The 55397-nt window shown below is 63.0% G+C and carries 56 protein-coding genes, 2 tRNA genes and 1 pseudogene (2 of these 59 cut by a window edge); 26 read left to right on the forward strand and 33 right to left on the reverse strand.

Annotated features, from left to right (window positions below; genetic code table 11):
* Nucleotides 1-532 carry the 3' portion of a LysR family transcriptional regulator gene (locus NKI50_RS22540; protein WP_352481751.1) on the forward strand. The gene continues 320 nt to the left of window position 1, outside the view, so the window shows 532 of its 852 coding nt (coding positions 321-852); its start codon lies beyond the left edge, outside the window; the stop codon is at nucleotides 530-532.
* Between the two features lie 19 nt (nucleotides 533-551).
* Here NKI50_RS22540 and NKI50_RS22545 read toward each other — a convergent pair whose 3' ends face one another.
* From NKI50_RS22545 to NKI50_RS22555, 3 genes are all read right to left on the reverse strand, one after another.
* Nucleotides 552-1307 carry an SDR family NAD(P)-dependent oxidoreductase gene (locus NKI50_RS22545; protein ID WP_352495562.1) on the reverse strand — a complete coding sequence of 252 codons (756 nt, stop codon included), beginning with the start codon at nucleotides 1305-1307 and terminating at the stop codon, nucleotides 552-554.
* An 82-nt stretch (nucleotides 1308-1389) separates the two neighbouring features.
* Nucleotides 1390-2058 carry a glutathione S-transferase family protein gene (locus tag NKI50_RS22550; protein WP_023722744.1) on the reverse strand — a complete coding sequence of 223 codons (669 nt, stop codon included), beginning with the start codon at nucleotides 2056-2058 and terminating at the stop codon, nucleotides 1390-1392.
* Between the two features lie 29 nt (nucleotides 2059-2087).
* Complete coding sequence (locus tag NKI50_RS22555; RefSeq protein ID WP_023722743.1) at nucleotides 2088-3530, reverse strand: patatin-like phospholipase family protein; 1443 nt, start codon at nucleotides 3528-3530, stop codon at nucleotides 2088-2090.
* A 134-nt stretch (nucleotides 3531-3664) separates the two neighbouring features.
* Between NKI50_RS22555 and NKI50_RS22560 the strand changes: the two genes are divergently transcribed.
* Nucleotides 3665-3844, forward strand: coding sequence for a CsbD family protein (locus NKI50_RS22560; RefSeq protein WP_023722742.1), 180 nt, complete (start codon nucleotides 3665-3667; stop codon nucleotides 3842-3844).
* Between the two features lie 66 nt (nucleotides 3845-3910).
* Here the strand turns inward: NKI50_RS22560 and NKI50_RS22565 are convergent.
* Nucleotides 3911-5040: pseudogene (locus NKI50_RS22565) on the reverse strand (metallophosphoesterase).
* A 119-nt stretch (nucleotides 5041-5159) separates the two neighbouring features.
* Here NKI50_RS22565 and NKI50_RS22570 point away from each other — a divergent pair.
* On the forward strand, nucleotides 5160-5753 hold the full coding sequence (locus tag NKI50_RS22570; RefSeq protein ID WP_023722740.1) for a hypothetical protein: 594 nt from the start codon (nucleotides 5160-5162) through the stop codon (nucleotides 5751-5753).
* 60 nt (nucleotides 5754-5813) lie between these two features.
* Here NKI50_RS22570 and NKI50_RS22575 read toward each other — a convergent pair whose 3' ends face one another.
* Nucleotides 5814-6407 carry an LmrA/YxaF family transcription factor gene (locus tag NKI50_RS22575; protein WP_352717596.1) on the reverse strand — a complete coding sequence of 198 codons (594 nt, stop codon included), beginning with the start codon at nucleotides 6405-6407 and terminating at the stop codon, nucleotides 5814-5816.
* 150 nt (nucleotides 6408-6557) lie between these two features.
* Between NKI50_RS22575 and NKI50_RS22580 the strand changes: the two genes are divergently transcribed.
* Nucleotides 6558-7355, forward strand: coding sequence for an NIPSNAP family protein (locus tag NKI50_RS22580; protein ID WP_352588565.1), 798 nt, complete (start codon nucleotides 6558-6560; stop codon nucleotides 7353-7355).
* 43 nt (nucleotides 7356-7398) lie between these two features.
* Here NKI50_RS22580 and NKI50_RS22585 read toward each other — a convergent pair whose 3' ends face one another.
* The 3 genes from NKI50_RS22585 to choX are packed head-to-tail and all read right to left on the reverse strand — an operon-like array spanning nucleotide 7399 to nucleotide 10648.
* A complete protein-coding gene (locus NKI50_RS22585) occupies nucleotides 7399-8847 on the reverse strand; it encodes an amidase (protein ID WP_352643239.1) in 1449 nt (482 codons plus the stop codon).
* A gap of 8 nt (nucleotides 8848-8855) precedes the next feature.
* Nucleotides 8856-9716 (reverse strand): alpha/beta fold hydrolase, encoded by an 861-nt coding sequence (locus NKI50_RS22590; RefSeq protein ID WP_023722736.1) that lies wholly within the window; start codon nucleotides 9714-9716, stop codon nucleotides 8856-8858.
* Nucleotides 9713-10648, reverse strand: a complete 936-nt coding sequence (gene choX, locus NKI50_RS22595; RefSeq protein ID WP_031195251.1) for a choline ABC transporter substrate-binding protein — start codon at nucleotides 10646-10648, stop codon at nucleotides 9713-9715. Before choX ends, NKI50_RS22590 begins: the two co-directional genes overlap by 4 nt.
* 122 nt (nucleotides 10649-10770) lie before the next feature.
* Here choX and betI point away from each other — a divergent pair, with 122 nt between their 5' ends.
* From betI to NKI50_RS22620, 5 genes are all read left to right on the forward strand, one after another.
* The gene (gene betI, locus NKI50_RS22600; RefSeq protein ID WP_031195249.1) at nucleotides 10771-11373 is read left to right on the forward strand and encodes a choline-binding transcriptional repressor BetI; all 603 of its coding nucleotides are present in this window, start codon (nucleotides 10771-10773) and stop codon (nucleotides 11371-11373) included.
* Nucleotides 11374-11488: 115 nt separating this feature from the next.
* Complete coding sequence (locus tag NKI50_RS22605; RefSeq protein WP_023722733.1) at nucleotides 11489-12247, forward strand: SDR family NAD(P)-dependent oxidoreductase; 759 nt, start codon at nucleotides 11489-11491, stop codon at nucleotides 12245-12247.
* A 146-nt stretch (nucleotides 12248-12393) separates the two neighbouring features.
* A complete protein-coding gene (gene fumC / locus NKI50_RS22610; RefSeq protein ID WP_023722732.1) occupies nucleotides 12394-13791 on the forward strand; it encodes a class II fumarate hydratase in 1398 nt (465 codons plus the stop codon).
* A gap of 128 nt (nucleotides 13792-13919) precedes the next feature.
* Nucleotides 13920-14354, forward strand: a complete 435-nt coding sequence (locus tag NKI50_RS22615; RefSeq protein ID WP_023722731.1) for a DoxX family protein — start codon at nucleotides 13920-13922, stop codon at nucleotides 14352-14354.
* A gap of 146 nt (nucleotides 14355-14500) precedes the next feature.
* The gene (locus NKI50_RS22620; protein WP_023722730.1) at nucleotides 14501-14923 is read left to right on the forward strand and encodes a DoxX family protein; all 423 of its coding nucleotides are present in this window, start codon (nucleotides 14501-14503) and stop codon (nucleotides 14921-14923) included.
* A gap of 23 nt (nucleotides 14924-14946) precedes the next feature.
* On the opposite strand, the gene NKI50_RS22625 is transcribed toward NKI50_RS22620, so the two are convergent.
* Genes NKI50_RS22625 through NKI50_RS22635 form a run of 3 tightly spaced genes read right to left on the reverse strand, consistent with a single transcriptional unit; the run spans nucleotide 14947 to nucleotide 19800 of the window.
* A complete protein-coding gene (locus NKI50_RS22625; RefSeq protein ID WP_352481762.1) occupies nucleotides 14947-16008 on the reverse strand; it encodes a serine hydrolase domain-containing protein in 1062 nt (353 codons plus the stop codon).
* A gap of 58 nt (nucleotides 16009-16066) precedes the next feature.
* The gene (gene ppx, locus NKI50_RS22630) at nucleotides 16067-17599 is read right to left on the reverse strand and encodes an exopolyphosphatase (RefSeq protein ID WP_023722728.1); all 1533 of its coding nucleotides are present in this window, start codon (nucleotides 17597-17599) and stop codon (nucleotides 16067-16069) included.
* Nucleotides 17599-19800: an RNA degradosome polyphosphate kinase gene (locus tag NKI50_RS22635; RefSeq protein ID WP_352481763.1), complete on the reverse strand. Its 2202-nt coding sequence runs from the start codon at nucleotides 19798-19800 to the stop codon at nucleotides 17599-17601. Before NKI50_RS22635 ends, ppx begins: the two co-directional genes overlap by 1 nt.
* A 149-nt stretch (nucleotides 19801-19949) precedes the next feature.
* On the opposite strand from NKI50_RS22635, the gene NKI50_RS22640 reads away from it, so the two are divergent.
* On the forward strand, nucleotides 19950-20195 hold the full coding sequence (locus NKI50_RS22640) for a zinc-finger domain-containing protein (RefSeq protein ID WP_023722726.1): 246 nt from the start codon (nucleotides 19950-19952) through the stop codon (nucleotides 20193-20195).
* Nucleotides 20196-20214: 19 nt separating this feature from the next.
* Nucleotides 20215-21423: an FAD-dependent monooxygenase gene (locus NKI50_RS22645; RefSeq protein ID WP_352717600.1), complete on the forward strand. Its 1209-nt coding sequence runs from the start codon at nucleotides 20215-20217 to the stop codon at nucleotides 21421-21423.
* A 194-nt stretch (nucleotides 21424-21617) separates the two neighbouring features.
* Here the strand turns inward: NKI50_RS22645 and NKI50_RS22650 are convergent, their stop codons facing one another.
* Nucleotides 21618-22289 carry a TIGR02117 family protein gene (locus NKI50_RS22650; protein ID WP_352481908.1) on the reverse strand — a complete coding sequence of 224 codons (672 nt, stop codon included), beginning with the start codon at nucleotides 22287-22289 and terminating at the stop codon, nucleotides 21618-21620.
* A gap of 103 nt (nucleotides 22290-22392) precedes the next feature.
* Here NKI50_RS22650 and NKI50_RS22655 point away from each other — a divergent pair, with 103 nt between their 5' ends.
* From NKI50_RS22655 to NKI50_RS22665, 3 genes are read left to right on the forward strand one after another with little or no spacing between them, the layout of a single operon-like run.
* Nucleotides 22393-22656, forward strand: a complete 264-nt coding sequence (locus NKI50_RS22655; protein WP_023719742.1) for a metal-sensing transcriptional repressor — start codon at nucleotides 22393-22395, stop codon at nucleotides 22654-22656.
* Nucleotides 22653-23681 carry a cation diffusion facilitator family transporter gene (locus tag NKI50_RS22660; protein ID WP_502895887.1) on the forward strand — a complete coding sequence of 343 codons (1029 nt, stop codon included), beginning with the start codon at nucleotides 22653-22655 and terminating at the stop codon, nucleotides 23679-23681. The genes NKI50_RS22655 and NKI50_RS22660 overlap by 4 nt, the downstream gene beginning before the upstream one ends.
* Nucleotides 23682-23711: 30 nt before the next feature.
* Nucleotides 23712-24425, forward strand: coding sequence for a HoxN/HupN/NixA family nickel/cobalt transporter (locus tag NKI50_RS22665; RefSeq protein ID WP_023719744.1), 714 nt, complete (start codon nucleotides 23712-23714; stop codon nucleotides 24423-24425).
* A 74-nt stretch (nucleotides 24426-24499) separates the two neighbouring features.
* On the opposite strand, the gene NKI50_RS22670 is transcribed toward NKI50_RS22665, so the two are convergent.
* The 5 genes from NKI50_RS22670 to NKI50_RS22690 all read right to left on the reverse strand — a co-directional run bounded on the left by NKI50_RS22670 (nucleotide 24500) and on the right by NKI50_RS22690 (nucleotide 30953).
* Nucleotides 24500-26419: a multicopper oxidase domain-containing protein gene (locus tag NKI50_RS22670; RefSeq protein ID WP_023719745.1), complete on the reverse strand. Its 1920-nt coding sequence runs from the start codon at nucleotides 26417-26419 to the stop codon at nucleotides 24500-24502.
* 256 nt (nucleotides 26420-26675) lie between these two features.
* A complete protein-coding gene (locus tag NKI50_RS22675; protein WP_502900375.1) occupies nucleotides 26676-27425 on the reverse strand; it encodes an amino acid ABC transporter ATP-binding protein in 750 nt (249 codons plus the stop codon).
* Between the two features lie 69 nt (nucleotides 27426-27494).
* Entirely contained in the window at nucleotides 27495-28652 is a 1158-nt protein-coding gene (locus tag NKI50_RS22680; RefSeq protein ID WP_023719747.1) for an amino acid ABC transporter permease, read from the reverse strand.
* A 4-nt stretch (nucleotides 28653-28656) separates the two neighbouring features.
* Nucleotides 28657-29844, reverse strand: coding sequence for an amino acid ABC transporter permease (locus NKI50_RS22685; RefSeq protein ID WP_023719748.1), 1188 nt, complete (start codon nucleotides 29842-29844; stop codon nucleotides 28657-28659).
* Nucleotides 29845-29924: 80 nt separating this feature from the next.
* On the reverse strand, nucleotides 29925-30953 hold the full coding sequence (locus tag NKI50_RS22690; RefSeq protein ID WP_023719749.1) for an amino acid ABC transporter substrate-binding protein: 1029 nt from the start codon (nucleotides 30951-30953) through the stop codon (nucleotides 29925-29927).
* Nucleotides 30954-31389: 436 nt separating this feature from the next.
* Between NKI50_RS22690 and NKI50_RS22695 the strand changes: the two genes are divergently transcribed.
* From NKI50_RS22695 to NKI50_RS22710, 4 genes are all read left to right on the forward strand, one after another.
* Complete coding sequence (locus NKI50_RS22695) at nucleotides 31390-32559, forward strand: cystathionine beta-lyase (RefSeq protein WP_352717605.1); 1170 nt, start codon at nucleotides 31390-31392, stop codon at nucleotides 32557-32559.
* A 252-nt stretch (nucleotides 32560-32811) separates the two neighbouring features.
* Complete coding sequence (locus tag NKI50_RS22700) at nucleotides 32812-33483, forward strand: RNA polymerase sigma factor (RefSeq protein ID WP_023719752.1); 672 nt, start codon at nucleotides 32812-32814, stop codon at nucleotides 33481-33483.
* 104 nt (nucleotides 33484-33587) lie between these two features.
* Nucleotides 33588-34112 (forward strand): DUF4142 domain-containing protein, encoded by a 525-nt coding sequence (locus tag NKI50_RS22705; protein WP_023719753.1) that lies wholly within the window; start codon nucleotides 33588-33590, stop codon nucleotides 34110-34112.
* 11 nt (nucleotides 34113-34123) lie between these two features.
* The gene (locus tag NKI50_RS22710) at nucleotides 34124-34438 is read left to right on the forward strand and encodes a cupredoxin domain-containing protein (protein WP_031194217.1); all 315 of its coding nucleotides are present in this window, start codon (nucleotides 34124-34126) and stop codon (nucleotides 34436-34438) included.
* A gap of 108 nt (nucleotides 34439-34546) precedes the next feature.
* On the opposite strand, the gene NKI50_RS22715 is transcribed toward NKI50_RS22710, so the two are convergent.
* From NKI50_RS22715 to NKI50_RS22725, 3 genes are all read right to left on the reverse strand, one after another.
* A complete protein-coding gene (locus NKI50_RS22715; protein ID WP_023719755.1) occupies nucleotides 34547-35767 on the reverse strand; it encodes an anion transporter in 1221 nt (406 codons plus the stop codon).
* A 60-nt stretch (nucleotides 35768-35827) separates the two neighbouring features.
* A tRNA-Arg gene (locus tag NKI50_RS22720) sits at nucleotides 35828-35904 on the reverse strand.
* A 55-nt stretch (nucleotides 35905-35959) separates the two neighbouring features.
* Nucleotides 35960-36265, reverse strand: a complete 306-nt coding sequence (locus tag NKI50_RS22725) for an ETC complex I subunit (RefSeq protein ID WP_023677641.1) — start codon at nucleotides 36263-36265, stop codon at nucleotides 35960-35962.
* 158 nt (nucleotides 36266-36423) lie between these two features.
* On the opposite strand from NKI50_RS22725, the gene NKI50_RS22730 reads away from it, so the two are divergent.
* Nucleotides 36424-36500: transfer RNA gene (locus tag NKI50_RS22730), tRNA-Pro, on the forward strand.
* 124 nt (nucleotides 36501-36624) lie between these two features.
* Here the strand turns inward: NKI50_RS22730 and NKI50_RS22735 are convergent.
* Nucleotides 36625-37452, reverse strand: a complete 828-nt coding sequence (locus NKI50_RS22735; protein ID WP_023719756.1) for an alpha/beta fold hydrolase — start codon at nucleotides 37450-37452, stop codon at nucleotides 36625-36627.
* Nucleotides 37453-37583: 131 nt separating this feature from the next.
* On the opposite strand from NKI50_RS22735, the gene NKI50_RS22740 reads away from it, so the two are divergent.
* Nucleotides 37584-38585, forward strand: coding sequence for a GlxA family transcriptional regulator (locus tag NKI50_RS22740; protein WP_023719757.1), 1002 nt, complete (start codon nucleotides 37584-37586; stop codon nucleotides 38583-38585).
* Nucleotides 38586-38791: 206 nt separating this feature from the next.
* Here NKI50_RS22740 and hdaA read toward each other — a convergent pair whose 3' ends face one another.
* From hdaA to NKI50_RS22755, 3 genes are read right to left on the reverse strand one after another with little or no spacing between them, the layout of a single operon-like run.
* Entirely contained in the window at nucleotides 38792-39496 is a 705-nt protein-coding gene (gene hdaA / locus NKI50_RS22745; protein WP_023719758.1) for a DnaA regulatory inactivator HdaA, read from the reverse strand.
* 5 nt (nucleotides 39497-39501) lie between these two features.
* On the reverse strand, nucleotides 39502-40728 hold the full coding sequence (locus tag NKI50_RS22750) for an AI-2E family transporter (RefSeq protein ID WP_023719759.1): 1227 nt from the start codon (nucleotides 40726-40728) through the stop codon (nucleotides 39502-39504).
* Nucleotides 40700-41257: a CDP-alcohol phosphatidyltransferase family protein gene (locus NKI50_RS22755; RefSeq protein WP_023719760.1), complete on the reverse strand. Its 558-nt coding sequence runs from the start codon at nucleotides 41255-41257 to the stop codon at nucleotides 40700-40702. Before NKI50_RS22755 ends, NKI50_RS22750 begins: the two co-directional genes overlap by 29 nt.
* 141 nt (nucleotides 41258-41398) lie before the next feature.
* Here NKI50_RS22755 and NKI50_RS22760 point away from each other — a divergent pair, with 141 nt between their 5' ends.
* Nucleotides 41399-42091, forward strand: coding sequence for a hypothetical protein (locus NKI50_RS22760; protein ID WP_023719761.1), 693 nt, complete (start codon nucleotides 41399-41401; stop codon nucleotides 42089-42091).
* An 83-nt stretch (nucleotides 42092-42174) separates the two neighbouring features.
* Here the strand turns inward: NKI50_RS22760 and NKI50_RS22765 are convergent, their stop codons facing one another.
* Nucleotides 42175-42681, reverse strand: coding sequence for a hypothetical protein (locus tag NKI50_RS22765; RefSeq protein WP_156948088.1), 507 nt, complete (start codon nucleotides 42679-42681; stop codon nucleotides 42175-42177).
* A gap of 65 nt (nucleotides 42682-42746) precedes the next feature.
* Between NKI50_RS22765 and purM the strand changes: the two genes are divergently transcribed.
* The 5 genes from purM (at nucleotide 42747) to NKI50_RS22790 (ending at nucleotide 46271) form a co-directional block, all read left to right on the forward strand.
* Nucleotides 42747-43811, forward strand: a complete 1065-nt coding sequence (gene purM, locus NKI50_RS22770; RefSeq protein ID WP_023719763.1) for a phosphoribosylformylglycinamidine cyclo-ligase — start codon at nucleotides 42747-42749, stop codon at nucleotides 43809-43811.
* Nucleotides 43808-44515, forward strand: coding sequence for a phosphoribosylglycinamide formyltransferase (purN, locus tag NKI50_RS22775; protein WP_023719764.1), 708 nt, complete (start codon nucleotides 43808-43810; stop codon nucleotides 44513-44515). The genes purM and purN overlap by 4 nt, the downstream gene beginning before the upstream one ends.
* A 172-nt stretch (nucleotides 44516-44687) precedes the next feature.
* Nucleotides 44688-45389, forward strand: a complete 702-nt coding sequence (locus NKI50_RS22780) for a class I SAM-dependent methyltransferase (protein WP_352717610.1) — start codon at nucleotides 44688-44690, stop codon at nucleotides 45387-45389.
* Nucleotides 45390-45437: 48 nt separating this feature from the next.
* On the forward strand, nucleotides 45438-45641 hold the full coding sequence (locus tag NKI50_RS22785; protein WP_352548774.1) for a hypothetical protein: 204 nt from the start codon (nucleotides 45438-45440) through the stop codon (nucleotides 45639-45641).
* 114 nt (nucleotides 45642-45755) lie between these two features.
* Complete coding sequence (locus NKI50_RS22790; protein WP_023719766.1) at nucleotides 45756-46271, forward strand: SixA phosphatase family protein; 516 nt, start codon at nucleotides 45756-45758, stop codon at nucleotides 46269-46271.
* 114 nt (nucleotides 46272-46385) lie between these two features.
* Here the strand turns inward: NKI50_RS22790 and NKI50_RS22795 are convergent, their stop codons facing one another.
* The 8 genes from NKI50_RS22795 to NKI50_RS22830 form a co-directional block, all read right to left on the reverse strand.
* Nucleotides 46386-46658 (reverse strand): DUF680 domain-containing protein, encoded by a 273-nt coding sequence (locus NKI50_RS22795; RefSeq protein ID WP_023719767.1) that lies wholly within the window; start codon nucleotides 46656-46658, stop codon nucleotides 46386-46388.
* A 276-nt stretch (nucleotides 46659-46934) separates the two neighbouring features.
* Entirely contained in the window at nucleotides 46935-47168 is a 234-nt protein-coding gene (locus NKI50_RS22800; protein ID WP_352717612.1) for a DUF680 domain-containing protein, read from the reverse strand.
* Nucleotides 47169-47546: 378 nt separating this feature from the next.
* Nucleotides 47547-49769: a cation:proton antiporter domain-containing protein gene (locus NKI50_RS22805; protein WP_502900376.1), complete on the reverse strand. Its 2223-nt coding sequence runs from the start codon at nucleotides 49767-49769 to the stop codon at nucleotides 47547-47549.
* 185 nt (nucleotides 49770-49954) lie between these two features.
* On the reverse strand, nucleotides 49955-50653 hold the full coding sequence (locus NKI50_RS22810; RefSeq protein ID WP_023719770.1) for a DUF2270 domain-containing protein: 699 nt from the start codon (nucleotides 50651-50653) through the stop codon (nucleotides 49955-49957).
* 57 nt (nucleotides 50654-50710) lie between these two features.
* Nucleotides 50711-52819 carry a molybdopterin-containing oxidoreductase family protein gene (locus NKI50_RS22815; protein ID WP_023719771.1) on the reverse strand — a complete coding sequence of 703 codons (2109 nt, stop codon included), beginning with the start codon at nucleotides 52817-52819 and terminating at the stop codon, nucleotides 50711-50713.
* Between the two features lie 42 nt (nucleotides 52820-52861).
* Entirely contained in the window at nucleotides 52862-53059 is a 198-nt protein-coding gene (locus NKI50_RS22820; protein ID WP_023719772.1) for a hypothetical protein, read from the reverse strand.
* Nucleotides 53060-53063: 4 nt separating this feature from the next.
* Nucleotides 53064-54941, reverse strand: a complete 1878-nt coding sequence (locus tag NKI50_RS22825) for an ABC-F family ATP-binding cassette domain-containing protein (protein ID WP_352717615.1) — start codon at nucleotides 54939-54941, stop codon at nucleotides 53064-53066.
* 454 nt (nucleotides 54942-55395) lie between these two features.
* Nucleotides 55396-55397, reverse strand: a 2-nt sliver of a protein-coding gene (locus tag NKI50_RS22830) for a membrane lipoprotein lipid attachment site-containing protein (protein ID WP_023719775.1). Its footprint extends 178 nt past the window's final position; only 2 of the gene's 180 nt are visible here; the start codon falls outside the window, past its right edge — the gene reads right to left on this strand; only part of the stop codon is in view: it crosses the right edge, with 2 bases visible at nucleotides 55396-55397.

Below are 55397 nucleotides of genomic sequence, written 5' to 3' on the forward strand. Positions count from 1 at the left end.
GCTGCCGCTGATCATTGCCGACTTCCGCCGCCGGCATCCTTCCGTGGAGATCGAGCTGACATCGGCCAGCAGCGCCGATCTCAGCAAGTCGCTGGGCGAAGGAAAATGCGACATCGTCATGGCCGATCCGGCGCGCTTCACAAAGGCGCCGCGAGGTCATCTGTCACGACAGCTGGTCTGGGCGGCAAGCCGCATGATCGAGATCGATGACGAGGTCGAGCTTCCGCTGGTCATCTTCGAAGGCGCCTGCTCCTGGCAGGACAGAATGCTGGCCTCGCTCGCCGAGGCCGGGCTCGGCTGGAAGATCGGCTGCCGCGTGTCGACTTTCGCGACGCTGATCTCGGCGCTGAGGGCCGGGCTTGGCATCGGCCTTCTGCTGCAGGAAGGACTGCCGCCCGACTGCCAAAGCCTCAACGGACGCTTCAACCTGCCGCCGGCGCCGATGGCGGATTTCGGCGTCTACCTTGCGAGGGACCCGTCCCGGCTGGTCGAGGAGTGTGGCGATTTCCTGCGGGCGGGATTCGAAGTCTAACGAAACGATCCGACGTCATTCACCGTTCCTGGTCGGTCGGGCGGATGACGATCTCGTTGACGTTGACGTGCGCCGGCTGGCTCACGGCGTAGAGAATGGCCGCGGCGATGTCCTCGGCGGCCAGCGCCTCCATGGCGGCGAGCCGCTGGTCGAGCCCAGTCTTCGCCGCCGGATTGGTGATATGGTCGCCGAGCTCGGTGCGCACCAGGCCGGGTTCGATGACGGTGACGCGAACCTTGTCGGAGTAGACTTCGCGGCGCAGCGATTCGGAAAAGCCGACGACGCCGAACTTGGTTGCGGCATAGCCGCTGGCGCCGGGATTGGCGACGCGGCCGGCGACCGACGAGACATTGACGATGTGACCCTTGGCGGCCCTGAGATGCGGCAGCGCCGCTTTGGTGACACCCATCAGCGCCAGCAGGTTGAGCTCGACCATGCGGCGCCAGTCATCGAGCACCGCCTCGGCGGCCGGCGACAGAAGCATCACCCCGGCATTGTTGACGAGGATGTCGAGGCGGCCCCATTCGGCGACAACCTTGTCGACGATGGCGGTGACATCGTCGTTGCTGGTGACGTCGGCCGCGATACGGAGTGCCGTGCCGCCGGCCTTTTCGATACGCGCGGCCAGCGCTTCGAGGCGATCGGCGCGGCGGGCGGCAATCGCCACCTTTGCCCCGGCGGCCGCCAGCGCCACAGCGGTTGCCTCGCCGATGCCCGACGAGGCGCCGGTGACAAGCGCGACCTTGCCGGCCAGTGCGGAAGAAACAGCTGTCATTGTGAAGTCTCCAAAGCCCCTGCCCGATCTTCAGATAGGCCGCGGGCCGCGAAGTGGAAGACCAGCTCGCCGGTTGCTCGGCTCATTCGTCGGGGCCGGGCTCCGGCCATGGCTCCTTCGCCGCCTCCGCATACCAGTGGCGCATCGCCGGCATCGAAAGCACGGCATCGACATAGGCGCGGGTGTCGGGCGCCAGCGTGCCGCCATAGGTGTCGAAGCGGGTGACGACCGGCGCGTACATGGCGTCGGCCGCGGTGAAATGGCCAAACAGGAACGGCCCGCCTTTGCCGTATTTTTCCCGGCATTGCCGCCACAGATCCTCGATGCGCGCCCGTTGCGCCTCACCTTCGGCGTCGAGCGGCTTGTGGCCTTTTGGCCGGCGCAAATTCATCGGCCAGCCATAGCGGACCTCGCGAAAGCCGGAATGCATCTCTGTCGCCGCCGAGCGGGCGTGCGCGCGAGCGCCGATATCGGCCGGCCAGAGCTTCTTGTCGGGAAACAGGTCGGCAAGATATTCAAGGATGGCAAGGGTTTCCCAGACGATCCGGATCTCGCCATTCGGCAGCCGATGGTTCAGCACCGGCACCTGGCCGGTCGGCGATATCCTGGCCAGATTGGCGGCGGTCTCGGGCGTGCGCAGGCGCACAAAACCTTCCTCGAACGGTATCTCCAGATGCTTCATCGCCAGCCATGGCCTCAGTGACCAGGACGAGAAGCATTTGTTGCCGATGAAGAGCGTGAATTCAGCCAAGATGGTCTCTCCGTGTCGAGCCCAGCGGCTCAGTTTGCTTGTGCCGCGGCCAATTGTGCCCCCGGCGTGACGCCGGCGCGAGCGCGGATGGCGGCGACCGCCTTGGTGATATCCGTATTGACCAGCAGCGCCTCGCGACCGGCCGCGATGGTGAGGTCGACCTGATCGACCGGCAATTTCAGCCGCGTCGGGACAGCGTTCAGCTTGGCCTGTGTCGCCTGGTCGAGGTCGGCAAAGGACAGATATTGGACCACGAGTTCAACATCGCGGCAATCCCAGCCGGCAGTCGAGCCGCGATAGGCAGCCACGGTCGAGGTCGGCAAAGCACAGCGGTAGCGGACCAATTCACCGCGCCATTGCGATACGGCCAGCTTCAGTGCGTCGGCTTCGTCGCGCACCGCGGCCGCCATGGTGGTGCTCGTCACGGCGTCGAGCAACTCGCTAAGCCGCGGTCCGTGGATAGACTTGGCCCAGCTCACGTCGTTGTCGGCGCCGGCGTCGGCAACGATGAAAAGCAGCGTCCTCAACCGGACAGCGGCGGCCGGCGACAGCGGACCATAGGGGGTGCCGGCGGCGGAGCGCTCCAGGGTAAAGCCGGTGACGCCGAGATTATCGGTCAGACCACCGTCCAGCAATTTCACATAGTCGAGGGGATCGGCGTTTTGATAGGAATCGAGCGCGCTGGCATAGGCCTTGAGCCTGATCGAGGCATTGTGATCGGCCAGTGCCCGGCTCAACCATTGCGGCCTGCGGTAGCCGCAATCCGGGCTGGTGGCGGAAACCACGATCGGCGCGAAGACCACCGGCACGGCAGCGGAAGCCGCGACCGCATCAGCCAACCGCATCTTGTCGAGATCGCTACAAAGCGCCGCGAAAGTGTCGTAGCTGAACAGAAATGGCGTGCGGTTATAGATATCGGACGCGTTGATCCAGATGATGGGCCGGTCCGGCTTGGCGAACGCCTCGAATGTCGCATCGTCGAAGAGATTGTCGTTCAGCCATTTGGCAAAACCGCTGCGGTCATTGACGCCGCCATAGTAGGCGCGGACAAGGTTGAACGGCGACAACCTTGTTCGAAGGTCGGCCTCAGCATTCTGGATCAGGAACCGTTCGCGAAAGTCGCGGTAGCCGTCCTCGCCCTTGTAGCCGAAATAGGCGGCAGTCACCGCGCCGCCTGATGCACCGGAAATCATCCTGATGTCATCGACCAGCGTGCGCCGCCGCGGCTGCTCGTCGATGACGATGTCGTCCAGCGCCCGCAGAACGCCGTAGGAGAAGGCCGCGGCCCGGGTGCCGCCACCGGAGAAGGCGAGGCCGAGCACAGTCGAGCCGTCGTCGCCCGGATCTGGAATGAAAGCCGGCGACGGCCTGCCGGCTTCGGGCGTAAAGACGTTGATCGGCCCGACATCATCGGCGACGCAGCCTGCCAAAAGCATGGACGTCGCAACGGCACAGGCAAGGCGAAAACGCATCGAAATCCCCCCGGGGCAGAGCCTAGCCGCATTACCGCGCCGGGTGCAACCGGTTGTCCGGCGATGCATGGAACCGAAGCGGTGCCTGACCGTTTGCCTCGCAAATAAAACTCCCGAACTCCAGGAGATGCGCGATGGTGAACAAGGATCAGGTGGCAGGCGTCGCCAAGCAAGCCAAGGGCTCGGTCAAGCAGGCCGCCGGCAAGGCCACCGGCAACAGACGCACCGAGGCCGAAGGCAACGTCGACAAGGCCACCGGCAAGATCCAGAAGGCTTACGGCGACGTGAAGGACAAGGTGAAGAAGGCGCTTTGACGCCTGCCCTTCGCAAACCAGGAAAAAGGCGGCTCGGCCGCCTTTTTTTGCGCCGTCTCTTACCCGTCAGAAAGTCAGGCTTTTGCTGTACGCATTGGTGAAGGTGACCTCGCCATGATCTCCGGCGGCTTCGCCCAGCACCACATCCATGCTGTTTCCGGTCACCCGCGCCAACGCAAAGCCGCCCATGAAGGCGGCCTTCGGCTTGAACAAATCAAGCCCGTCACGGTGGTAGATCATCGGCGTCGCGTGCTGGTGGCCATGGAAGATGCCGACGACGTTGTAACCCTTCAGCACAGCCAGCAGCGCCTGCCTGTCGGCCTCGCTCCACCAATGCGGTGGACCCGTGCCGTTGTCGTCGAAGCTACTTTCGGTCGCGTCCCATCTTTCGATCGAAAAGGTATCCCAGCCATAATGCTGGAACAGGATGACCGGGCGGCCGTCGCCGGCATAGGTGGCAAGGTCCTGCTTCAGCCATGGCAGGCTGCTGGCGGCGCCGTGGCCGGTATCGCCGGCAAAACGGTGCGTCTGGACAAGATGCAGACCGCCCCAATCCCATGAATAGCAGTCGGTCTCGACGTCGTAGTCGGTCGCCGGCGCAGGCGGCTTGAAGAACACGCCGGGGCGGTGGTTGACCTCAACATAGTCTCGCATTTCGCGGCGGTACCAGTCGACATGCGAGCGCGGGCCGTTCTGGTCGAGGTCGTGGTTGCCAAGGCCGACATAGACCGGAATGTGCACGCGGTCGGGGCCGACGCCCTGCTGGTAGCGCTGGCTGAACTGAAGCAGCTGCGTGCCCTCGCTGGGCTGGGTGATCTGGCCGCCGCCGTCATCGGTGATGTCGCCGCCAACGACGAGGCCGAGCGGCGTGCTGTTTTGCCCGTCGAGCGCAGGCCGGTGGCAACGCCATCGATTTCGGCCGGCCATTGTCTGTCACCGACGCCGTTGAGTGCGGCGACATTGCGCAGCAAGGCAGCGTCAGTCTTGCCCTCCTGCTCGCAATGCGGGCTCAATCCGTTCGCCATTCGGCAGGCATGGACATCAGCGATAAACAGGAAGGTGGCGTCGATCGGCGGGATGCGCTGCCCGGTCTGGCCGAAGGCCGGGCGCGAAACGGCGCCGGCCACGGCAAGGGCCGCTGCCTGCATCAGGAAGCTGCGCCGGGAAACCGGTGGGGCGGGAATGCGATGCATCATGCGCTAAAATTCAGCACGACGCGGACCGGCAGTCCAGTTGCTCGCAAAGTATGTCGACACGTTCTCCCAGGTCTGGCATTGCTTTCGGCATTCAACTTGCGCGGGCAGAGGAGGACGGCATGAAAACTGCTTCCATCGGCATGACAATGGCCATTCTGGCGGTGACGAGCGCAGCGCATGGCGCCGAGTGCATCGACGTCAAATCGGCCAAGGCCGGCTTCATTCTCGAAAGGCCTGGCATCCACAGCGAATTTCGACCGGCAGCGGGCGGAATGGTGGCCGTTGCCAACAAATACCAGTCGCAATCGCCGCAGTCGCAGTACCTGTTCGGCGGACTGATCGAGGTGTTTCGCGACAGCAGCACGGGGCAGCTGGCGATGATCCCGTTTTCCGATCTCAGGAAGGTGTTCCCGCTGAAGGCGGGGGCTAAGAACAAGATCGTGTTTGCCCGCCTCGCACCGAACAAGCCGCCGAAGGGCACCGAGACGCTGGAGATCAACGTCAAGGGCAAGGAGACGTTCAGCCTGGGTGAATGCAAATACTCCGTGCTCGCGGTCAAGCAGACGATCAGGAGCGAGGCCGGCGAGACGCGGGACGAGTTTACCGCGCTTTACGCACCCGACTTGCAGGCAGTTGTGGCCAGGCGCTATGACGAGGGCACCAGCGCCGAAAGCGTGGTCGGCTACGAGCTGATCAAGCCGCTGCCGAATTAAGAGCTCGGCCTCCCCACCTCGGTCATAGTGAGCGACGGCGGCGCCTCTGTCCTGCCGGCGTCAAGGGGCTTTGTGGAGTATCCTGCGACGTCGCCTCGTGACTCCCTGTTCCAAGGCCATCAGGCAGTCGCGCAGCACTCTTGTGTCCTGTGCGGTCTTGGCCATCGACATGGCGCCGGAATAGGTGGCGACGGCGAGCGCTGCGAAGCGCTGCGGATCGGTGCCCTGCTCCCGGCCCGCCTGCTGGTCGGCCCTGATCTTGTCGGCAATCGCCTGACGCCAGGCCGAAAAAATGTCGGCAAGGGCAATGCGGAAATCCGGATCGGCAAGCGACAGTTCGTGCGCCAGATTGTTGAGCGGGCAGCCGCGCACGAATCCCTGCTGCTCCAGCTCCGCCGCGACGGCCGCGAACACGGCGCGCACGCCCTGCCGCGCCGAGCCGGCCCTCCGCACTGGCGCGATCCAGGTCTCCTCGACGGCGGCGGCGACCCGCTCTTCGATGACTGCTAGCGCCAGCGCCTTCTTGGTCGCGAAATGGTGGTGCAGCGCGCCGCCGGTGACGCCCGCCGTCGCCATCAAGTCGCCCATGCTGGAGGCGTGATAGCCGCGTGCCTGAAACGCCTCTTCGGCGACATCGAGCACCTTTTTGCGCATGCCTTCGGGGTCATTGGTGCGTTTTTTAGCCCGCGCCTTTGGGCGGGCTGTGGTCTCTGCTGACATTTCCACACGATAGCAGATTGACAAAACAGGACAACCGGTCTGTTTTATAAAACAGGATGACTGTCCTGTTTTTGAGATCGAGCGATGAACCTGCCTTTGAATGCCGCGCCTAAATCCGATCTGCTCGCCTCGCCCGTCGTCGAACTTCGGCAATACACGCTGAAACCTGGCCGACGCGAGACGCTGATCGGCATCTTCGACAATCATTTGATCGAGGGCCAGGAAACCGCGGGCATGACCATCATCGGCCAGTTCCGCGACCTCGACCGGCCAGATATGTTCGTCTGGTTGCGCGGCTTCGACGGCATGATCGCGCGGAAGCATGCGCTGGCCGCCTTCTATGACGGGCCGGTCTGGGCGGCCTGGCGCAACGCCGCCAACGCCACGATGATCGATTCCGACGACGTGCTGCTGCTGAAACCGGCTTGGCCGGGCGCCGGCTTCGACCTCTCGGGATTGCAGCGAGTACCCCAGACGGATCTCGAAAAACCGAGCGCAAGCAGTGCTTTGCAGGCAATTGTTGTCATCAGGATTCATCATTTGCGACCGGGCCTCGAAGCCGGCTTCGCCAGGGATTTCCAGACCGGGGCTCTTCCGGTTCTTGCCGCACTTGGCGGACAACCGCTCGCCGCCTTCGTCACCGAGCATGCCGAAAACAGCTTTCCGCGGCTGCCGGTGCGGGCCAGCGAAAACGTCTTCATCAGCATCACCGGTTTCGACAGCGCCGAGGCGCATACCCGCCACGAGGCGGCCTTGGCCGCCTCCCCAGACTGGCAGGCGCTTCAGCAGACCGTACAACGGGAATTCGCCAGGCCCGCGGAGGTTTTGCGTCTGTTACCGACGGCGCGATCGCTGCTCGGGCAGCACCCAATTTCGGTATGAACCAACATCGTCGACGCCTCCTACGTCGCCGGAGCCTCCTGGTTCATGCCTGAAAGTGTCTGGCATGGATCGCCTGGTAGCGCGCCGTCCATGCGGTTGCCTGCTCCAGGTCAAGGGAAACGCGCAGCAGACGGTGATCCTCGTTCTTGCGGCCAATGAGCTGGATGCCAATCGGCAGGCCGCCTTTCGACTGGAACAGCGGCAGGCTGGCGGCCGGTTGGCCGGTGACGTTGAAGATTTCCGTGAAAGGCGCAAAGCCGTAAGCCCGGCTCGCCCAAGCCTCGTAATCAAAGAGAGCACCATCGCCATGGATGGCGCCAAGCCGGGGCGGCAGGCCGGCCGTGGTCGGCGTCATGATCAGGTCGAACGCATCGAACGCCCTCGCCATCGCCAGCGAAGCGCTGTGCACATGGTCCTGCGCCCTGAGATAGTCGGCGGCCGAGGACCGTCGAAAACAGTCGAGCGCGTGACGACTGAGGCTTTCGATTTCGCCGGCCCCCGGCATCCGCCCGATCTCGTCGGCGCGCTCGTCAACCAGCCGCGCGACCTCCGACATCCAGAAGATGCTCCAGTCCGCTTCGGCGCTGCCTTCCCGCGGGAAACGCGCCTGTGTGACCTCGTGCCCCATATCCTCGAGGAGGACCATGGCTTGACGTAATTTTTCCTCGATCTCGGGCGCGACCGGCGCGCCATCCGGCCGGTGCGCCAGGCACGCGACGCGCAGATGCTCGCCGGGCGAAGACAGCCAGTCCAGGTAGGACGGCACCGATTTTGACACGGAGTAAGGCGCTCCTTGTTCTGGACCGGCAGTTATGTCCAGCATGGCGGCGCTGTCGCGAACGGTGCGGGACAGGACGTTGTCGGCGTAGAGCCCGGCGCCGACCTGACCTCGACAGGGGCCGACAGGCGTGAGTCCGCGCGACGGCTTCATGCCGAACACGCCGCAACAGGCAGCCGGCACCCGGATCGAGCCGCCGATATCGGAACCGTGGGCGACCGCCACCATGCCGCTTGCCACCGCGGCAGCAGCTCCACCGCTTGAGCCGCCCGCCGTCAGCGAAAGATCCCAAGGGTTCAAGGTGGGGCCGCGAAAGCTGGGTTCGGTGACGAAGTCATTGGCGAATTCAGGCGTGTTTGTCTTGCCCAGCAAGATCAGACCGGCGGCCCGCCATCGCCGGACCATCTCGCTGTCGGGTTTCGGCGCGGCATCCTTGAAGTAGAGCGACGAGTGCGTCGTCGGCCACTCCCGCACATTCACGCCGGTGTCCTTGACCAGGAAAGGAATGCCGGCGAGTGCGGCGTGCCGGTTGCAGCTTGCCGCCGCGGAAAGCGCCCGGTCCGCATCGATCAGTGTCACGGCATTGATGGCGGGATTGATGCTTTGGATTGCTTCGATAGCCGCCTCGACGACCTCGACAACGGACAGTTCGCCCGAACGAACGTGCCCGGCCAGGGCGACGGCATCCAACGCCACATATTCGGAAAGGTTCATGACTGCTCTCAGCCCGGACTGCCGGTCGCGTCGGCCGTCGACTGGGATCCAGCTTTACTCCGGACCTTGAAATATCGGGCGATGGCTGCCGCGACCAATGCCGGATCCTCCCAGTGCGGGTTATGCCCGCACCGCGCCGCGCCCACGAACTCCGCGGCAGGGATTTCTTCGAGGAGCCGCTGTTGGTGCGTTTCGTCGAAGAGCAGGTCGCGCCCGCCAGCAATGACAAGCGCCGGCAGGCGCAGCGTACGCGCCTTGTCGGTAAGATCGACGCGCCGAACCTGCTCCAGGATTGCTCGCCAAAGTGCCGCCGGCATGGCTGACGCCTCCTTTGCAACCATGGTCAGGAAGTCCGCTGGAACCTCGGCCTCGCAGGCATGCCAATAGTCATAGAACGGATCGGCCGGCGATATCGGGTCTCGAAGTGCCCGCACACCAATGGTCATCGGGTGATCCTCACCGATCTGCGGCCGCACCGTTCCGGCCATCAGCACCAGGCCGCCAATCATCTCGGGATAGCGCGCTGCTGCCTCGATCGCCACCATACTGCCCAAGGAATGCCCGACCAGAACCGGCCGCTCGAGGCGCAACCGCTCGATCAAACTCACCACATCTTCCGCGAAATCCGCTGACGCGAAGCCGCGTGTCCCGGCCGGCGAGGCGCCATGCCCGCGCAGGTCTGGGATGATAAGCCGGCGCCCGGCGAGATGCGGCGCCAGCAAGGAGAAGCTGCGGCTCGTGTCGGAGAAGCCGTGCACCAGCACCAGCGCGGGCTCCTGCCCGGCGATTTCGACGCAGGCCGTTTCAGTGCAGCCGGCACCGACCTTGCGCTTGCGGCCGTTCCAGCCAGCCTGATCGACCGATATCAAAGGCCGAGCTGCTGCTTGACCGCGTCGAGCGCGGGCTTGCCATCGAATGTGGTGACACCGGCAAGCCAGGCGCCGAGCCTATCCGGATTCCCTTTGATGGCCTTCAGGCCGGCTTCCTCAGGCTTCAGGCCGTCATTGATGAGATAGCCCATGCCGAGATTTTCGAAATCGATGTCGAAGGCGAGGTTCTTCAGCAACTGCCCGACATTCGGGCATTGCTGCAGATAGCCCTTGCGCACCTGCGTCGTCACCGTCGCGGCGCCGAAGTTCGGGCCATAGAACTTGTCGCCGCCGCTCAGATATTTGAAGTCGTACATCGTGTTCATTGGATGCGGCGCCCAACCCTGGAAGACGATGAAGCGCTTTTCCTTGATCTCGTAGCCGACCTCGGAAAGCATGCCGGCTTCACTCGATTCGACGACCTGCCAGCCATCGAGGCCCAGCGACTTATCGGCGATGGCGTCCATCATCAGCTGGTTCGAGCCCGGCTCGATGCCATACATCTTCCTGCCGAACTTGTCGGCGAACTTTTGCAGGTCGGCAAAATCCTTGACGCCGGCCTCCCACACGTAAGTCGGCACGGCAAAGGTGTATTTGGCGCCGACGAGATTGACGCGCACATCGTCTACCGAGCCGTCCTTCTTATAGGGCTCGTAATAGGTGATCATCGCCGGATCCCAATAGCCAAGGAACACGTCCAAATCATTGTTCTTCAAGGATTCATAGATGACGTTGATGCCCAGAAGCGAGCTTGCCGGCTTGTAGCCGAGCGCATCGAGCAAGACGCTGGTGACGCCGGTGGTGAAGGCAAGGTCGTTCCATCCAGGCTCGGCCATGCGCACGACCTTGCATTGTTCAGGTTCAGCCGCAAAGACCGGCTGGGTCGCCAGCAGGACCCAGAGCGAGGCGCCTATTCCAAGGCTACGAAGCATTTCGGTTCTCCTCATTTCACCAACGGTGTTGACCATTCGGTCCTTATATTGTCCCACCGGTCAATTCTTGATCTCGGCGGACGAAAATGTCAACGTCGGTTTTCGATGCATGGATCCGGCCCGTGAAACTCAAGCGCCTCAGCGACATACGCCGCAAAGAGCTGCGGCAAGCCGCCTTTGCCGTGCTTCAGCGCGAAGGCATAGCTGGCGCCACCATAGAAAAAGTGGCGGCACAGGCCGGCGCGTCGAAGGGCATCGTGCTGCATTATTTCAACAGCAAGCGGGAACTGTTCGAGCACGCCATGCGCGAGTCGAACCTGGTGCTGCGTCATGCAGTGGTCGAGCGGCTGAAGCAGGCGCGCACCCCAATGCAACGGATAGATGCCATCATCGAAGGCAATTTCGAGCCGCATCTTTTCCAGCCGTCCCTCTGCCATGCCTGGCTTTCGCTTTGCGCGGAGGTGCCGCGCGACGAAAAGCTGGCCCGCATCCAGAAGGTGATCCATGCGCGCATGCGCTCCAACCTGCTGTCCGGCCTGCGCGGTCTGATGCCGGCGCCCGATGCTGACGAGATCGCCTTCGGCGTCACCGCCCTGATCGACGGGCTATGGTTGCGGCTTGGCCTGCAGCCCGGCAGCGTCACGCGTGAACAGGCCATTCATCACGTCAAGGAGTTTGTCGCTACCCGCCTGGCTGTTCGGCGCGATGCAGCCGCTGCCGAATAGACCATCGTGCCCGACAGCCGAAGTTCATACTGTAGGATAGGCTGGCGGCTTGACCACAGTTGCCAACGGCGCTGCTCTCCTTGTCAGACAAGACGGCATTGCGCGGGAGTGTTGGATGAGACTGGGCGGCAAACGGGCACTGGTCACCGGCGGCTCGGACGGGATCGGGCTGGCAATCGCCGAGGCGTTTTTGCGCGAAGGCGCGGACGTGCTGATCGTCGGCCGCGACGGCAAAAAACTCGACGCCGCCCGCAAGCAGCTCGGGGACGGCGTCGAAACGCTGTCGGCAGACCTGTCGGCCAGCGCCGGCATCGACGCCGTGGTCGAGCATGCCAGGCGCGGCCCACCTCTCGACATCCTCGTCAACAATGCCGGCGTGGCGTTCCTGGCGCCGTTCGAGACCGTCAGCGAGGACCAGTTCCAGCAATCGTTCGCGCTCAACGTCACGGCTGTATTCTTCCTCACCCAGCGACTGTTGCCGCATCTCGCGCCGGGCGGGGCATCGGTCATCAACATCTCATCCTATTTTGCGCACAAGATGATCCCGAAGCGGCCGTCCAGCCTCTATTCGCTGTCGAAGGGCGCGCTCAATTCGCTGACCAAGTCGCTCGCCTTCGAGCTCGGGCCGCGCGGCATAAGGGTCAATGCCATCGCGCCCGGCACGGTCGACACCGCAATGCGGCGCAGGTCGATCGAAAACCTGCCGGAAGCCGCGCAGGCCGAGCTCAAGGCCTATGTCGAGCGCAGCTACCCGCTCGGCCGCATCGGCCGAACCAGCGATCTTGCCGGCATCGCGGTCTATCTCGCCAGCGACGAAGCGGCGTGGACCAGCGGCGGCATCTTTGCAGTGGATGGAGGGTACACGGCGGGGTGAGGAGCGCGCGCTCTTCCTTCTCCCCTTGCGGGAGAAGGAAAGGCGCTGCTTCAACCGATTTGCATCCCCATCGTCCACAATCTCCGCTTGAAGGCATTTGTGCAACGCGATACGCCGTTTGCAAATTTGCAACCCGGAGAGACTTCGTGAGCGCGCCAGAGACCAGAACCGAAACCGACACGTTCGGTCCCATCGAGGTCGCCGCTGACCGTTACTGGGGCGCGCAGGCGCAGCGTTCACTTGCCAATTTCAAGATCGGCTGGGAGAAACAGCCGGCGTCGATCGTGCGGGCGCTGGGCATCGTCAAGCGGGCCGCCGCCGAAGCCAATATGGAGCTGAAGCGACTCGATCCGGCGATCGGCAAGGCCATCATCGAAGCCTCCCAGGAGGTCATCGACGGCAAGCTCAACGAGCATTTCCCGCTGGTCGTCTGGCAGACCGGCTCGGGCACCCAGTCCAACATGAACGCCAATGAGGTGATCTCTAACCGGGCGATCGAGCTTTTGGGCGGCATCATGGGCTCGAAGAAGCCGGTGCACCCAAACGACCACGTCAATATGAGCCAGTCGTCGAACGACACCTATCCGACGGCCATGCACATCGCCTGCGCCGAGCGCATCATCCACGACCTGCTGCCGGCGCTGAGACATTTGCATGCGGCACTCGAGGCCAAGACCAGGGCTTTCGCCCACATCGTCAAGATCGGCCGCACCCACACCCAGGACGCGACGCCGCTGACGCTCGGCCAGGAGTTCTCCGGCTATGCGGCGCAGGTCGCCTCGTCGATCAAGCGCATCGAGATGACCCTGCCAGGTCTGCAGGAATTGGCACAGGGCGGCACCGCGGTCGGCACCGGCCTCAACGCGCCGGTCGGTTTTGCCGAAAAGGTGGCGGCACGTATCGCCGCGATCACCGGCATCGATTTCGTCACGGCGCCGAACAAGTTCGAGGCGCTGGCCGCCCATGATTCCATGGTCTTCTCGCACGGCGCCATCAATGCCTGCGCGGCAGCGCTGTTCAAGATCGCCAACGATATCCGCCTGCTTGGCTCCGGCCCGCGTTCGGGCCTCGGCGAATTGTCGCTGCCGGAAAACGAACCGGGCTCTTCGATCATGCCGGGCAAGGTCAATCCGACACAATGCGAGGCGATGACACAGGTTTGCGTGCAGGTGTTCGGCAACAATGCGGCGATCAGCTTCGCCGGCAGCCAAGGCCATTTCGAGCTCAACGTCTACAATCCGCTGATGGCCTATTGTTTCCTGCAATCGGTACAGCTGCTGGCCGACGCTTCGGTGTCGTTTACCGACAATTGCGTCGTCGGCATCGAGGCCCGCGAAGACAACATCAAGGCAGCGCTCGACCGTTCGCTGATGCTGGTGACGGCGCTGGCGCCGACGATCGGCTACGACAACGCCGCCAAGATCGCCAAGGCGGCGCACAAGAACGGCACGACGCTGCGCGAGGAAGCGCTGGCGACCGGGCTGGTCAGCGAAGCCGATTATGAGCGGCTGGTGCGGCCGGAGGACATGACGCACCCGGGGTAAGTTGATCGCGAAAACGTTACCTCGGTGAACAATCCGTAACCAATCTGACGTCTTTGGTGAACAGTCGGCATGCGCTAACTGGACGGCTATCCCAAGTCGTTTGGCCAAACCCTTCTGGAGAGTTACGCATGTCCACCAACACGTCCACCAACACTTCGTTTGCCGGGTCCGGCACCGCCTCCGGCGCCTCGGGCACGATCCTGCTCGGCCGCATCCTGCTTTCGGTCATCTTCCTGCTTTCCGGCTTCGGCAAGCTGACGGCGATTGCCGGTACGGCCGGCTATTTCGGCAGCCTTGGCCTGCCGCTGCCGATGGTGACCGCCATTGTCGTTGGCCTCATCGAACTGCTTGGCGGCCTCGCCATCCTCGTCGGCTTCCAGACCCGGATCGTCGGCTGGGTGATGGCGATCTTCACCGTCGCCACCGCGCTGGTCGCCCACACCGGCTGGGCCGATCAGATGCAGATGATCAATTTCATGAAGAACCTTGGCATTGCCGGCGGCTTCCTCGTGCTCGCCTCCTCGGGTGCCGGCGCGTATTCGATCGACGCCAAGCGCGGCTGAAGCGGCCCAGCATTGCCTAGACAAAAGGGGCGCGGAATTTTCCGTGCCCCTTTTTCGTTGTCGGAATGCGTCGGTCGATCTGCTGGCCGGAACTCTGCTAAGATCGGGCGCTGGGCCAAAACGGCCGCTGATAACGGAGGTGAATCATGCCCCGCAATGCGCTGCTCTTGCTGTCCCGGCTGCTGCTCGCGGCACTGTTCGTGCCGTCCGGCTTCCATGCGCTTGCCGACATCGCCGGCACATCTAGCTATTTCGCCGGCCTCGGACTGCCGCTGCCAACACTCGCTGCCTGGGGCACGGGGCTGTTCGAGCTGATCGCCGGGCTGCTCATCCTCGTCGGCTTCAAGACGCCGATCGTGGCGCTGCTGCTCGCCGCCTTCTGCATCGCGACCGCCTTCATTGGTCATTACGGCCAAGGCGGCGACGATCCGACGCTGACCTTCCTGCATTCACAGATGCTGATGAAGGACATTGCCATAGCAGGGGGTTTTCTGGCGCTGGCAATGGCTGGTGCGGGCGCCTGGTCGGCCGACGGGCGTGGCATCGGCGTCGGTGCCGAAGCGACCTGAAAGACTGGCGTCAGCACAGATCATCAGGCGTTCAGGAAATTGGCCAGAATGATCTCGCGCCAGACGCGGGTCGGCGTCACCCAGGCATCCTGGGCGTTGTACTTGCCTGCATAGATCACGGCGGCGATGTCGGCCTCGGGCATCAGCCAGAGCCGCTGTCCGCCATTGCCGAAACCCCCATACCATGATTTCGGGGCGGCGAATGCTGGCGCCGGCGCGTCGCCGGTGAACCACAACCGGCCATAACCAAGGCCGTCCGGCGTCGAGATTGTGGCTGTTAACGACGCGTTTATCCAGCCTTCCGACGCGATCCTCTCTCCATTCCACAGACCCTTGCGAAGAAGGAGTTGGCCGATCTTCAAAAGATCAGGGGCCGCCAGCCTGAGGCCGGACGCTACGGAGGCGACGCCGTCACCACCAGCCGACCAGTGAAAGCGCTCGATGCCAAGCGGCGCGAAAAGCGCCTCGCGCGCGAAATCCGGCAGGGATTTGCCGCAGCCTCTTTCAATGATCGCGCCAACCAGCGCGACGCTGCCGCCGGAATAGATCCAGCGGCTCCCAGGGTCGGCGATGATCGGCCGCTCAAGGATGAAGCGATAACGATCGGGCGCGTTCTCCATCGCGATCTCGCTGTTCTGCGGATCGCTATAGGGACGGTTTTCGTCCCACTCCATGCCGAGCGTCATCGTCAGCGCATGGCCGATCGTGATCTTCTCACGCGCGGGATCGGCGGCGAGATCGGCGTATTCGGGAAACAGCGCGAAGAGCGGCGCATCGGGTGGCGGCACCAGTCCCGTGTCGAGGGCAATGCCGTAAAGCAGGCTGACGATGCTCTTCGTTACCGAGCGCAGATCGTGCAGCGTGCCGGCGTCAAAGGCGATCTGCCCGATCGGGCGCCCCCATTCTTCGTCCCTGCCCTCGGCATAGTGCTCCAGGAAGACCTTCTCGGAGCGGGCAGCGAGAACGATGTGCAGGTCGCGCAACAGGCCGGACTCGAGCCCGGCAAGCAGCTTGCGGTGGATCGCTGGATCGAAGCCGAGCGCTTCTGCTGCAGCTACGGACGGAGATGACGATGGGATGGTCATGGAATTTTTCGCTCCGCGTTTACCCCACCGTCCCGAAATGCTGCCTTGGACCGCCCGTTCACTTCACAGACATACTCGGCCCGCCCTCGACCGCCAGCACCAGTCGGCGGTTGGTGACTCTTGCCAGCTGTGCCAGCCGGCCAGCCGGCCGCTCGCCGTAAAGATCGGCCAGCGCTGCCGGCAGCACTAGCGCCAGCACGCCATTGCCGCGGTTTTCCCATTTCAGCCGCGGCATGACGCCCGGCATTGCCGCGGTCAACAGATAGACGACGCGCAACAGCGCCGCCAATACCCGGGCGCGTTCGAGATAGCGCGGTGTCGCCAGCCCGCGGATTTCCGGAGCGGCTTCATTGAACACGCCCTCGTGGCGAAACAGGCTGACAAGCGCCAGGAAGGCGCGGCCGGGATGGTCGACGCCGATGAACGAGGCGTGGGCGATGATGTTGAGCGATTGCTTGCCGCGATATTCGGGATGGGCGCGCCAGCCGATATCGGCAAGCAGGCAGGCGGCGTGGCGGTAGCGCGCCTCATCCCTGGTTTCGTCGATGCCGAAGGCAGCGAAGGCCTTACCGGTCCATTCGACAAGCTCATGCGCGTGGTCGACCGATCGCGAGCGCAGGCGGGCAAGCTCTTCCGCCGCCGAGATCAGCGGATCGGCTTTCTGTTCGGCCTTGTCGAGCAGCGAATAGAGAAAGCCCTCGCGCACGCCCAGCGCCGACACGATGATCTTCGACGGCTGCATCGCCGCCATGATCTCCTGCAGCACGATGGCGCCGTAGGGCAGCAGCGAGCGGCGGTTCTTGGAGACGCCCTCGATGCCCTTGACCTTATCGATCTCGGCTTTGGCGACCTGCCGGAGGAAGCTCGCGGCGCTTTCGATGCCGATCTCGTAATGGTGCATGACGCCGAGCGGGTAGTTGGTCATTTCCATGTGCAGACGGGCGAGGTTTCGCCAGGTGCCGCCGACCGTGTAGAAGGCCCTGCCCTGTCCGCCCTTCAGCAATTTCGCCCGCGCCAGTTGCTCGCGCGTGATCTTTGCCGCCTGGGTCAGCGAGTTCTTCGCCATGTCCTGCAGGCGCAAGCCGCCCAACGGCAGGGTGATGCCGTCACCGATCGCCTCGCCGTCGATATCGATCAGTTCGAGGCTGCCGCCGCCAAGATCGCCGGCGATGCCGTTGGCCGGGTGGAAACCGGAGATGACGCCGAGCGCCGAATAATGGGCTTCCTCGCGGCCGCTCAGCACCTGGATCTCGGTCTTGAGTACATCCTCGGCGCGGTGGATGAAGTCGGGGCCGTTGACCGCCTCACGGGCGGCGGCGGTCGCCAACACATACATGCGCTCGGCGCCGGCCTGGTCGGAGAGCGCGCGGAAACGGCGGAACTCTTCCATCGAGCGCGTCACCGCCTCGGGATCGAGCTTTCCGGTCGAAACGATGCCGCGGCCGAGGCCGGCGAGCATCTTTTCGTTGAACAGCAAGGTCGGCGAGCGCGCCAGCCCTTCATAGATGACAAGACGGATCGAGTTCGACCCGATATCGATGATGGACAGCGGTCGGCGGTCCTGAAGCCGGCCCTGGGACGCTGAAATCATCAGCCCGTCGCTGCGTTCTGTTTCTTGCGGCGCTTGAACTGCGCGATGCGCTTGGGCGCATGCGACTTCAACGCATCGCCCCGTCCGGACAGGCTCGGATTGGTCATGAAATATTCCTGCGCGTTGAACGGTTCCTCGCCCTCCTCCAGCACAACGCGCCGGGAGGTTCCGTCAGCCAATACGTCGAAACTTTGCTGGTTGTCCATGATGTTGCCGAGCATGATCTGGCCGAGCACCTGTTCATGCACAGTTGGATTGGTGATCGGCACCATGGTCTCGACCCGGCGGTCGAGATTGCGCGGCATCAAATCGGCCGAGGAGATGTAGACGATCGCCCCGTCCGAGGGCAGGCCGTGGCCGTTGCCGAAGCAATAGATGCGGCTGTGCTCGAGGAAGCGGCCGACGATCGACTTCACCCTTATGTTCTCCGACAGGCCCGGCACCTGCGGTCTCAGGCAGCAGATGCCGCGCACGACGAGATCGATCTCGACGCCGGCGCGGCTGGCATCGTAGAGCGCATCGATGATGATCGGATCGACCAGCGCATTCATCTTCATCCAGATGCGAGCCGGCCTGCCATCCAGCGCGTGGCCGATCTCGTCCGAAATATGCTTGAGGATGCGGTTGCGCAGCGTGAACGGCGATATGGCCAGCCGCATCTGCTCGGCCGGCTCGGCATAGCCGGTGATGAAATTGAACAATTGCGCGACATCGCGCGCGATCGTCGGATCGGTGGTGAAGAAGGACAGGTCGGTGTAGATGCGCGCGGTGACCGGGTGGTAATTGCCGGTGCCGAGATGCACGTAATTGCGTAGCCTGCCATCCTCGCGCCGCACCACCAGCGACATTTTCGCGTGGGTCTTCAGCTCGAGAAAGCCGAAGACGACCTGGACTCCGGCGCGCTCGAGGTCGCGCGCCCAGCGGATGTTGGCCTCCTCGTCGAAGCGCGCCTTGAGCTCGACCAGCGCCGTCACCGACTTGCCGGCCTCGGCGGCGTCGACCAAAGCTCGCACGATCGGGCTGTCGTTGGAGGTGCGGTAGAGCGTCTGCTTGATCGCCACCACTTCCTGATCGGCCATCGCCTGGCGCAGGAACTGCACCACCACGTCGAAGGATTCGTAGGGGTGGTGGACGATGATGTCCTTCTCGCGGATGGCGGCAAAGCAATCGCCACCATGCTCGCGGATGCGCTCCGGGAAGCGCGGATTGTAGGGCGTGAACTTCAGATCGTCGCGAGCGACGGCGACGATCTCCGAGATCTGGCTAAGCGCCAGCGGCCCGGTAAGCACGCTGATGCGGCTGGCCGAGACGCCAAGCTCGCCGGCGACGAAGTCGCGCAATTCGGACGGCATCAGCCTGTCGAACTCGATCCGGATGACCGAGCCGCGGCGGCGACGCTTCAGCGCCGTCTCGAACAGCCGCACCAGATCTTCGGATTCTTCCTCGACCTCGATATCGCTGTCGCGGATGATGCGGAACGTGCCGGAGCCCTTGACCTCATAGCCGGGGAACAGCTTGCCGATGTAGAGACTGACCGCCTCTTCGAGCGGAACGAAGCGGACGTGATGCTTGCGATCCGGCAAGCGGATGAAGCGCCTCAGCGCTACCGGCAGGCGCAAAAGCGCGCTCATTTCCTCGCCGTTCTTGCGGTGGCGCAATTGCAGCGCCATCGAGAAACCGAGATTGGGAATGAACGGAAACGGATGCGCTGGGTCGATCGACAGCGGCGTCAGGACCGGAAACACCTGCTCCTGGAAATGGTCCTCGAGCCAGGTCTTCTCGTCCTTGGTCAGCGCATCGCGGGTGATGCTCTCGATGCCTTCCTTGTTGAGCTGCAGCATCAGCGCCGAAAGGCTGTTCTGCTGGTCCTCCTGCAGGCGCTCGACCTCGCGCAGCAATTGTTCGAGCTGCTGCTCGGGGGTGCGCCCGTCCGGGCTCTTCAGCACGATACCCTCGCGCACCTGGCCGGCAAGACCGGCGACGCGGACCATGAAGAACTCGTCGAGATTGGCCGCCGATATCGACAGGAAGCGAACGCGCTCGAGCAGCGGATGATTGGCGTTCAGCGATTCCTCGAGCACGCGCCGGTTGAATTGCAGCCAGGAAAACTCGCGGTTGACGAAGCGGTCAGGATTGCCGCCTTCGCGGCTCGCAGCCTCGATGGTGATGAATTCGCTTTGCACCGGCTTCAGTTCGTTCATGGTTCCTGCTCTTCCTACACCAGCCGTCGGCGCCAGCCTTAACCGGCTTAACTTATCCTCTGACAGGCTTTTGCGACAGTTTCATTTCATCGATCTTGCAAAGAGACGGGTTATGATCCAGATCCAATCGACAAGATCAGGAGACGACGATGGCAGGCGGTTCCATTCCCCATTTCCAGAACGATGCGGGCTATCCGGCAATCGACATCGGCGTCAAGGAATTCATGTGCACCGGCGCCAATCCGCCTTTCGACCATCCGCATGTATTTCTCGACATGGGCGACGACAATGAAAAGGTCTGCCCCTACTGCTCGACGCTCTATCGCTATTCGCCGAAGCTGAAGGCATTGGAAACGGTGCCGCCGGGCTGCCTTTATATCGACCAGGCCGCCTGATTCTTCCGCGACAAGCCTGATGCGAGAAACGCAGTCCCGGCATGTGGTCATCGCCGGGGCGGGCGTCGCCGGGCTGACCGCGGCACTGGCCTTCGCCGAGCGCGGCCATCGGATAAAACTGTTCGAACAGGCGCAGCACCTCGAGGCTGCCGGAGCCGGCATCCAGCTGTCGCCCAACGCGACACGTATTCTTCGACAACTCGGCGTACTCGATCGGCTGCTGCCGACGGCGGTGCGGCCGGAGGCGGTCGTGCTCAAGGATGCCGCCACGCTGCGCGAGTTGGCGCGCGTACCGCTTGGCCAGGCCGCCGAAACGCGCTGGGGAGCGCCCTATCTCGTTGCCCACCGCGGCGATCTGCAGTCAGCGCTGATGGCGCGGACAGCCGAGCGACCCGAGTTCGAGCTTGTCACCGGCGCCCGCGTCGGCAGCGTAGCATCCGGACCGAATGGCATCACCGCAACAGTCGAGATTGCCGGCACGACCATCGAAACCGAGGCATCGTTGCTGGTGGGAGCCGACGGCGTCTGGTCGTCGGTGCGAGAAAAGCTGGCCCGCACGGAGGCCGACTTTGTCAGAAGCCGATTCTCGGGCGAGCTTGCCTGGCGAGCCACGGTGGCCGCGGACAGCCTCGCCGGACAGGCCTTCGGCATGATCGGTGCGCCCGATTGCGTTACTGCATTCCTCTATCCCGGCTTCCATATGGTCGCCTATCCGGTCAGCCGTGGCACTGCCTTTAATCTCGCCGCCTTCACCAGGGGTGAGCGAATCGCCGAGGGCTGGTCGGGGCATGCCGACCCCGCCAGCCTCGTCAGTGCCATGCGCGGTACCGCGCCGGCGCTGGTCCGTCTGGCGAGCGAGGCGGCGCCGTGGACGGCATGGCCGATCCACACCGTCGAGCAGCGGCGGTGGACGACACCGGAAGGCGTCGCGCTGATCGGCGATGCGGCGCATGCGATGACGCCCTTTGCCGCACAGGGCGCGGCGATGGCGATCGAGGACGCGGCGACGCTTGCCGGCTTCGTTGCCACCTCGCCTGCCGATCTCAGCGGCGCGCTTGCCGCTTGGGAACAGGCGCGGCGGCCGCGCGTCGCCCAGGTCGCCCGCCGCGGCGCGGTCAACCGCCTCGCCTGGCACGCGGCCGGGCCGGTGGCGATGGCCCGCAACCTGTTCCTGGCGATGCGCTCACCCGAAAAGCTCGCCGCCGATCTTGATTGGCTTTATGGCTAGCGGGCGCGCGAGTCTGGGGATCGGCGATAAAAAGCTCGATAGGCCGGCGGGACAGCGCCCCCCTCTGTCCTGCCGGACATCTCCCCCACAAGGAGGGAGATTGGCAGTTTCGGCGCCTTGCTAGGTCCTGCAACGTTAGAGATTGGCGAAAGGAGGGCTCGAAGGATCGCGGCGTTGATCAGCCGGAACCCTCTTCAATTGTGAAGCCGCATCGACAGGCCGAGCGAGGCTGGCAGCGGGTTCCACCAGCCGGTGCGCAGCCCGGCCGTGCGCAGTGCCGCCGCCGTCCAGGTGTTGCAGCCGATCAGCGCGTTGAAATGGCCATTGGCTTCGAAGAAACGATCGAAGCGGGAATAGGCCGCATTCTCGATCGGAATGGCCCCGTTCGGCCCCCGCTGGAAGCTTGCCGCAATGTAATCGAGCAGCGCTGCAAAGCGTTCGTCGCCGATGTCGAAGCCGGCGACGTCGGGATGCGGCTCGGCGATGTCGCCGGAAATGTCGACATGCATCACCGAGGCATCGACGGTCAGCGCCTTCATCACCGGCATCGGCTTCAGCTCCGACCAGGTCGGCGTCTCCAGATAGAAGGCGCGGCCGCCCCAGCCGAAGACGATGTAGCGGACCTCCGCCATGTCGGCAGGAATGCCGGCATCGACCAGGAAATGGAAGCGCCGGCGCATATCGTCGTCGACCGGAATGGCGATGTCGGTGTGGATCGGATTTTGCAGCACCAAGATGCGGTGGCTTGCGCCGATCGGATCGGCAACTGCCGCCGGCCAGAGCGGGCGCGGCAGCAGCGTGCCCAGCGCTGCGGCAAGCACTGTTGCAACGACCAGCAGGCCAAGAAAACGGGCAAGCTTCTTCATGGGAAAGGCTTAGAGCAAGCCATGCTCAAGGTGAAGCGTCTCTGGAGTTGCACGGCTGACAAAGCGCTTGACGCGTATCCTCCCCGGGAGGATATGCTCAAGCATGTCAGATCACCTCCACGCCTCGCATCCTTCCATCATAAAGCGCCTGAAGCGCGCGCAAGGTCACCTTGCGGCTGTGCTGGCCATGATCGAGGCGCATCGCCCTTGCGTTGATCTGGCGCAGCAGCTTCATGCCGTCGAAAGGGCCATCAGCAGCGCCAAGCGCGAGCTGATCAACGATCACATCGAGCATTGCCTCACGGACAGCGTGGAAACCGGCGGCAACTCGCTGGCGGAACTCAAGCAGCTGGCGAAGTATCTATGAATGCCATCGTAGCCCGCATTCTGGACTGGCTCGGGTTCGGCTCGCACGCCGCACATCATCACGGCGATCACGGTTCGCACGGTCACACTCACGGCGTCATCGATGCGACAATTGCTACCACCGACCGGGGCATCTGGGCAATCAAATGGTCGTTCGTAATCCTGGCCATCACCGCGGCGTTGCAGATGGTCGTGGTTGTGCTGTCGGGGAGCGTGGCATTGCTGGCCGACACGATCCATAACATCGGCGATGCGACAACGGCGATCCCGCTATGGATTGCGTTCGTGCTGGCGCGGCGCAAGCCGTCGCGGACCTTTACCTATGGCTTGGGCCGGGTCGAGGATCTGGCCGGCATCATCATCGTGCTCATCATCCTGTTCAGCGCTGTTGTCGCCGCCTACCAAGCCATCGACAGGCTGATCAATCCACAAGTAGTGACACACCTCGGCTGGCTGACGGCGGCGGGCATTGTCGGCTTCCTCGGCAACGAGGCGGTTGCCGTGTTCCGTATCCGCGTCGGCCGCGAAATCAACAGCGCGGCACTCATTGCCGACGGCTACCACGCCCGCACCGACGGACTTACCAGCCTTGCCGTGGTCATCGGAGCCATCGGCGTCTGGCTCGGCTTTTCCTTGGCCGACCCGATCGTCGGCCTGCTGATCACGATTGCGATCTTCGGTATCGTGTGGCAATCGGCCCGTTCGGTGCTGACCCGCATGCTGGACGGAATCGAACCCGGTGTGATGGATGAAATCCGACATGCCGCCGAGCATGTTGCGGGCGCGCATATTGTCGATGCTAAGGCGCGCTGGGTCGGTCATAGATTGCACGCCGACATCGCAATTGCCGCGGACGAAACCTTACCGCTGTCGGCGGCGAACAAGATCGCGGCAGCGCTGAAAGACGAACTGTCCCAGCATATGCCAGCCCTGGCTGAGGCGAATGTCCGGTTTTCAACGGAACGTGGAGAGAACGACCATCCGCACCCTCACGAGCACACGCATGACCACGGCCACATGCACTGACGCTCGCCGATTTTCTGCTAGTCTCGTCCGATGTTCCAGACGCTCGTCGAATTTCAGCGCACGATCTATCTGACGCTCGGCGAGCAGATCAAGCTGCTTGCGGCCGGAGGCAATTGGCTGGCATTCATGGCCTTCCTGCCGATGGGCGTCGTGTTCGGGGCTGCCCATGCGCTGACGCCGGGTCATAGCAAGGCGGTCCTGGCGACCTATCTTGCCGGTTCGGATGCGAAGGTCTCGCGCGGCCTGCTCGTGTCTATCACGCTATCGTTCACGCATGTGACGATTGCCGTTCTGATTGCGGCTCTCTCGCTGCCACTGGTCTCCATAGCATTGGGCAGCGTTGGCCGCGCTCCGCTTCTGGAGCATATCAGTCGTGGGCTGCTCGGCCTCATTGGCGTCTGGATGCTCTGGCGCGCTTTGAGCCACAGCCATCACCACAGGCACGAAGGCGAGGCTGTCGGCGTGATGGCAGGCCTGATCCCCTGCCCGCTGACGCTTTTCGCGATGACTTTCGCGATCTCCAGGGGTGTTCCGGCAGCGGGCGTCCTGTTTGCCATCACCATGATGGTCGGCGTGGCGCTGACGCTGTCCTGCGTCGCGGTATTGTCGATCGTGTTTCGGGAACGGCTTGTACAGTTTTTCGCGCGCCAGCCACGGCTGTTCGAAACCATCTCCCGGGCCATCGAGGGCGCTGCCGGTCTCGCCCTTGCCGGCGTCGCTGTCTGGCAGATCACATCAGCTTAAGAGAAAACATGGTTTCAGCCACTGCATGGCGTCCGGGCCGGTGCAGCGGTTGGAACGAGCCAAGCCGACGCCGGTCATGTCACATCGATCACGACCATCAGCCCGCCGCCGCCCTTCTCCTCGACATTGTTGTTCGTGGTGTGATGCGGGATGTGGCAATGGATCAGCCATTTGCCCGGACGCTGTGCCTTCCAGATCACGTCATAGCGCTGACCTGGCCCGACGTTGACTGTATCGGCAAGGAAACGACCCGAGGCAGGGATCGTCTCGCCGTCGCGGGCAACGACCTCGAACGGTCCGCCATGGATGTGCATCGGATGGATGAAGCCGTTGTTGGTGCCGATGAACCGCACCTTGAGCGTCTCGCCGACCTTCATCGGAATCGTCTCGGTCGAGGGATAGGCCTTGCCGTTGATGGTGAAGAAATTCGGCATGCCGCCGTCCATCGGCATCGACGGGTAGGTCAGCCCTTCCCGCACCAGCCATTCCTGAAGCTCGATGACGTAATCATGGTCGGCCGCGACCTCATCGGCGGGATTGGCGGGATCGATGATCAGCGCACCGTAGAGGCCGAGCGCCTGGGTCCGGTCCGGCTTGGCATGGGGGTGGTAGAAATAGGTTCCGTGCTGGGTTGCGGTGAACTCGTATGAATAGGATTGCCCGGGCTCGATCGGCGCCTGGGTGATTTCGGCTGGCCCATCCATCTGGTTCGGCAGGATCAGGCCATGCCAATGCACCGTCGTTTCCTCAGGCAGGCCGTTGGTGACGTTGATCCTGATCCGGTCGCCCTGGCGAATGTGAATTCGCGGGCCGGGAATCTGGCCATTATAGGCATAAGCGTCGACCGCAACGTCCGGCAGGATCTGCCAGCGGACCACCGAAGGCCTGAGCTCGAACACTTTGACGCCGTTCTCCATTCGAAACGGCAGGTCCTGGTCGCCCTTTGCCGGCAGACCATAAGAGGCGGTCACGAGGCGCGGATCGGTGGCGGCCATGTCGCGCATTGCGTCGGCGGGCGTGTCGCGATCCATGATCATGCCTTGCGGCATGATCACCCCGCCGACATCGCGCGCCGACAAGGTTAGGTTCAGCCAGTTCGCCGGCGCGATCATGCCGATGGCGAGGGCCAGCAGGGAGACCATGCTGAGGGCGGCGACTTGCGGGGTCGTGGCATCCGTCTCCATGTGATGACCGGCGCCGCCTTTGCCTTTGTGGGAAGCCATATCGTGGTGCTGCCCGTGATGGCCGCTGGCGTCGGCCTGCTGCATTTGCATCTGCGCGTGTTGCCCTTGGTGGGGCTGCTCTCGACCGTCGGTGCCGGCCGCCTGTTGGCGCTGTGTCATCAGCCCATGTTTCAAGCCGCGGGCGACCAGCCAGACATTGGCCGGGTAGGCAAGCGCAAAGCCGGCGATGACGCCGATCGACATCACGCCCCAGAACAAAAGCTCCGTCGGTTCCATCGCGCGCATGTCGCGGCCCATCATCAGAAAACTCATGACCGGCGCCATGCCGGCCATCATGAAGTTCATGGAGATGAACTCGGGCAGAAAGCTCTTGCGCACATTCTCCCAATAGGTGCCGCCCATCATCGATTTCATGAACAGCGACTGGAAGATGAACAGGCCGAAGGCAAAGCCGGCGAGATATTCGACGATCAGGTCGATCCACATCGGCAGGCCGAGCGCCGCCGTGACGGCGGCGGCAAGAATGATGCCGGTGGCATCGCCGGCGACGCAGTGGATGGTGGAGCCGACGCCCTGCTTCCAGAGCGGCCGGGTAAAGAGTTCATGCTCGCCCGGCCGGGGCTCCTTGTCGGCTAGCACGTAGAGCAGCAAGCCGAGCGGACCCATATAGAGGGTAACCAGGATGAATCCCCATTTCATCACCACCGGCTCGGGATTGTTGCGATATTGATCGAAGCCGACATAAAGCGTCGAAGCCAGCGCCAGTGCGAACCAGACGACGAGAAAATAATCGATCGGTTGGATGAGCATCGGGATGAACCTTGACCTGCCGCCGCACGCGCCAACGCGGCTCGTTATACAACTCCCAATGGCAATGAACGCAGCCGGCGCGCTTATGATCCGTGCCGGCCTTAGCTACCAGGTTGCAGGTGACCACTCGAGCGGCCTGAAGCACGCTTGCTATCTTCTCGCGCCGCGCACGGTCAGCGCTCGTCGAATACGCGTAAGGCCCTGAGCAACGCAGCGAGCCCGGTCCGCCGGTCTTGTTCCGAACCGGCGTACAGGATCAGTGCAGGATCTGCGACAGGAACAGTTTCGTGCGTTCGTGGCGCGGGTGGTCGAAGAACTCGGCCGGCGTGTTCTGCTCGACGATCTGGCCTTGGTCCATGAAGATCACCCGGTTGGCGACTTTGCGCGCAAAGCCCATTTCATGGGTGACGCAGAGCATGGTCATGCCTTCCTCGGCCAGCCCGACCATCGTCTCCAGCACTTCCTTGATCATTTCCGGGTCGAGCGCCGAGGTCGGCTCGTCGAACAGCATGATACGCGGGTTCATGCACAGCGAGCGGGCGATCGCCACGCGCTGTTGCTGGCCGCCGGAAAGCTGGCCGGGATATTTGTTGGCCTGTTCCGGGATCTTGACGCGCGTGAGGAAATGCATGGCGATTTCCTCGGCCTGCTTCCGCGGCATCTTGCGCACCCAGATCGGCGCCAGCGTGCAATTCTCGAGGATGGTCAGATGCGGAAACAGGTTGAAGTGCTGGAACACCATGCCGACTTCGCGGCGCACCTCGTCGATCTTCTTCAGATCGTTGGTCAGTTCCTTGCCGTCGACTATGATCTTGCCCTTCTGGTGTTCCTCCAGCCGGTTGATGCAGCGGATCATCGTCGATTTGCCGGAGCCCGACGGGCCGCAGATGACGATCCGCTCGCCGCGCATCACCTTTAGATTGATGTCCTTCAGGACATGGAATTCGCCGTACCATTTGTGCATGGCGATCATGTCGATGGCGACATCGGTGGTGGAAATATGCATCTTGGCGGCATTGACCTTGATCTCTTCCGCGCTGACGGCGTTTTCTATGACCATGACAAGGTCCCCTTTTTAGCGTTTGTGGCCGGTGTCGAGACGGCGTTCCGTGTACATTGAATAGCGCGACATGCCGAAGCAGAACAGCCAGAAGATGAAGGCCGCGAACACCAGGCCGGACCTGGCCGTCTGCGGCGTTGCCCAGCTGGCGTCGGAGAAGTTCTGCTTGACGATGCCGAGGAGGTCGAACATCGAGATGACGATGACCAGGCTGGTGTCCTTGAACATGCCGATGAAGGTGTTGACGATGCCGGGAATGACCAGCTTCAGCGCCTGCGGCATGACGACCAGACCCATCTTCTGCCAGTAGCTGAGGCCGAGCGAATCGGCGCCCTCATACTGGCCTTTGGGGATCGCCTGCAGGCCGCCGCGCACCACTTCGGCCATGTAGGCGGCGGCAAACAGCGACACGCCGATCAGCGCGCGCAGGAACTTGTCGAAGCTGACGCCGGCCGGCAGGAACAGCGGTAGCATCACGCTGGCAAAGAACAGCACCGTAATCAGCGGGATGCCGCGTACCGTCTCGATGAAGATCACGCACAGCAGCTTGACGATCGGCATGTTCGAGCGCCGGCCGAGCGCCAGCACGATGCCGACCGGCAGCGACACAGCGATGCCCACGAAGGACAGGCTGAGTGTCACCAGCAGTCCACCCCAAAGCGGGGTTTCGACATAGGGCAGGCCGAACATGCCGCCGAGCAGCAGAACGAAGGCGACGACCGGCAGCGCAAAAAAGAGAAGAATGGCATTCAGCCCCTTGCGCGGTACGCGCGGAATGAGCAGCGGCACCAGCAGCGCCACGAACAGGATGGCGACCAGGATCGGGCGCCAACGCTCTTCCAGGGGATAGCGGCCGAACATGAACTGGCCGAACTTGGCGTTGACGAAGGCCCAGCAGGCGCCGGTCCAGCCGTCCGGCTGGATGCCGCCCTGCGCCACGGTGGCGCAGACCGTGCGATCCGGTCCCGTCCACTGGGCGTTGATGAAAGCCCAATTGACGATCTGCGGCAGGATCATGGCAACCAGCACGATGCCGATGATGGTCAGGATGGTGTCGCCGGTCGACGCGATCAGATTCTTGCGGACCCAGGCGCCGAGGCCGCGCTCGCTCGACGGCGCCGCCTGCGCCAGCGCCATCTCCGTCCGCACCCAGGACATATCGTGCTCTTGCATGGCCTTATCTCTCCACCAGCGCCATCCTGGCGTTCACCACGTTCATGACCGCCGACGTGATCAGGCTGAGCGCCAGGTACACCGCCATCATGATCACCACGCCTTCGACTGCCTGCCCGGTCTGGTTCAAGACCGTGCCAGCCGTCGCCGTCAGGTCCGGATAGCCGATGGCGATGGCGAGCGAGGAATTCTTGGTCAGGTTGAGGTACTGGCTGGTCAGCGGCGGAATAACGATGCGCATCGCCTGCGGCACGACGACAAGCCTGAGGATCGATCCCGAACGCAGCCCGAGTGCAGCGGCCGCCTCGGTCTGGCCTGCGCTGACGCCCCTGATGCCGGCGCGCACGATCTCGGCGATAAAGGCGGCCGTATAGCAGGACAACGCCAGATAGAGTGACAGGAACTCGGGCCTGACCTGAAAGCCACCGACGAGATTGAAGGTCGACTGCTTTGGAAATTCAAAGCTCAGCGGAAAGCCGCTCAGCGCGTAGGCCAGCAGCGGCAGGCCGACGATCAACGCTATGGATGTCCAGAACACCGGGAATGGCTGCCCCGTCGCCATCTGCCGCTGTCGCGCCTTGCGGGCGACGAACCAGGCCATGGCGATGCCGAGGAGCAGTGCGACCAGGATCAGCCAGGATCCCTCGCCCCACATAGCGCGGGGAAAATAGAAGCCGCGCTGGTTGAGAAAGGAGCCGAACGGCAAATTGATGCTGTCGCGCGGCGGCGGCAGCACGGCGAGCACGCCGGAATACCAGAAGAAGATGACCAGCAGCGGTGGGATGTTGCGGAACACCTCGACATAAACGGTGCAGATCTTCCTGATCAGCCAGTTATGCGACAGCCGGCCTATGCCGACGATGAAACCGATGATGGTGGCGGTGATGATGCCGACGACAGCAACGATCACGGTGTTGATAAAGCCAACCAGGATGGCACGGAAATAGGTCGAATCCGATGAATAAGCGATGGCGCTTTCGCTGATGTCGAAGCCGGCGCGGCCCTTGAGAAAGCCGAAGCCGGAAGCGATGTGCAGCCGCGTCAAATTGGCGATGACGTTGTGGGTGACCCACCAGACACCCGCTACCAGCAGGACGAGGACCAGTGCTTGAAAGAATATGCCGCGGACGCGAGGATCATTGATGAAGGAACCGCGGCTTGGCTCCTCGCGAAGAATTTCCTGCGATGCCATTAAACCACCACCCTTCTGGCGACCATCCCCTGGAAAGAGAAACCGGAAGGCAGGAAGCTGCCTTCCGGATCACATTTCGATCAGCGGATCGGCGGAGCGTATTGCAGGCCACCCTTGGTCCACAACGCGTTGATGCCGCGCGCGATCTTCAGCGGGCTGCCCGAACCGACATTGCGTTCGAACATTTCGCCGTAGTTGCCAACTGCTTTGACGATGTTGACGACCCAGTCGTTGGAGACGCCGAGATCGGTGCCGATCTTGGTGTCGGCTTCCTGGCCGAGCACGCGCTTGATCTCAGGATTGTCCGAGTTCTTCATCTCGTCGACATTAGCCTGGGTGATGCCCAGTTCCTCGGCCTGCAACAGCGCAAAGTAGGTCCACTTGACGATGTGGTACCACTGGTCGTCACCCTGGCGCACGGCCGGGCCGAGCGGTTCCTTGGAGATGATCTCGGGCAGCACGACATGGTCGGCCGGCGCGCTGAGCGTCAGGCGGATGCCGTAGAGACCCGACTGGTCGGTGGTGTAGACGTCGCAGCGGCCGGCGTCATAGGCGGCGTTGACCTCATCCAGCTTTTCGAAGACGACGGGGTTGTATTCCATCTTGTTCGCCTTGAAGTAGTCGGCGAGATTGAGCTCGGTCGTGGTGCCGCTCTGCACGCAGACCGCCGCGCCCGAAAGCTGCAGCGCCGAATTGACGCCCGGCAGTTTCTTGGCGTTGATCATGAAGCCCTGACCGTCATAATAGGTGACGCCGACGAAGTTCAGGCCAAGTGCCGTATCGCGGTTGATGGTCCAGGTGGTGTTGCGCGACAGGATGTCGACCTCGCCCGACTGCAGCGCGGTGAACCGCTCCTTGGCGCTGAGCGGCGTGAATTTGACTTTGGTGCCATCGCCGAAGACGGCGGCCGCCACGGCGCGGCAGAAATCCACATCGATGCCTTTCCATTCACCCTTGTCGTCCGGCGCCGCGAAGCCAGCAAGACCTGTGTTGGTGCCGCACTGGATGAAGCCTTTCGCCTTGACGTCGTCGAGCGTGCTCGCGGATGCGGCCGAAGCCGCGAATCCAAACGCGGCGGCGCCCAAAACGCCGATTGCAATGTGTTTCATGACCCACAGACCCTTTTCTGTTTTTTCCAGGCGAACCTGACTTTTTCCCGTGTGAACGCAGCTTCGTATCCCGGCCCATTACCGGAATCCCGCATCGTAACCGACGCGCTGTCTCCCATTCACGAACAACATCGAAGGCGATTATTCCTGTGAGGTCAAGGGAAATGACCAAATCCGAAAGACTTTGAAAACCAACTGGCTGAAATGCCTGAATCGCAGACAAACGCGCCCGCAAATCGGTCAACGCGCCGATAAAGCCGGCAAAATCCGATCGCGCCTTCCCGACCGCGACTTCCCGACCGCGCCGGGCGCCCTGCGGATCTACGGCGCATTGCTGAATTGGCATATTCAAGACCTTTGCCTGGCGAGTGCGGTGCGGTTGCGCGGCCAATGCCGCCGCACTATGGCTAACGACCTACTCACGGGACGAAATGCAATGGCAAAAGACGGCAGCGAGATGGGCATCAACACGCGGCTCGCCCATTCCGGCAACAACCCGCATGACTATTTCGGCTTCGTCAACCCGCCGGTGGTGCATGCCTCGACCGTGCTTTATCCCAACGCGGCGGCGATGGCTTCACGCAGCCAGAAATACACCTACGGAACGCGGGGCACGCCGACCACCGATGCGCTGAACAGCGCGATCGATGCGCTGGAAGGCTCTGCGGGCACGGTCGCGGTTCCATCGGGCCTGGCGGCGGTGACGCTGCCGCTGCTCGCCTTCCTGTCGGCCGGCGATCATCTGCTGATCGTCGATTCCGTCTATCACCCGACCCGCAATTTCGCCGACACGATGCTGAAGCGGCTGGGCATCGAGGTCGAGTATTACGAACCGCGCATCGGCGCCGGCATCGCGGCGCTGATCAAGCCCAACACCAGGGTGGTGTTCACCGAATCGCCGGCCTCCAACACTTTCGAGGTGCAGGACATACCGGCCATCGCCAAGGCAGCGCATGCCGCCGGCGCCATCGTCATGATGGACAACACATGGGCGACGCCGCTCTACTTCCGCCCGCTCGACCATGGCGTCGACATCTCGATCCATGCGGCGACGAAATACCCGGCCGGCCATTCCGACGTGCTGCTCGGCACGGTCTCGGCCAACGCAGCCTGCTGGAAGCAGCTTTGCGAGACGTTCAACACGATGGGATGCTGCGCCGGGCCGGATGACGTCTACCAGGTGCTGCGCGGCCTGCGCACAATGGGCGTGCGGCTGGAGCACCATCAAAAGAGCGCGCTTGCCCTCGCCGGCTGGCTGGAGGGCCAGCCGGGCGTGGCGCAGGTGCTGCATCCGGGGCTGCCCAGCCATCCCGACCACGTTTTGTGGAAGCGCGATTTTTGCGGATCGAGCGGCATCTTCTCTATCGTCCTTGCAGGCGGCGGACAGAAGCAGCAGCACGCCTTCCTCGACGCGTTGAAGTTTTTTGGCCTCGGCTATTCCTGGGGCGGCTATGAGAGCCTTGCCGTGCCGGTACTCCTGAGCGACCGTACCGTCGCCAAGGGCCCGTATGACGGACCGCTGGTGCGCCTGCAGATCGGGCTCGAGGATGTCGAGGATTTGAAGGCCGACCTGGCGCGCGGGCTGGCGGCGGCCGCAGAGGCCTGAGCCAGCACCTTGCCAGACTGAGTCAGGAATCGGCGTAACAGCCTGGAAACACTGCGATCCTGAGCGGTGTCATGGCGACCGATCAGCCGATGAAGCGGCGTCTACAAAATAGAGACGCCGGCGTGGCGGAAGCGATAGAATAGCTTCTGCCGGCGCTTGATGCGGATCGAGGCTGGCCGGCGGATCGGTCGGGAACCTTTTGTCGGCCGATGCATCCAATATCCCGATGAGAAGCCTATCAGGAGATCGCCAATGCCGGCTGTGTTGACGGCAACGTCCGCCGCTTCCGGCGACATGCAGCTTGTCGGCCGCGCGCTGGCACGCGATGGCGATGCATTCCGCACCATCATCAAGACGCACAACCAGAGGCTCTACCGCATCGCCCGCGGCGTTGTGCGCAACGACAGCGAGGCCGAGGACATCGTCCAGGAGGCCTATGTCAGGGCGTTTGCCCACCTCGAGGCCTTTCGTGGCGATGCCTCGCTCGCCACGTGGCTGTCGCGTATCGTCATCAACGAAGCGCTCGGCCGCTTGCGCAAAAGGCGGCGAATGGTGGCGATACCTGAAAATCCGCAAGCCGAAATCATCCGGTTTCCCCTCAACCCGAGCGACGATCCGGAGCGGACGATGGCGCAACGGCAGATCCTTGAGCTTGTCGAACGGGCAACCGACAGTCTTCCCGATGTCTACCGGCTGGTGTTCGTGGCGCGAGTCATCGAGGGGCTGAGCATCGAGGAGACCGGCGAACTGCTTGGCGTGCGACCAGAAACCATCAAGACCCGGCTGCACCGCGCTCGTGCGCTGGTGCGCAAGGCGCTGGACGACCAGATCGGCCCGGTGCTGCTCGACGCGTTTCCGTTCGCGGGCCGGCGCTGTGAACGGCTGACCAATGCCGTGATGCAGCGGCTTGGTCTTTCCGGATAGGTCGCGTCGATTTTCGCGGGAACGTTTTCCGGCGACCTGCATCCAATGAGCATCACTGAAAACGAAGCCCGATGCAGCTCGGCGTCGGGGCGAAGGAGAGCATCATGTTTATTCGATCGACCACGGCACTGGCCGCATTTTTCCTGCTTAGCGCAGCGCCCTTGTCGCAAGCTGCCGACAAGCCGACCGATCCGCAGATCGCACATATCGCCTACACAGCGGGCGTGCTTGACGTCGAGGCGGCCAAGCAGGCGCTGCAGAAATCGAAAAACAAAGAGGTCGTAGATTTCGCCAAGGACATGGTGCGGGATCACGAGGCCGTCAACAAACAGGCTCTCGACCTGGTCAAGAAGCTCAAGGTCACGCCTGAGGACAATCCGACCAGCAAAGCGCTGACCAAGGCGGCGGCCGAGGAACGTGCCAAGCTTGCCAAGCTCAAGGGCGCGGCGTTCGACAAGGCCTATGTCGCCAGCGAGGTGGCCTACCACAAGCAGGTCAATGGCGCGCTCGAAACTCTGCTGATCCCGTCGGCCGGCAATGCCGAGCTGAAGAGCCTGCTGGAAACCGGCCTGAAAATATTCCAGGGCCACGAACAGCACGCCGAACACGTCGCCGGTATGCTGAAGTGAGGATCGGGCCAATGGTGTCGAGGCGGCATCTGTGGGTTGCGCTGGCGCTGACCATCGGCGCCGCACCTGCCAAGGCCGAAACCATTGAGGTGACGATCGACAAGGTTGTGTTTTCGCCGGCAAAGATCGAGGCGAAGGTCGGCGACACGATCAAGTGGGTGAACAAGGACGTGTTCGCCCACACGGCAACCGTCAACGGCGGCTGGGAAGTGATGATCCCGCCGAAGCAGGCAGCAAGCCTGATGGTGAAGAAGGCCGAATCGGTCGATTATTTCTGCCGCTTCCATCCCAATATGAAGGGCCATGTGACGGTCACATCGCCCTGACTGGCTAATGCATGTCGCGCAAAAGTGTGCAGCGGTTTTGCGATAACGCCATGCATTAAACAAGAGCCTAAAGCGCGTCGCATGAGGCCGGTCGAACGCGACGCGCTTTTAGGCCGCCAGCCATGCCGTCCCGACAAGAAGCGTGACCAGCGTCAATGGCAGGCCAACCTTGAAGAAGGCGATGAAGCCCAGCGGCTTGCCGGAGACCCGCGCGTGCTCGGCAACGATCAGATTGGCGACCGAGCCGAGCAGCGTGAAATTGCCGGCCAGGGTCGAGCTCATGGCGACGACCAGCCAGGCACGCTCTGGATTCTCCAGGCCGGGTATGAACGGCCGCAGCGCCAGCACGGCCGGGACGTTGCTCATGATGTTGGACAGCACTGCGGTGAAGCCGGACAGCCGCCAGACATCATTCAGCCCAAGGTCCTTTGCCGAAGCGACGATGTCGGGCGTAAGCAGCGTCTTCTCCGCCCCGGCGACGACGATGAAAAGCCCGGCGAACATGAACAGCAGCGGCCCATCGATCTCGCGATAGATGCGCTCAGGCTTGATGGCGCGGGTCAGCAACAGGATCGCGCCGCCGATCAGCGCAGCTTTGGCAACGGGAACGCCGGCAAAGAAAGCGACCGCCAAACCGATACAGACCACCACCGCCTTCAGCACTTGCCCCGGCAGCATGCGACCGCGATAGACTTCGGGGCTAAGCTCGGCCTTGCGCGAAAATTCGGCGCGGTAGACGATGCGGATGATGACGATGACGGCGACGAGGCCGAACAGGGCCACCGGCGCAAGCGCCGCCGAGAAGGCCGGATAGGAAATCCCCGACAGGGCGCCGATGACCATGTTCTGCGGATTGCCGGTGATGGTGGCGACACTGCCGCAATTAGATGCAGTGGCGGTGGCGATCAGATAGGGAACCGGGTTGCGGTTGATGACGCGGGTGACATGGACGACGATCGGCGCCATGACCAGGCAGATGGCGTCGTTGACCAGGAATGCCGACAGGACGCCGGTCAACAGCGTCACCATCACCAGCAGCATGAATGGCGCATGCGCATGCTCAATGGCGAACCCGCCGAGCGCGCGAAAAGCGCCGGACACTTTCAGATGCGCCACGACGATCATCATGCCGAGCAAAAGCGTGATGGTGTCGAAGCTGATGGCGCGGTAGGCGTCCTCCATGCTGAGCGCGCCGATGGCGATCATCGCCGCACCGCCGAGCAGCGCGATGCCTGCCCGGTCGAGGCGCAGCCCTGGTATCCTGCCGATTGCGACGCCGGCATAGGTCAGGACAAGGATCAGCAGTGCCGCCGCGCCCATCGCTGTCATGTTTCGGAAATCCTGTTCGCGACTGGCGAGTGAACCTGTCCGGAATGGACCTGAATTGTTTGGCGATCCCGACAGGATTCGAACCTGTGACCATCGGCTTAGAAGGCCGGTGCTCTATCCAGCTGAGCTACGGGACCGCTGGCCGGCCGCATGACCGGCTGATTGTTGGGCGCCGGCAGGGCCGGCATAGGATCAATGCGTCCAGGGCGTCCTGCGGTCATAGCGGAAATTCTCCGCATAGGAAATCTGGCGGCGTTTGATTTCCTTCGGCTCCTCGACGCGGAAAGCCAGCCCTTCCTTCTCGGCATAGGCGACCGCCTCTTCCCTGGTGTCGAAGGTCAGCCTGATCTGGCTTCGCATGTCGCCGGACGTGGTGTAGCCCATCAGCGGATCGATCTTCTTGCGCTGCTCCGGATCGAATTCCAGCACCCAGTAGCCGGTCTTGGCCTTGCCGGACTGCATCGCGGTTTTGGCTGGGCTGAAAATGCGGGCTGACATGACCACCTCATTGCTGGTTGCAAGCACATGACCCGAGACCAGATTACTGTTCTCTGGCCATGCACTAGCTCGTCATTACTGCGCAATGCCGCCGGCAGCAAGGCCGATGGCTTTTTAGCTTGCTTTGGCGGGCCGAAATCACTAGGCAACAGACCGTTCGGAGTGTAGCGCAGCCTGGTAGCGCATCTGGTTTGGGACCAGAGGGTCGGGAGTTCGAATCTCTCCACTCCGACCATTCATCAAGCAAATCTCGTCGGCAGGGCAAGCGGATCACGCTCGAGCGTGTCTCCTGTCGCCGGTCATGCTTAAGCGACGGACGGACAGCACGAGCCTGCGCTGCCCGTCCGATATGCGAGCCGTCAGCCCTGGATGAAGGCCAGCAGATCCGGATTGATGATCTCCGGATGGGTGGTGCACATGCCGTGCGGCAGGCCCTTGTAGACCTTGAGCGTGCCATGCTTCACCAGCTTGGCCGCAAGCAGCGCGGAATCGGCGATCGGCACGATCTGGTCGTCGTCGCCATGCATGATCAGGACGGGAACCTCGATCTTTTTGAGGTCGTCGGTGAAATCGGTCTCCGAGAATGCCTTGATGCAGTCGTAATGGGCCTTGGCTCCGCCCATCATGCCCTGGCGCCACCAATTGTCGACGGCGCCTTGCGAGATCTTGGCGCCCTCGCGGTTGAAGCCATAGAACGGGCCGGCCGGCACATCCCTGTAGAACTGGGCGCGGTTAGCGGCCAGAGCCGCGCGAAAGCCGTCGAAGACTTCGATCGGCAAGCCGCCGGGGTTGCTGTCGGTCTTGACCATAATCGGCGGCACGGCGCCAATCAGCACCGCCTTGGCAACACGGCCGCCGCCGCCATAAAGCGCGACGTAACGCGCCACCTCGCCGCCACCTGTCGAGTGGCCGATGTGGATCGCATCCCTGAGATCGAGATGCGCCGCCAGCGCCGCGACGTCGGCAGCGTAGGTATCCATGTCGTTGCCGGTCGCGGTCTGCGACGAGCGGCCGTGCCCGCGGCGGTCATGGGCGATGACGCGGTAGCCCTTTTCGAGGAAGAACAGCATCTGGTTGTCCCAGTCGTCTGAGCTCAGCGGCCAGCCGTGATGGAACACGATCGGCTGGCCCTTGCCCCAATCCTTGTAGAAAACCTCGGTGCCGTCATGGGTGGTGAATGTGCTCATCGTCCTACTCCTTGATGGAAAAGTTGGCGGGTAACAGGGAAGCTTTTAGCCCCCTTCAGCTGGACAAATTATAACAGTGCGGTCAGGGTGAGCATTGGAAAAACGGACATTCAACGTGGCAAAACTGACAAATGACGGCTGCGCGTGATCTGATCGAAATCGGCCTTGTCTTGTATCCCGGCGTGCAGGAAGCAGCCGTGCTCGGCCTGACCGATCTTTTCATGCTGGCAAACCGGCTGGCTGTCGAGCGGTCGCCGGAGGCGGCGACGCTTCGCGTCAGCCATTGGCGGCTGCAGGAGGCGAGCCCAACGGTTATCCGCACCTTCGACAGCGGGTCCGGTGCTGGCCATGGACCTGCCATGGTCATCTTGCCCCCGACCCTAGGTGATCCGATTCCGCGCGAGGCGGCAGCACCCTATGCCGGGTGGCTCAGGGACCGCCACATGGCAGGGGCGACGCTCGGTTCGGTCTGCGCCGGCGCCTTCGTGCTTGCCGAGACCGGCCTGTTGTCCGGCCGTGCGGCGACGACGCACTGGGCCTATCGCGACGCGCTGGCGCTACGCTTTCCAGACATCCTGCTCGACGCCGACAGGCTGGTCATCGACGATGGCGATATCATCACCGCCGGCGGCTACATGGCCTGGACCGACCTTGGCCTCAAGCTGGTGGACAGGGTGCTCGGGTCAGCCGTCATGATGGACACGGCCCGTTTCATGCTGGTCGATCCGCCGGGCCGCGAGCAACGTTTTTACAGCCCGTTTGCGCCGCGACTGACCCATGGCGACGAAGCGATCCTCAAGGTGCAGCACTGGCTGCAGGCGAACGGCGCGCGTGACGTGACGCTTGGCGCCATGGCCGAGCATGCCGGACTGGAGGAGCGGACTTTCCTACGCAGGTTCCGCAACGCCACCGGCCTCAAGCCGACCGAATATTGTCAGCACCTGCGGGTCGGCAAGGCGCGCGAGATGCTGGAAACCACGATGCGATCGATCGACCAGATCGCCTGGGAGGTCGGCTATGACGATCCCGGCTCGTTCCGCAAAGTATTCGCCAGGATAACCGGATTGGTGCCCGGCGACTATCGCAAGCGCTTTGGCACGGAACGAGCTGTGATTGTGGGTGGAGAGAGCTGAGGCCCGGCCGCCGCGCAATGGCGCTATCGATTCGATGCTGCCAAAGGCAAGCTCGCCGGGAAGAGAACCCCAACCACCCCATCTCCCGGCGAGCCTACTTACCTGATTGATACGCAATCAGGACCGGGATCAGCCGGCAAGCTCCTTGCTGCAAGACGGATGCCAGCTTTTGTTCCCGAAATGGGACAGTGGCTGAACTGGAATCGTCAAATCTCGAACTCGCCCTGCCCTTCATCCATGGCGCTGACCGTCTCGGCTGCGAGCGCTCGCGTTATCGGCGTCTTGCGCTCGAGCGCGGTGCGGTCGAGCCGTTCGACCACCCGCATGGCGGTGGCCAGCGAGCGTTCGATGCGGCGCACCAGGTATTGCACGACATGCGGCTCGACCTCGACCTGGCGGTCGGCGAACAGTTTTGTGATGACGCCGGCCAGCAAGAGATCGTCGGGCTCGTGGATCTCGACGGTAGCCGCCGCCTTGAGCCGCGAGGCCAGGTCGGGCAGCCTGACGCCCCAGGCGGAGGGAAAGCGGCGCGCCGTCAACAGTAAGGTCGAGCCGGCGCCGCGCACCGCATTGATCAGGTGGAACAGGCCGTGCTCGTCGACCGGGCCGGCGTCGACATCGTCGATCAGGGCCGGATGCGCGCCGAGATTTTCGATACAGTCGCCGATGCGGGCGGCCTCCACTTTCACCGCGTCGGCGCGGGTCCGCCAGATCGAGGCCAGATGGGTTTTTCCCGAGCCGGCCGGCCCAGCCAGCACGACAACCGGCGACGGCCAGTCCGGCCAGCGGTCGACAAGCGCCGCGGCCTGGCTGTTGGTGGCGGAGACGACGAGCTCGTCACGCGAATAGCCGGTGCCGTGGCCTAGATCGAGCGGCAATTGGCGCGGCGGATCGATCTTGTTGTCCGGCATCTGGCTCAACCGCGCGCGCCCCCGCGGCGCCGAACCGGCAGCGGCGGCACCGGCTCGTCGGCATGGCCCTTGTAGAGCGGCGATTCGAGATAGCGCGCGATGGCGAAACGCACCAGAACGGCAACGGCGGCGGAAGCCGGAACGGCGATCAGCAGGCCGACGAAGCCGAACAGCGCGCCGAAGGCAAACAGCGCAAACATCAGCCATACCGGATGCAGGCCGACGCTTTTGCCGACTAACCGCGGCTGCAGGATGTTGCCCTCGATGAACTGGCCGACGAAGAACACGCCTGCCACTGCCGCGATCATGGTCCAGTCCGGCCAGAACTGGACGAAGGCAACGCCGACAGCCAGCACCAGCCCGGTCAGCGAGCCGACATAGGGGATGAACGAGATCAGCCCGGCGAACAGGCCGATGAGGATGCCGAAATTCAGGCCCGTCAGCGTCAGGCCGGTGGCATACATGGCGCCGAGCACCAGGCAGAGCGTACCCTGGCCGCGCACGAAGCCGGCGGTCGCGGTGTTGATGTCCCTGGCGATCGCCCGGACCGTCTTGACATAGTCGCGCGGCACCCAGCCGTCGACGATTGCCACCATGCGGTCCCAGTCGAGCAGCATGTAGAAGGCGACGACCGGCGTCACCACGAACAGGCTGACAACCGAGACCAGCGCCACGCCGGAGCTCCAGATCGAGGTGAAGACCGTAGTCAGGAGACCGAAGCCGGAGGTCAGCAGCGAGTTCAGCCCTTCGCGCAGGCCATTGGCGTCGACGCCGAATTTCTCTTCCAGCCATTTCGGGTCGAAACTGGTGATCAGGCTCTGCAGCCGGGTCAGATAGTCCGGCAGCTTGCTGGCGAAATCAGCCATCTGCGAGGCGAGCACCGGAACCAGGATGACGACGGCCAGCACCAGGACGACGATAAAGGCGATGAGGATGACCACCGTCGCCATCAGCCTGGACAGGCCGAGACGCTCCAGCCGGTCGGCGACAGGGTCGAGGAAATAGGCGAGCACCATGCCGGCGACGAAGGGCAGAAGGATGCCGCTGAAGACATAGAGGAAGACGGCGAGGATGATGGCGCTGACCAGCCAGAAGCGGATCTGGCGGCGAAACGACGCCGATGCCGCAGCCTCCGCTGCCGCGGCTTCGGCCTCGGCGTCGATCGACCGTTCGTCGGGTCCCTGGTGTTCAGGTGCCCCGCGTTCAGGTGCCGGGTGTGGAGCCTTCGCCATAGCCGCTCATATGCCTCAGCCAAGCCACGAGATAGGCCGCGGCCGAAGCCACGGTCAAGACCCCGGACAGCAATATGAGGGCCGGCCTCAGCGGATCGAGACGGATGTCAAAGGCGAGTTCGCCCAACACCACTGCCGCCAGCACGATCTGGATCGCGGTGTTGGCCTTCGACACCAGGAGCGGCTTCATCTCAACCGGATGCGCCATGACGGTGGACAAAAGCACGGCGCAGACGATCAGCGCGTCGCGCGACACCATGGTGATGACCAGCCATAGCGGCAACTCGCCGCTGATGCCCATGACCACGAAGACGGAGACCAGCAGCAGCTTGTCGGCCATCGGGTCGAGATAGGCGCCGAGCCTGGAAAACTGATTGAAATGGCGGGCGATGAAGCCGTCGACGCCGTCGGAAATGCCGGCAATGAGGAAGCCGGCAAAGGCCCAGTCCCAGCGTTCCTGCAGCATGGCCAGCACCACGGCCGGCACCAGCACGAAGCGCATGATCGTGATCATGTTGGGGATGGTCAAACGCATTATCCCGTCGCTCTTGTTTGTCGATACATGATGGAGATGGAGGGTCACGGCAAGTGAGAAGCGACAAAAGTTGGGCCGTGCACGGGTTTGTCGAGAGCGCACTGGCCGCGAAGCTATTTTGGAACAAGCGGCGCAGTGGCTGGACTCTTCGGCAACCATCAAGGCACCATGGCGCAACAAAGAGGGAGTGGAACCTTGTCTTTGGCCGTTGGCGAAGCGCGTAAGTATCTCGATACGTTCATGATGGGACATGGCTTTCGCCGCATCCGGAAAGGCGTCTTCGAAGTCGACCGGAGCGACGATATTAGCCTGATTCTCGAAGAAGCCTTTACTGCAAGCTCTGGCGATGTTCATGTGAACATGCTCGTTTACCTGGACTTTCTTACCGTCAGGCCGTTGCTTGAAAGGCTGTACGGCAAAAAATGGATCTGGCCCGGACTGTCGCAGTTTCATCCCGAAACGATATTTAACAATGAGCTGAAAGCTTATGGTCGTTACTTCGAGAACCTTGACCAGACGAGCATAGATAGGTTGCTGGGGAAATATGTCGAGCTGGCGCGACGGATCAGGGCTCAGAATCCGGACCTCGCCAGTTACGTCGCCGGACATAGCGAGCTGCTCGACAAACCTTACGAATTCACACAGCCCTTCGCCGTTCGGATCCTCGCGCTGATTGCCTGCGAAATCGAACTTGGGCACTACGAGCGGGTGAGGCAGGCTGTGCACTGGATTCGAACGAACAATAGCGGAATAGCGCTGAGCGGCTACGCCAAGGCACAACTCGACCGCGTCGACATGGTTCTGGCGGAACGAGAGGGACGTCCATAAGGGCGGCAGCTTGGGCGACTGTCCACTCTTTTGTCGAGCCAAGACAGTCTGATCCCGCCGTCATCCTTGCGAGGTGCGGCCGTTCATGCGAAGAGCCCGGGAAAGCAATAGCTTATTTTCCCTACTGCTGAATGACGATGGCGCAGAGAATCACAATCGCTTGGCGAGTAACGCTTTGCTATCTGGCCGGACTGACAGAAAGTCTGCTGGCTTTCGCATCTTTCGGAGCCCCGCACCGCAACATAGCGACGCAAGATCTTCTGTGGGCCTTCGCTCTTGAGCTGGCCGTGGGCGTGGTCGTCTCTTGGCCCCTCTGGCTGACGGCTGCGGTCGTGGCGTTTCTGTTCGCGAGGTCGGTCGTTGCAAATCCAGGTCTGTGGGCTGCCGCGGCGGCTTTGGTCGCCGCCGGCTTCTCGTATGGAATCCTGCCCTTCGACGGTGAAATCAGGTCTCTTGCCACCGTCGGTGGCCTCGCCGCAATTCTGGCGGGGATTTCTTTTTACTGTTGGAGTATATCGCGCCCGGTTCCGCCGGTATCCAACTGAAAACACCATCATCGCGCGCTTGCCTTGCGGGGCAAAACCGTTCATGCGAAGAGCCCGCAAGCGAATGAAACCAGCGACAGGCAAGCGCAACAGATGAGCAGGCGCCGGAAATGAGCAAGCGCAAGAACGGGCTCACCTATGCCGAAGCGGGCGTCGACATCGATGCCGGCAATCTCATGGTCGAGAAGATCAAGCCGCTGGTGCGTGCGACCCGCCGGCCGGGCGCCGATGGCGAGATCGGCGGCTTCGGCGGCCTGTTCGACCTAAAGGCCGCCGGCTTCACCGATCCGGTGCTGGTCGCCGCCAATGACGGCGTCGGCACCAAGCTGAAGATCGCCATCGACGCCGGCAAGCACGATACGATTGGCATCGACCTCGTCGCCATGTGCGTCAACGACATCGTCGTGCAAGGCGCCGAGCCGCTGTTCTTCCTCGACTATTTCGCCACCGGCAAGCTCGATCCCGACCAGGGTGCTTCGATCGTCGGTGGTATCGCCGCCGGCTGCCGGCAGGCCGGCTGCGCGCTGATCGGTGGCGAGACGGCGGAAATGCCGGGCATGTATCACGACAAGGACTACGACCTTGCCGGCTTTGCAGTTGGTGCCGCCGAACGCGGCCAGCTGTTGCCGACCGACGACATCGTCGAGGGCGACGTGCTGCTCGGCCTTGCCTCGTCGGGCCTGCATTCGAACGGCTTTTCGCTGGTCCGCCGCATCGTCGCGATAAGCGGCCTTGGCTGGGGCGATCCGGCGCCGTTCAATGACGAGGCGACACTGGCCGAGGCGCTGCTCGAGCCGACGCGCATCTACGTCAAGTCGATCCTCAAGGCGATCCGCAACACGCATGGCATCAAGGCGCTGGCCCATATCACCGGCGGCGGCTTTCCCGAAAACATCCCGCGCGTTCTGCCCAAGGATTTTTCGGCCGAGCTCGATCTCGGCGCCATCGAGGTGCCACCGGTGTTTTCGTGGCTGGCCAAGACCGGCGGCGTCGCGCCGGAAGAGATGATGCGCACCTTCAATTGCGGCATCGGCATGATCCTGGTCGTCGCCTCCGGTCAGGCGGCGCAGGTCGCCGCCGTTCTGCAGGAGGCCGGCGAGACGGTGACGCCGATCGGCCAGATCGTGCCGCGCCGCGATGCCGGCGTCATCTATCGGGGCTCGATCGGCCTATGACCAGAAAACGCACCGTAGTGCTTATTTCGGGGCGCGGCTCCAACATGACGGCGCTGATCGCGGCCGCCGGCAGCCCGGCCTATCCGGCCGAGATCGTCGGCGTCATCTCCGATCGCGCCAATGCCGCCGGCCTCGGCATCGCCGCGGCTCGCGGCATCGCCACCAAGGTGATTTCGCGCTCCGATTATGCCAGCAAGGAAGCGCATGACGGGGCGATCGATGCGGCCCTCTTGTCGTTCGGCGCCGAAATCGTCGCGCTGGCCGGCTATATGCGCATCCTCGGCGCGCGTTTCGTCGAGAAGTGGCAGGGCCGGATGGTCAATATCCACCCTGCCCTGCTGCCTGCCTTCAAGGGGCTGGATACGCACGCGCGAGCCATCCGCGCAGGCATGCGCATCCATGGCTGCACAGTGCATTTCGTCACGCTCGACATGGATGACGGGCCGATCATCGCCCAGGCCGCAGTGCCGGTGATGGTCGGCGACAATGAGGACACGCTGGCCGCGCGCGTGCTCAAGGCCGAGCACCAGCTCTATCCGCTGGCGCTGGGCCTGGTCGCCGAAGGCAAGGCGCGGATGGAAGGCGGCCGCACGGTGTTTTCGCGCTTCGCCGACGATGCCGACAACGCCACGTCGGTGGTGATCGCGCCCGACCCGCTGCGTGAAGAGACCGATCTTGAGCACCTGGCGCGGATAACGCCGTGATTGCTTTTCAATCGGCTGGGTCGTGAACCCCATAAATTAGCCGTGCGGTGGGCTGCGAAAGCCTGCTGTGTCTCGATAGCGGCCAGATTTTCGGCAGCACAGCGCAAGGACGCGATGTGCCAAAGGCAGACGCCAGTGATATTGATTTCGGGTATAACGAGGTATGACGTCCGTGCCCGAAACGACAGACTATGACACCATCGCCGGGCGTTACTCGGCGATGATCGATGAGCGGCCCTGGAATGCTCTCTACGAGCGCCCGACGACCTTGCATCTCCTGCCACCGGTCGACAATATCGATGTTCTTGATGCCGGTTGCGGTCACGGCTGGTACGCCGATTGGCTGATGTGCCACGGTGCTCGCGTGGTTGCTGTCGACCGTAGCGCCGCAATGGTTGCTCTCGCGCAAAAGCGCGTCGCAGGTCGCGCCCGCGTGATCCAGGGCGACGTGAGCAATCTGCAAGGTATCCTCGGCGACGAGACTTTTGACCTCGTGCTATCTTCGCTCGTCCTCCATTACCTAGCGGACCTACCAGCCGTTTTTTCTGAATATGCGCGGCTGCTTCGACCAACTGGCACGCTGGTATTTTCGACGCATCACCCAGTTCACGATCAAGTCAGCATTCTCGATCCTGGATATTTGAATGCCGAACTGATCGAGGAGGAATGGGGATGGCTCGGGCAGAAAATGCGCTACTATCGAAGGCCGCTACGCGATCTGACTGAGCCTCTTGCGGATGCTGGATTTGTCATTGAGCGGATGTGCGAGCCGACGCCAAGTGAGGAACTGAGACTGAAGGACCCAAAGGGATATGATCGACTTTGCCGCCTCCCGGCGTTCATTTTCGTGCGCGCCCGGAAGGGCAGCTCATAGACGATGCGACGTCGCCGACAGCACAGGTAAGTCATAGGAGACAGCTTGATGGCGACCGTCGAAAAAGTCAGCGAGGTGCTACCCGAATGCGGGCTTGGCCAGCCCTTGCGCATAGCCGAAGCGGAGCGATTACGGAAAGCCTGGGCGGAGGGGCTGGAGAGTGGTCCGTCCGCCCCGTTCGACATCGAGGATATAAAAAAAAAAGCCCGCAGCAGGTTCGGCAACGCCATCAAAAACCAGCGGAATGGCTGACATCCGGATCGTTGACGGCAAATTATCTCGTGCTTTATTGACTGGCCGAACAATGCGTCGAGATTGTCCGCGTCGTGCATGGCGCACGCGATGTTTCGGCCTTATTTTGAAACCATGATGCAATTGCTGCTCCTGCGTCACGCTAAGTCGAGCTGGGACGATCCTGGCCTCATCGATTTCGACCGGCCGCTGTCCGGGCGCGGGCGGAAAGCAGCGCCGCTGGTCGGGCGCGAACTGACCCGGCGCGGCTGGCTGCCGGAGCTGGCGCTGGTGTCGCCGGCGCTGCGCACCCGCGACACATGGCGGCTGGTTTCGGCGGAATTGCCGGCGAAGGTGCAGGCCAAATTTGCCCAGGCGCTCTACGAGGCAGCGGCGGCGGACATCCTCGCCAAGGTGCGGCAAGTAAAGGCGGAGACCGGAACGCTGCTGGTGCTTGGCCACAATCCCGGGTTGGAGGAGTTCGCGCGCGGGCTTGCCGGGGCTGGATCGGATGAAGCGGCGCTGAAAAAGCTGGCGGAAAAATTCCCGACCGCGGCCCTGGCTCGGTTCGACGTCGATGGCGATTGGGCCGGTCTCACCTTCGGCAGCGCCCGACTGACGCACTGCATTTGGCCGAAGGATCTGCGTTAGGGATTTACCAACAGGCCGGGGGAAAAACCGCCGATCCCTCGACCGACCGAGCTTCGCACAAACAAGAGCGGCGGGCCAAGCCCGCCGTTCTTTGTGCTCCCGGGGTTTGAGGAACTAGCGGCCCCAGTTGCCCCGGCCAGATTGGGGCACTACGGGCTGATCCGTGCCGAATCGGGTCGTCGCCCCGGTGTCGACGGCGTTGTGCTCAGCCGCCAGCGGCTTGCGGATGGAACCGGTAAACCCGCTGTCGATAGCGCCGACAGGCGCATTGCCAACAGGCGCGGCCGGCTGGTTGGCACCGTCCGAACCATAGTGGTCGCTGCCGGCAAAGGCGCTGCCCGTGGCGGTGAGGACGATAGCGGCGATGGTAAGAGCAATCTTGGTCATTTCGGGTACTCCAGTGTGCTGGTCATTCGTGAGTTGTCGTTGCTTTCGACGCATTCGAGATGAGAGCGCTGCCCGCGCCGACGAATACGCATCGGCTTTTTCCGACGTGCACGTTGCTGGACGATTTCAGCAACCGAGATTGTGGCTACAGATGAAACCTGCAATTCAAAGTATTCGATTGGCGCAGGATTCGATCCAGCGCTCGTCCCGGCTGATACGCGAAAGCAAGAGTAGCGGGCCGAGCCCGCCGCTCTTTGTGTTCCGGGGCTGTGATAATCAGCGGCCCCAGATGCCTGGGCCGGATTCAGGCGCCACCGACTCGGAAGTCGTCTTGGCACCGGTATGCTCGGAAGTAACCGGCTGGCGGATCGAGCCGGTGAACGTGTTGTCAACGTTGGCAGCAGGAGCGGCCGGCTGGTTGACGTTGTCCGAGCCATAATGGTCGCTGCCCGCAAAAGCGGTGCCGGTGGCAACGAGGATGGCGGCGGCGGTAAGAGCGATCTTGGTCATTTCAGGTACTCCGGTAGTTCTTTGGTCTGTCCGTCAAGTGGCGTGCCTTGGGAAGAATTCGCGTCGCTCGGACCGCCCCGAGATGGGTCCGCAAGCTTGTCGTTTCCAATCACAAAAATTTTGTACGGGTGCGCCAAATTGGCCGCTTGAAATTCGACATGCGGCTCCTTTCGCCACAATGTTCTTATTTCTTTTCAATTGGTTATGCGGTTATTGGTGATTTTCAGCACGAACATTCTGTGAGCCGGCGTTCACCCATTCCTGTATCCTCTGTCAACAGAACCGAACCGTTCGGTTCGAACTATTTTACGTTTGGCTGGATCAGCGCTTCAGAGCCTCGATCGACATGCCTGCCGACCGATCAATGCCCAGTAAAAATCACGCTGCCAGCTCAGCGCCAGCGGTGTCATGCTTGGGCCGCGCGCTGGCCAGAAGCACGACGGGGCAGTTGCAGGCGGCTAAAACAGCGCCGGCGGTTTCGCCGAAGAACAGGTCCTCACCCGGACGTTGGGTGACACCCATCACGACGATCGCCGCGCCTTTGGCCGCCTCCCTAGTGATCGCCTTGTCGGGTGTGACGCGGGTATGGAACGCGGTGTCGATATGCAGGCCGTAGCGGCCCGCCAAGTCGGCGATGTCTTTCAGCATGGCCTCTTCGCGGCTATGCGACACGGATGTCGACCTGCGCCCCTTGGCTGCTTTTTGCGAGACGTAGAGAACCTTGATCCGCGCCCGGTTTGGACGGGCCAGCGCCAGCGCCAAGTCGGCGGCGCGGCGCGCCACCTGGGTACCGTTGACGGGGACGAGAATGCTGGTGCCGGCCTTCAGCGTTGGCATCTTTTCGGCAGCATTGCCGCCGTTCAGGACCAGGCAAAGCGGGCCGTCAAATCCTGCGGCAATGTCGTTGAGGGCCGGCGCGAAGGCGCCATCGGCGGTCAGCACATTGTCAAGGCCGACCAGCAACAGGCCGTATCCCTTGCGGGCCTCTTCGGCGATCGTCTCACCGGTGGCTTCCAACTCGGTGCGGGCCGTCAGGTGGACTTTGCCGACAAGCGTATCTTCGATCCGTTTTACCGCCTGGGCGCTTTTCTTTGCACCCTTCTTGATTTCCTGCAGGGCGCGCTCCTGTCCCTTGCTGTCGCTCGGCCTGTCAATTCGGCCGTCTTTCGGCTGAAGCAAGGTGGTGGGCAGGCGAAGCAAGGTAGTGGGCATGCCGCTGCCTCCGCCGACCAGTCCGGCGAGATGGGCAGTGAACTTGCCAATCCTGCTGTCGTCGACCAGCACCAGCAGCCGCTCCAGCCTGGAAATGAAGCCGTATTCGTCCAACGCCTCGCGCTCGACACGCTGCTGCTCGTCGTGCCCAACCGGCAGCCGGCCGAGCGCCCAGCGCAGCATCGGCGGCATGGCCAGCGTGGTGATCACGGCCATGGTGACGATCATGGTGAAGAGATTGTGCGACAGGATGTTCATCGACAGGCCGATGCTGGCGACGATCACCTCGGTCGAGCCGCGCGCGTTCATGGCGCTGCCCACGGCGATTGCTCCCTTGAACGACATGGCGGCGAGCCTAGCGCCGATGAACGCGCCGCCAAACTTGCCGATGCTGGCGATAACCACCAGAGCGCCCGTCAGCATGGCAAGCGTCGGATCGGCAAGCACTGTGAGATCGGCGGAAAGCCCCGCCATGCCGAAGAAGATCGGCATGAACAGCGCGGTGATGACGCCGCGCAGCTGGCCTTCGATATGGCTGGAGAGGATGGGCGATTCCCCGACAAGGATACCGGCGACGAACGCACCCAGCACCGTATGCACGCCTATCATATTGGTGATCAGCGCCATCACGCCCATGATGATGAGGATCATGGTGATCACAGCGAACTCGCTGTGGAATTGATCGTTGGTCCAGCGGATCAAGGTGAAGACAAGACGGCGGCCAATGGTGAAGGAGAACACCATGAACAGTGCCACCGCGGCGATGGTGGTCACCAGCGGCGCGAACTGCAGCCTGCCATTGGTGGCGATGCCGAAGGTTACGGCGATGATAAGCCAGCCGATCGTGTCCTCGATGATCGCCGAGGAAATAATCACCTGTCCGAGGTTGCGGCGCATGAAGTTCATCTCGCGCACCACCATGGCGACGATCTTGACCGACGAGATCGACAGCGCGGTGCCCAGGAACAGCCCGGCGACGGTGCGTTGCGTGGCGTCAGACAGCAATGCGTCCGGCAGGAACTGCGCCAGCGCGAAACCGCAGATGAAGGGCACCACGACGCCGGTCGCCGAAATGGAAAAACAGGCCGCGCCAACCCGGCGCACCAGCCGCAGGTCCGTCTCCATGCCGGTCAGCAAAAGCAGCATCAGGATGCCGAGCTGTGAGACGGCGTCGATCATGCCCTTTTGCGCAGGATCGCTGGGAAAGATCAGGTGCTGAGCCGATGGCCATAGCCAGCCGAACAGCGAAGGACCGAGCAGGATGCCGCCGATCAGTTGGCCCATGATTGCCGGCTGGCCATAGCGCTGCAGCACTTCGCCCAGGCCGCGCCCGACAAGCAGCAGCAGGACGATCTCGGCAACGAAAGCGCCTTCGCCCGAACCGCCCATTCCCGAAGCCTTGGTTCCGGCAACAAGCGTCTCCGCCGCCCGGGCCGCTCCTGCGGGGACGAATGCACAAACCAACAGCGCCAGGCTGGAACGTGTCGGAGCCTGCCAAGCCATGAAACCCCCATCGCCCAATGCACCTGCCCCACAACGCGCGACAGGCCGTTGCGTTGCTAGACAGGGCATTGCTAGACGTGGACGTCACCGAAGGAGAGTTCGCCGTCGTCGCTCTCCGTCAGGTAGGCTGCCATCAGCAGGCCGGCATAGAGGACGGCGACCAGCACGACGATGGCGCCACCAGGAACTGGACCCAGCGCAGCACTGGCGACGGCCTCACGCATCGACCCGACGAAGCCGATGCGGACGCCTTCGTTTAAGAGGCTGGGGGTCGACAGTTTGAGGATCCAGGCCAGCAGCAGGATCAGCAGCATGTAGATGTAATTCCGACGCAGACGGCGCGCCAAAGCCACGCGTTGCGAAATCAGGAATTTTGGTGCGCGCAGGCTCTCGCCGACGATCAACAGCCAATCGGACGCGAAATCCGGCTGCGGCGAGAATACCTGTGCGAAATAGTGCCGTTCGAACTGGCGCACGCGAGCCCGATAGAAGTCGAAGAAGCGGTATCGCCGCGCCTCGATCCACAGCAGCAGCAGAACAAGCAGCATGGCAAACAGCAGCACGCCATGGTGAGCGCTGGCTGTCGAAAGCGAGACGGACAGCATCGCCGCGACAACCGTTATCGCCCAATTGCTCGTCCGGTCCAGGCGGTCGCGCCACCCAGCCATGCGCGCAATCTCGGCGCGATGGAAGTGGGACATCGTGGTTACGAGTTCGCCGGACGAAAGCGTTCGCCCGATGGGGTCCGGCGCCGCCAACGCTTCTGCCATGACCATGCCTCCACCCGCCATGCGAAACGGCCGGAGGAACATATCGTTCCGAACGCTTCAAGTTGCCGGGCGCAGCCAGACCTTGTTGTCGTGGAAGGCGGCGCCGCCATAGGGCGCCGGCGCATCGGCGCCAGTCAGCACGTTGATGCCCTCGCCGCGCTCATGGGCGCTGTTCGGCCAGATGCCTTCGGCGATGACCACGCCGCGCTTGATGCCGTCGAACAGTTTTGCGTGCAGCACCACTTCGCCACGCTGGTTGCCGACTTCGATGCGGCCGCCGTCGGCGACGCCGAGTGCCGCCGCATCATCGGGATGCAAGAGCAGCTCCGGCCGGCGCTCTTTTGCCTGCGACACCGGCGTTTCGGTGAAGGTCGAATTGAGGAAATTGCGCGCCGGCGAGGTGGTCAGCCGGAACGGGTGCGCCTCGTCCGCCACCTCGATCAGATCGACATGGTCGGGGAATTCCGGCAGGCTCGCCACCGGCCCGAACAGGCCCATGCTTTTCGGTGGCCGATTGGGCGACGCCTGGCCCGTCCAGTCGGCGCGAAAATGAAACTTCTTGTCGGCATGGCCGAAGCCGTCGAGGTAATGCGCGGCATCGAAATCCGGCTGCAAATCGACCCATTTCTGCTCTTTCAGGCTCGAAAAGCTGCCCAGCCCGCGCTTGCCCAGAATGACGTCGATATGCTGCTGCTCGGTCATGCCGAAGCCCGGGCGATCGGCGACACCGAGTCTTTTGCCGAGTTCCTCGATGACGAAATGGTTGGTGCGCGGACCTTCCGGCGGGTCGATCAGCTTCGGCCCGAGCGTGATGTGCTGGTTGCCGCCGCCCTTGTAGACGTCGTCATGCTCAAGAAACATCGTCGCCGGCAGCACCACATCGGCGAGCTTGGCGGTGTCGGTCATGAACTGCTCGTGCACGCAGGAGAACAGATCGTCGCGCAAAAAACCCTGCTTCACCAGCCGCTGCTCCGGCGCGACATTGACCGGATTGGTGTTCTGGATCAGCAGCGCCGTCACCGGCGGGCCCCCATAGAGCGCATCCTCAGCCCCGGTCAGCACCGGGCCGATGCGCGAATGGTCGAGATGACGGATCGCGGGGTCGCGCATCCGCGTGCCTTCGAGCAGTTCCTGATTGAGCTTGAAGATGCCCGAATTGGTATGGAAGGCGCCGCCGCCTTCATATTGCCAGCAGCCGGTGACCGCGGCGATCGAGGCTGCGGCGTGCATGTTGACCGAACCGTTGCGCTGGCGCGAAAACCCGTAGCCGAGGCGGAAGTAGGTCTTGTTCGTCGTGCCGACGAGACGGGCGAAGGTCTCGATTTCGTCGACAGAAAGCCCGGTGATATCAGCGGCCCATTGCGGCGTCCTCGTTTGAAGATGCGCTTCCAGACCATGCGGGTCGTCGGTGTATTTTTCCAAATAAGCGCGGTCGGCCATGCCGTCACGGAACAGCACGTGCATCACCGCGCAGGCCAGCGCGCCGTCGGTGCCGGGCTTCAGCACCAGGCCGAGATCGGCCTGCTTCATCGTCGCGTTCTCGTAAACATCGATGACGACGATCTTGGCGCCGCGTTCCTTGCGCGCCTTGATGGCGTGGGTCATGACGTTGACCTGCGTGACCACGGCGTTGGTGCCCCAGATCACCACGCAATCGGACTTCGCCATCTCGCGCGGATCGGGGCCGCGCAGTGCGCCTGCCCCCATCATCCAGCCGGTCCAGGCCAGATTGGTGCAGATCGAACTGAAGAAGCCGGAGTATTTCTTGGCATGCCTGAGCCGCTCGATGCCGTCGCGCTGCACCAGACCCATCGTGCCGGCATAGTAATAGGGCCAGACCGTCTCCGAGCCGAATTTTGCCTCCGCCGCGATGAACTTTTCGGCGACAAGGTCGAGTGCGGCCTCCCAGCTCGCTTCCTTCCAGGCGCCCTCGCCCTTGGCGCCCGCCCGGACCAGCGGTTTCAGCAGGCGGTCGGGATGATGGACGCGGTCGGCGTAGCGGGCGACCTTGGCGCAGATGACGCCGGCCGTGTAGCTGTTGGCCTTGGCGCCATGGACGCGGCCGATACGCCTGGCGTCAAGCAACTCGACCTCGAGCGCGCAGGTTGAGGGACAATCATGCGGACAGGCCGAATGGCCGATTTTGAGCTTGGCGTGCTGATTCATGGGAGCAAACTAGCCGGTTGTGATAGCGGCGTGTAGGGCCAGTTACACGCCATCAATGCGCTTGAACAAGGCGTTGTAGGCACCGCATTTCGGGCAATGTATGTGGCGCTCGACATGCGATGATCCGGCTCCGGCGTCGATGACCAGCAGATTGCCGTCTCCACACTCAGGACATTTTACGACAGCTCCGGAATTGACGGCCAAAACCTTGGCAGCTTCGATCCACAGTTTTGCCGACATCGTCCTACTCCGCCGTGCCTTCCTCGTACTCCGCCGACATCGACAGCCATTTCTCCTCGTGGCCGGCCAGCTGTTGCGCGAGTTGTGAGCGTTCCTTGGCCAGCCTTGTCGCGGTCGAGGGGTCCTTTTCGTAGACGGCCGGATTGGCGAGTTCGTCCTCGATCAGGTCGATGCGCTTGCGGAGGCGGTCCATCAGCGCTTCGGTGGCGCGGATTTCCTTGGCCAGCGGCTCGAAAGCGGCGCGGCGCGCGGCTGCATCGCGGCGGCGGTCGGCCTTCGAGGCTTTGTCCGCCTCGCGCTTGCCGCGGCGGTCGCCGGAGACGCCGGTGACCAGCGTCTTGTAGTCCTCGAGGTCGCCGTCATACGGGTTAACCGCGCCCTCCTTGACCAGCCACAGCCGGTCGGCGGTCGCCTCGAGCAGATGGCGGTCGTGCGAGATCAGGATGACGGCGCCGGGAAAATCGTTCAGCGCATGGATCAGCGATTCACGGCTGTCGATGTCGAGATGGTTGGTCGGCTCGTCGAGGATGAACAGGTTCGGCCCCTCGAAGGCCGACAGGCCCATCAGGAGCCGCGCCTTTTCGCCGCCGGACAGGTCTTTGGCGGCGGTGTTCATCTTTTCGGTGGTCAGGCCGAACTGCGCGACGCGGCCGCGCACCTTGGATTCCGGCGCGTCCGGCATCAGCCGGCGGACATGCTCATAGGCGTTTTCGTCGGGCCTGAGGTCGTCGAGCTGGTGCTGGGCGAAGATTGCCACCTTCAGCCCGGGCGCCACGGTCATGCCGCCGGTCTCCGGCTTCAGCCGGCCGGCCAACAGCTTGGCGAAGGTCGACTTGCCGTTGCCGTTGGCGCCGAGCAGCGCGATGCGGTCGTCGGCATCGACGCGCAGCGTCATCTTCTTCAGGATCGGCGCACCCTCGGTATAGCCGACATTGACGTTGTTCAGCGCGATGATCGGCGAGGCCACCGTCTTCACCGGCTCCGGAAAGGAGAACGGCCGAACCGTGTCGTTCACAATCGCGGCGATCGGCTTCATCTTCTCCAGCGCCTTGATGCGCGACTGCGCCTGCCTCGCCTTCGACGCCTTGGCGCGGAAGCGCTCGACGAAGGATTCCATGTGCTTGCGCGCGGCTTCCTGCTTCACGCGGCCCTTCTCCTGCAATTCGCGCTGCTCGGTATATTGGCGCTCGAACTGATCGTAGCCGCCGCGCCAGAACGTCATCTTCTTCTGGTCGAGATGGACGATCGAATTGACGGCTCGGTTGAGCAGGTCGCGGTCGTGCGAAATCAGCAGCACAGTGTGCGGGTATTTCGACACGTAGTTTTCCAGCCACAGCGTGCCTTCGAGATCAAGATAATTGGTCGGCTCGTCGAGCAGCAGCAGATCGGGCTCGGCAAACAGCACCGCGGCCAGCGCGACGCGCATGCGCCAGCCGCCGGAGAAGGACGAGGCCGGGCGCCGTTGTGCGGCGTCGTCGAAGCCGAGGCCGGCGAGAATGGTGGCGGCGCGTGACTCGGCCGAGTGCGCATCGATATCGGCCAGCCGCATATGGATATCGGCGATGCGGTGCGGATCGGTCGCCGTCTTTTCCTCTTCGAGCAGCGCACTCCGTTCAAGGTCGGCCTTGAGCACGATCTCGATCAGCGGCTCCTCGGTGCCCGGCGCTTCCTGAGCGACCTGGCCGATGCGTGTGTTCTTGGGCAGACTGATCGAGCCGGTCTCGGAGGCGAGGTCGCCGGTGATCGCCTTGAACAAGGTCGTCTTGCCGGTGCCGTTGCGGCCGACAAGGCCAGCCTTGCTGCCGGCCGGCAAGGTCAGCGAGGCATGGTCGAGAAGCAGGCGTCCGGCCATGCGGAGCGAAAGGTCGTTGATGATCAGCATGGCCGCGCTTTTGCACGGGACAACCATGCTTCGCAAGGGCTTGAGCCCCGGTTCGCCGCATAAGGCGCGAAAACCGGCAAGCAGGTGACGTCGACCCCCGCGCACCGCGACTTCCCGCAAAACGCAAAAAGAACCCGCTATCCTGAGGGGGGACAAGGAAAGCGGGTTCTTTCGTGAACGGCGGCCTTGGGAGCGTCCGATCGACACCCAAACACGCAGCAGCCGGGTTTGTTCCATGGGATAGACAAACCATGTGATGAACAAACGCCGGCGTGGCGGCAGGTTTGTCCACAGGGCGTGCCGTTTGTACGCTATCGGACCATGACGCTGCGGAAAGACTCGGCTATTCTTGGATGTGCGGCGGGCCTGATCTCCGCCTGGCCGGCGTCATCAGCTTCCTCCCAAGCGGCGCCGGCCACCCTTTTTTGACCGGCGCCGACGCCATTTGAAGCGGTC

The sequence above is a fragment of the Mesorhizobium sp. M0563 genome (genome assembly GCF_040321065.1).
In the GTDB taxonomy this organism is placed as follows: Bacteria; Pseudomonadota; Alphaproteobacteria; order Rhizobiales; family Rhizobiaceae; genus Mesorhizobium.

Coding starts and splice junctions, on each gene's coding strand:
- NKI50_RS22545 (WP_352495562.1), bottom strand. CDS start 1,307: ATGACAGCTGTTTCTTCCGCACTGGCCGGCAAGGTCGCGCTTGTCACC.
- NKI50_RS22555 (WP_023722743.1), bottom strand. CDS start 3,530: ATGCGTTTTCGCCTTGCCTGTGCCGTTGCGACGTCCATGCTTTTGGCA.
- NKI50_RS22560 (WP_023722742.1), top strand. CDS start 3,665: ATGGTGAACAAGGATCAGGTGGCAGGCGTCGCCAAGCAAGCCAAGGGC.
- NKI50_RS22570 (WP_023722740.1), top strand. CDS start 5,160: ATGAAAACTGCTTCCATCGGCATGACAATGGCCATTCTGGCGGTGACG.
- NKI50_RS22575 (WP_352717596.1), bottom strand. CDS start 6,407: ATGCGCAAAAAGGTGCTCGATGTCGCCGAAGAGGCGTTTCAGGCACGC.
- NKI50_RS22580 (WP_352588565.1), top strand. CDS start 6,558: ATGAACCTGCCTTTGAATGCCGCGCCTAAATCCGATCTGCTCGCCTCG.
- NKI50_RS22585 (WP_352643239.1), bottom strand. CDS start 8,847: ATGAACCTTTCCGAATATGTGGCGTTGGATGCCGTCGCCCTGGCCGGG.
- choX (WP_031195251.1), bottom strand. CDS start 10,648: ATGCTTCGTAGCCTTGGAATAGGCGCCTCGCTCTGGGTCCTGCTGGCG.
- NKI50_RS22605 (WP_023722733.1), top strand. CDS start 11,489: ATGAGACTGGGCGGCAAACGGGCACTGGTCACCGGCGGCTCGGACGGG.
- NKI50_RS22615 (WP_023722731.1), top strand. CDS start 13,920: ATGTCCACCAACACGTCCACCAACACTTCGTTTGCCGGGTCCGGCACC.
- NKI50_RS22620 (WP_023722730.1), top strand. CDS start 14,501: ATGCCCCGCAATGCGCTGCTCTTGCTGTCCCGGCTGCTGCTCGCGGCA.
- NKI50_RS22625 (WP_352481762.1), bottom strand. CDS start 16,008: ATGACCATCCCATCGTCATCTCCGTCCGTAGCTGCAGCAGAAGCGCTC.
- ppx (WP_023722728.1), bottom strand. CDS start 17,599: ATGATTTCAGCGTCCCAGGGCCGGCTTCAGGACCGCCGACCGCTGTCC.
- NKI50_RS22635 (WP_352481763.1), bottom strand. CDS start 19,800: ATGAACGAACTGAAGCCGGTGCAAAGCGAATTCATCACCATCGAGGCT.
- NKI50_RS22640 (WP_023722726.1), top strand. CDS start 19,950: ATGGCAGGCGGTTCCATTCCCCATTTCCAGAACGATGCGGGCTATCCG.
- NKI50_RS22645 (WP_352717600.1), top strand. CDS start 20,215: ATGCGAGAAACGCAGTCCCGGCATGTGGTCATCGCCGGGGCGGGCGTC.
- NKI50_RS22650 (WP_352481908.1), bottom strand. CDS start 22,289: ATGAAGAAGCTTGCCCGTTTTCTTGGCCTGCTGGTCGTTGCAACAGTG.
- NKI50_RS22655 (WP_023719742.1), top strand. CDS start 22,393: ATGTCAGATCACCTCCACGCCTCGCATCCTTCCATCATAAAGCGCCTG.
- NKI50_RS22660 (WP_502895887.1), top strand. CDS start 22,653: ATGAATGCCATCGTAGCCCGCATTCTGGACTGGCTCGGGTTCGGCTCG.
- NKI50_RS22665 (WP_023719744.1), top strand. CDS start 23,712: ATGTTCCAGACGCTCGTCGAATTTCAGCGCACGATCTATCTGACGCTC.
- NKI50_RS22670 (WP_023719745.1), bottom strand. CDS start 26,419: ATGCTCATCCAACCGATCGATTATTTTCTCGTCGTCTGGTTCGCACTG.
- NKI50_RS22675 (WP_502900375.1), bottom strand. CDS start 27,425: ATGCATATTTCCACCACCGATGTCGCCATCGACATGATCGCCATGCAC.
- NKI50_RS22680 (WP_023719747.1), bottom strand. CDS start 28,652: ATGCAAGAGCACGATATGTCCTGGGTGCGGACGGAGATGGCGCTGGCG.
- NKI50_RS22685 (WP_023719748.1), bottom strand. CDS start 29,844: ATGGCATCGCAGGAAATTCTTCGCGAGGAGCCAAGCCGCGGTTCCTTC.
- NKI50_RS22690 (WP_023719749.1), bottom strand. CDS start 30,953: ATGAAACACATTGCAATCGGCGTTTTGGGCGCCGCCGCGTTTGGATTC.
- NKI50_RS22695 (WP_352717605.1), top strand. CDS start 31,390: ATGGCAAAAGACGGCAGCGAGATGGGCATCAACACGCGGCTCGCCCAT.
- NKI50_RS22700 (WP_023719752.1), top strand. CDS start 32,812: ATGCCGGCTGTGTTGACGGCAACGTCCGCCGCTTCCGGCGACATGCAG.
- NKI50_RS22705 (WP_023719753.1), top strand. CDS start 33,588: ATGTTTATTCGATCGACCACGGCACTGGCCGCATTTTTCCTGCTTAGC.
- NKI50_RS22710 (WP_031194217.1), top strand. CDS start 34,124: ATGGTGTCGAGGCGGCATCTGTGGGTTGCGCTGGCGCTGACCATCGGC.
- NKI50_RS22715 (WP_023719755.1), bottom strand. CDS start 35,767: ATGACAGCGATGGGCGCGGCGGCACTGCTGATCCTTGTCCTGACCTAT.
- NKI50_RS22725 (WP_023677641.1), bottom strand. CDS start 36,265: ATGTCAGCCCGCATTTTCAGCCCAGCCAAAACCGCGATGCAGTCCGGC.
- NKI50_RS22735 (WP_023719756.1), bottom strand. CDS start 37,452: ATGAGCACATTCACCACCCATGACGGCACCGAGGTTTTCTACAAGGAT.
- NKI50_RS22740 (WP_023719757.1), top strand. CDS start 37,584: ATGACGGCTGCGCGTGATCTGATCGAAATCGGCCTTGTCTTGTATCCC.
- hdaA (WP_023719758.1), bottom strand. CDS start 39,496: ATGCCGGACAACAAGATCGATCCGCCGCGCCAATTGCCGCTCGATCTA.
- NKI50_RS22750 (WP_023719759.1), bottom strand. CDS start 40,728: ATGGCGAAGGCTCCACACCCGGCACCTGAACGCGGGGCACCTGAACAC.
- NKI50_RS22765 (WP_156948088.1), bottom strand. CDS start 42,681: ATGAACGGTTTTGCCCCGCAAGGCAAGCGCGCGATGATGGTGTTTTCA.
- purM (WP_023719763.1), top strand. CDS start 42,747: ATGAGCAAGCGCAAGAACGGGCTCACCTATGCCGAAGCGGGCGTCGAC.
- purN (WP_023719764.1), top strand. CDS start 43,808: ATGACCAGAAAACGCACCGTAGTGCTTATTTCGGGGCGCGGCTCCAAC.
- NKI50_RS22785 (WP_352548774.1), top strand. CDS start 45,438: ATGGCGACCGTCGAAAAAGTCAGCGAGGTGCTACCCGAATGCGGGCTT.
- NKI50_RS22790 (WP_023719766.1), top strand. CDS start 45,756: ATGATGCAATTGCTGCTCCTGCGTCACGCTAAGTCGAGCTGGGACGAT.
- NKI50_RS22795 (WP_023719767.1), bottom strand. CDS start 46,658: ATGACCAAGATTGCTCTTACCATCGCCGCTATCGTCCTCACCGCCACG.
- NKI50_RS22800 (WP_352717612.1), bottom strand. CDS start 47,168: ATGACCAAGATCGCTCTTACCGCCGCCGCCATCCTCGTTGCCACCGGC.
- NKI50_RS22805 (WP_502900376.1), bottom strand. CDS start 49,769: ATGGGCGGTTCGGGCGAAGGCGCTTTCGTTGCCGAGATCGTCCTGCTG.
- NKI50_RS22810 (WP_023719770.1), bottom strand. CDS start 50,653: ATGGCAGAAGCGTTGGCGGCGCCGGACCCCATCGGGCGAACGCTTTCG.
- NKI50_RS22815 (WP_023719771.1), bottom strand. CDS start 52,819: ATGAATCAGCACGCCAAGCTCAAAATCGGCCATTCGGCCTGTCCGCAT.
- NKI50_RS22820 (WP_023719772.1), bottom strand. CDS start 53,059: ATGTCGGCAAAACTGTGGATCGAAGCTGCCAAGGTTTTGGCCGTCAAT.
- NKI50_RS22825 (WP_352717615.1), bottom strand. CDS start 54,941: ATGCTGATCATCAACGACCTTTCGCTCCGCATGGCCGGACGCCTGCTT.